The organism is Blautia sp. HCP3S3_C4 (genome assembly GCF_052064095.1).
Lineage (GTDB): Bacteria > Bacillota > Clostridia > Lachnospirales > Lachnospiraceae > Blautia_A.
In genome coordinates, this window is record NZ_JBQHWF010000011.1 from 1 (window position 1) to 57,671 (window position 57,671).

55 protein-coding genes (1 of these 55 running past the window's edge) are annotated in these 57,671 nt (G+C 44.0%); 48 read left to right on the forward strand and 7 right to left on the reverse strand.

The window, feature by feature from the left end:
• Positions 1-122 precede the first annotated feature (122 nt).
• Complete coding sequence (locus ACTNC6_RS10730; RefSeq protein ID WP_441044064.1) at positions 123-419, reverse strand: Abi family protein; 297 nt, start codon at positions 417-419, stop codon at positions 123-125.
• A 272-nt stretch (positions 420-691) separates the two neighbouring features.
• Between ACTNC6_RS10730 and ACTNC6_RS10735 the strand changes: the two genes are divergently transcribed.
• The 3 genes from ACTNC6_RS10735 (at position 692) to ACTNC6_RS10745 (ending at position 5,900) form a co-directional block, all read left to right on the forward strand.
• A complete protein-coding gene (locus tag ACTNC6_RS10735) occupies positions 692-3,652 on the forward strand; it encodes a TOTE conflict system archaeo-eukaryotic primase domain-containing protein (protein ID WP_441044065.1) in 2,961 nt (986 codons plus the stop codon).
• Positions 3,653-3,662: 10 nt separating this feature from the next.
• Positions 3,663-5,423: a recombinase family protein gene (locus ACTNC6_RS10740; protein ID WP_441044066.1), complete on the forward strand. Its 1,761-nt coding sequence runs from the start codon at positions 3,663-3,665 to the stop codon at positions 5,421-5,423.
• A 177-nt stretch (positions 5,424-5,600) separates the two neighbouring features.
• Positions 5,601-5,900, forward strand: coding sequence for a SymE family type I addiction module toxin (locus tag ACTNC6_RS10745; protein ID WP_441044067.1), 300 nt, complete (start codon positions 5,601-5,603; stop codon positions 5,898-5,900).
• Positions 5,901-6,240: 340 nt separating this feature from the next.
• Here ACTNC6_RS10745 and ACTNC6_RS10750 read toward each other — a convergent pair whose 3' ends face one another.
• Both ACTNC6_RS10750 and ACTNC6_RS10755 read right to left on the reverse strand, forming a co-directional pair.
• Positions 6,241-6,849 (reverse strand): helix-turn-helix domain-containing protein, encoded by a 609-nt coding sequence (locus ACTNC6_RS10750; RefSeq protein WP_441044068.1) that lies wholly within the window; start codon positions 6,847-6,849, stop codon positions 6,241-6,243.
• 256 nt (positions 6,850-7,105) lie between these two features.
• A complete protein-coding gene (locus ACTNC6_RS10755; protein WP_441044069.1) occupies positions 7,106-7,294 on the reverse strand; it encodes a hypothetical protein in 189 nt (62 codons plus the stop codon).
• 284 nt (positions 7,295-7,578) lie between these two features.
• On the opposite strand from ACTNC6_RS10755, the gene ACTNC6_RS10760 reads away from it, so the two are divergent.
• The 12 genes from ACTNC6_RS10760 (at position 7,579) to ACTNC6_RS10815 (ending at position 24,262) form a co-directional block, all read left to right on the forward strand.
• Positions 7,579-8,418, forward strand: a complete 840-nt coding sequence (locus ACTNC6_RS10760) for an NBR1-Ig-like domain-containing protein (protein WP_441044070.1) — start codon at positions 7,579-7,581, stop codon at positions 8,416-8,418.
• A 2-nt stretch (positions 8,419-8,420) separates the two neighbouring features.
• Positions 8,421-8,630, forward strand: a complete 210-nt coding sequence (locus ACTNC6_RS10765) for a helix-turn-helix domain-containing protein (protein WP_441044071.1) — start codon at positions 8,421-8,423, stop codon at positions 8,628-8,630.
• 21 nt (positions 8,631-8,651) lie between these two features.
• The gene (locus tag ACTNC6_RS10770; protein ID WP_441044072.1) at positions 8,652-9,575 is read left to right on the forward strand and encodes a HamA C-terminal domain-containing protein; all 924 of its coding nucleotides are present in this window, start codon (positions 8,652-8,654) and stop codon (positions 9,573-9,575) included.
• Entirely contained in the window at positions 9,575-12,196 is a 2,622-nt protein-coding gene (locus ACTNC6_RS10775) for a DEAD/DEAH box helicase (protein WP_441044073.1), read from the forward strand. Before ACTNC6_RS10770 ends, ACTNC6_RS10775 begins: the two co-directional genes overlap by 1 nt.
• An 84-nt stretch (positions 12,197-12,280) precedes the next feature.
• On the forward strand, positions 12,281-14,137 hold the full coding sequence (locus tag ACTNC6_RS10780; protein WP_441044074.1) for an N-6 DNA methylase: 1,857 nt from the start codon (positions 12,281-12,283) through the stop codon (positions 14,135-14,137).
• On the forward strand, positions 14,134-15,315 hold the full coding sequence (locus ACTNC6_RS10785; protein ID WP_441044075.1) for a restriction endonuclease subunit S: 1,182 nt from the start codon (positions 14,134-14,136) through the stop codon (positions 15,313-15,315). Before ACTNC6_RS10780 ends, ACTNC6_RS10785 begins: the two co-directional genes overlap by 4 nt.
• Before the next feature lie 43 nt (positions 15,316-15,358).
• Positions 15,359-18,499 carry a type I restriction endonuclease subunit R gene (locus ACTNC6_RS10790; RefSeq protein ID WP_441044076.1) on the forward strand — a complete coding sequence of 1,047 codons (3,141 nt, stop codon included), beginning with the start codon at positions 15,359-15,361 and terminating at the stop codon, positions 18,497-18,499.
• Positions 18,500-18,523: 24 nt separating this feature from the next.
• Complete coding sequence (locus ACTNC6_RS10795) at positions 18,524-21,025, forward strand: AAA family ATPase (protein ID WP_441044077.1); 2,502 nt, start codon at positions 18,524-18,526, stop codon at positions 21,023-21,025.
• The gene (gene mcrC, locus ACTNC6_RS10800; protein WP_441044078.1) at positions 21,022-22,062 is read left to right on the forward strand and encodes a 5-methylcytosine-specific restriction endonuclease system specificity protein McrC; all 1,041 of its coding nucleotides are present in this window, start codon (positions 21,022-21,024) and stop codon (positions 22,060-22,062) included. Before ACTNC6_RS10795 ends, mcrC begins: the two co-directional genes overlap by 4 nt.
• A gap of 8 nt (positions 22,063-22,070) precedes the next feature.
• Positions 22,071-22,811, forward strand: a complete 741-nt coding sequence (locus ACTNC6_RS10805) for a hypothetical protein (protein WP_441044079.1) — start codon at positions 22,071-22,073, stop codon at positions 22,809-22,811.
• An 84-nt stretch (positions 22,812-22,895) separates the two neighbouring features.
• Complete coding sequence (locus tag ACTNC6_RS10810) at positions 22,896-23,240, forward strand: type II toxin-antitoxin system MqsR family toxin (RefSeq protein WP_087199339.1); 345 nt, start codon at positions 22,896-22,898, stop codon at positions 23,238-23,240.
• Between the two features lie 17 nt (positions 23,241-23,257).
• Positions 23,258-24,262 (forward strand): type II TA system antitoxin MqsA family protein, encoded by a 1,005-nt coding sequence (locus ACTNC6_RS10815; RefSeq protein WP_441036840.1) that lies wholly within the window; start codon positions 23,258-23,260, stop codon positions 24,260-24,262.
• Between the two features lie 59 nt (positions 24,263-24,321).
• Here the strand turns inward: ACTNC6_RS10815 and ACTNC6_RS10820 are convergent, their stop codons facing one another.
• Positions 24,322-26,304, reverse strand: a complete 1,983-nt coding sequence (locus ACTNC6_RS10820) for a DNA polymerase (RefSeq protein WP_441044080.1) — start codon at positions 26,302-26,304, stop codon at positions 24,322-24,324.
• An 85-nt stretch (positions 26,305-26,389) separates the two neighbouring features.
• On the opposite strand from ACTNC6_RS10820, the gene ACTNC6_RS10825 reads away from it, so the two are divergent.
• From ACTNC6_RS10825 to ACTNC6_RS10915, 19 genes are all read left to right on the forward strand, one after another.
• On the forward strand, positions 26,390-26,644 hold the full coding sequence (locus tag ACTNC6_RS10825) for a hypothetical protein (RefSeq protein ID WP_441036648.1): 255 nt from the start codon (positions 26,390-26,392) through the stop codon (positions 26,642-26,644).
• 10 nt (positions 26,645-26,654) lie between these two features.
• Positions 26,655-26,900 (forward strand): hypothetical protein, encoded by a 246-nt coding sequence (locus tag ACTNC6_RS10830; RefSeq protein WP_441044082.1) that lies wholly within the window; start codon positions 26,655-26,657, stop codon positions 26,898-26,900.
• 194 nt (positions 26,901-27,094) lie between these two features.
• Positions 27,095-28,600: a recombinase family protein gene (locus ACTNC6_RS10835; protein WP_441044083.1), complete on the forward strand. Its 1,506-nt coding sequence runs from the start codon at positions 27,095-27,097 to the stop codon at positions 28,598-28,600.
• Positions 28,585-29,859, forward strand: coding sequence for a recombinase family protein (locus ACTNC6_RS10840; RefSeq protein WP_441044084.1), 1,275 nt, complete (start codon positions 28,585-28,587; stop codon positions 29,857-29,859). The genes ACTNC6_RS10835 and ACTNC6_RS10840 overlap by 16 nt, the downstream gene beginning before the upstream one ends.
• Before the next feature lie 282 nt (positions 29,860-30,141).
• Positions 30,142-30,738, forward strand: a complete 597-nt coding sequence (locus tag ACTNC6_RS10845; RefSeq protein WP_441044085.1) for a TetR/AcrR family transcriptional regulator — start codon at positions 30,142-30,144, stop codon at positions 30,736-30,738.
• Between the two features lie 193 nt (positions 30,739-30,931).
• Complete coding sequence (locus ACTNC6_RS10850; protein ID WP_441044086.1) at positions 30,932-31,699, forward strand: EFR1 family ferrodoxin; 768 nt, start codon at positions 30,932-30,934, stop codon at positions 31,697-31,699.
• A gap of 27 nt (positions 31,700-31,726) precedes the next feature.
• Entirely contained in the window at positions 31,727-31,858 is a 132-nt protein-coding gene (locus ACTNC6_RS10855) for a hypothetical protein (RefSeq protein WP_441044087.1), read from the forward strand.
• Between the two features lie 165 nt (positions 31,859-32,023).
• Positions 32,024-33,184 (forward strand): linear amide C-N hydrolase, encoded by a 1,161-nt coding sequence (locus tag ACTNC6_RS10860; RefSeq protein ID WP_441044088.1) that lies wholly within the window; start codon positions 32,024-32,026, stop codon positions 33,182-33,184.
• A 6-nt stretch (positions 33,185-33,190) separates the two neighbouring features.
• Positions 33,191-34,018, forward strand: a complete 828-nt coding sequence (locus ACTNC6_RS10865) for an alpha/beta fold hydrolase (protein WP_441044089.1) — start codon at positions 33,191-33,193, stop codon at positions 34,016-34,018.
• A gap of 40 nt (positions 34,019-34,058) precedes the next feature.
• The gene (locus tag ACTNC6_RS10870) at positions 34,059-34,958 is read left to right on the forward strand and encodes an alpha/beta fold hydrolase (protein ID WP_441044090.1); all 900 of its coding nucleotides are present in this window, start codon (positions 34,059-34,061) and stop codon (positions 34,956-34,958) included.
• A gap of 48 nt (positions 34,959-35,006) precedes the next feature.
• A complete protein-coding gene (locus tag ACTNC6_RS10875; RefSeq protein ID WP_441029870.1) occupies positions 35,007-35,762 on the forward strand; it encodes a lysostaphin resistance A-like protein in 756 nt (251 codons plus the stop codon).
• A gap of 82 nt (positions 35,763-35,844) precedes the next feature.
• Positions 35,845-36,189 (forward strand): hypothetical protein, encoded by a 345-nt coding sequence (locus ACTNC6_RS10880; protein ID WP_441044091.1) that lies wholly within the window; start codon positions 35,845-35,847, stop codon positions 36,187-36,189.
• A gap of 57 nt (positions 36,190-36,246) precedes the next feature.
• Positions 36,247-36,846: a methyltransferase family protein gene (locus ACTNC6_RS10885; protein ID WP_441044092.1), complete on the forward strand. Its 600-nt coding sequence runs from the start codon at positions 36,247-36,249 to the stop codon at positions 36,844-36,846.
• A 171-nt stretch (positions 36,847-37,017) separates the two neighbouring features.
• Positions 37,018-37,215, forward strand: a complete 198-nt coding sequence (locus tag ACTNC6_RS10890; protein WP_441018190.1) for a hypothetical protein — start codon at positions 37,018-37,020, stop codon at positions 37,213-37,215.
• 19 nt (positions 37,216-37,234) lie between these two features.
• Entirely contained in the window at positions 37,235-37,879 is a 645-nt protein-coding gene (locus tag ACTNC6_RS10895; RefSeq protein WP_441044093.1) for a tyrosine-protein phosphatase, read from the forward strand.
• Between the two features lie 41 nt (positions 37,880-37,920).
• Positions 37,921-38,436, forward strand: coding sequence for a GNAT family N-acetyltransferase (locus ACTNC6_RS10900; protein ID WP_427819996.1), 516 nt, complete (start codon positions 37,921-37,923; stop codon positions 38,434-38,436).
• A 40-nt stretch (positions 38,437-38,476) separates the two neighbouring features.
• A complete protein-coding gene (locus ACTNC6_RS10905; protein WP_441036637.1) occupies positions 38,477-38,662 on the forward strand; it encodes a hypothetical protein in 186 nt (61 codons plus the stop codon).
• A 52-nt stretch (positions 38,663-38,714) separates the two neighbouring features.
• The gene (locus tag ACTNC6_RS10910) at positions 38,715-39,782 is read left to right on the forward strand and encodes a hypothetical protein (RefSeq protein WP_441044094.1); all 1,068 of its coding nucleotides are present in this window, start codon (positions 38,715-38,717) and stop codon (positions 39,780-39,782) included.
• 103 nt (positions 39,783-39,885) lie between these two features.
• Complete coding sequence (locus tag ACTNC6_RS10915) at positions 39,886-41,076, forward strand: erythromycin esterase family protein (protein ID WP_441044095.1); 1,191 nt, start codon at positions 39,886-39,888, stop codon at positions 41,074-41,076.
• Here ACTNC6_RS10915 and ACTNC6_RS10920 read toward each other — a convergent pair.
• Both ACTNC6_RS10920 and ACTNC6_RS10925 read right to left on the reverse strand, forming a co-directional pair.
• Positions 41,020-41,364: a hypothetical protein gene (locus tag ACTNC6_RS10920; RefSeq protein ID WP_441044096.1), complete on the reverse strand. Its 345-nt coding sequence runs from the start codon at positions 41,362-41,364 to the stop codon at positions 41,020-41,022. The genes ACTNC6_RS10915 and ACTNC6_RS10920 overlap by 57 nt on opposite strands.
• 65 nt (positions 41,365-41,429) lie before the next feature.
• Positions 41,430-41,534 carry a helix-turn-helix domain-containing protein gene (locus ACTNC6_RS10925; RefSeq protein WP_441044097.1) on the reverse strand — a complete coding sequence of 35 codons (105 nt, stop codon included), beginning with the start codon at positions 41,532-41,534 and terminating at the stop codon, positions 41,430-41,432.
• A gap of 150 nt (positions 41,535-41,684) precedes the next feature.
• On the opposite strand from ACTNC6_RS10925, the gene ACTNC6_RS10930 reads away from it, so the two are divergent.
• The 11 genes from ACTNC6_RS10930 to ACTNC6_RS10980 all read left to right on the forward strand — a co-directional run bounded on the left by ACTNC6_RS10930 (position 41,685) and on the right by ACTNC6_RS10980 (position 54,129).
• Complete coding sequence (locus ACTNC6_RS10930; RefSeq protein ID WP_441044098.1) at positions 41,685-41,885, forward strand: helix-turn-helix domain-containing protein; 201 nt, start codon at positions 41,685-41,687, stop codon at positions 41,883-41,885.
• Between the two features lie 99 nt (positions 41,886-41,984).
• Positions 41,985-42,953: a helix-turn-helix transcriptional regulator gene (locus tag ACTNC6_RS10935; protein WP_441044099.1), complete on the forward strand. Its 969-nt coding sequence runs from the start codon at positions 41,985-41,987 to the stop codon at positions 42,951-42,953.
• A 25-nt stretch (positions 42,954-42,978) separates the two neighbouring features.
• Positions 42,979-43,896, forward strand: coding sequence for a hypothetical protein (locus tag ACTNC6_RS10940; RefSeq protein ID WP_441044100.1), 918 nt, complete (start codon positions 42,979-42,981; stop codon positions 43,894-43,896).
• Between the two features lie 13 nt (positions 43,897-43,909).
• Positions 43,910-44,371: a hypothetical protein gene (locus ACTNC6_RS10945; RefSeq protein WP_441044101.1), complete on the forward strand. Its 462-nt coding sequence runs from the start codon at positions 43,910-43,912 to the stop codon at positions 44,369-44,371.
• A 55-nt stretch (positions 44,372-44,426) separates the two neighbouring features.
• Complete coding sequence (locus ACTNC6_RS10950) at positions 44,427-45,776, forward strand: dynamin family protein (protein WP_441044102.1); 1,350 nt, start codon at positions 44,427-44,429, stop codon at positions 45,774-45,776.
• Entirely contained in the window at positions 45,757-48,300 is a 2,544-nt protein-coding gene (locus ACTNC6_RS10955; RefSeq protein WP_209345871.1) for a dynamin family protein, read from the forward strand. Before ACTNC6_RS10950 ends, ACTNC6_RS10955 begins: the two co-directional genes overlap by 20 nt.
• A gap of 16 nt (positions 48,301-48,316) precedes the next feature.
• Positions 48,317-48,985: a hypothetical protein gene (locus ACTNC6_RS10960; RefSeq protein WP_441044103.1), complete on the forward strand. Its 669-nt coding sequence runs from the start codon at positions 48,317-48,319 to the stop codon at positions 48,983-48,985.
• Between the two features lie 80 nt (positions 48,986-49,065).
• Positions 49,066-49,464, forward strand: a complete 399-nt coding sequence (locus ACTNC6_RS10965) for a hypothetical protein (RefSeq protein ID WP_441044104.1) — start codon at positions 49,066-49,068, stop codon at positions 49,462-49,464.
• A gap of 8 nt (positions 49,465-49,472) precedes the next feature.
• Entirely contained in the window at positions 49,473-52,901 is a 3,429-nt protein-coding gene (locus tag ACTNC6_RS10970) for a helicase HerA domain-containing protein (RefSeq protein WP_441044105.1), read from the forward strand.
• The gene (locus tag ACTNC6_RS10975) at positions 52,898-53,836 is read left to right on the forward strand and encodes a DNA/RNA non-specific endonuclease (RefSeq protein ID WP_441044106.1); all 939 of its coding nucleotides are present in this window, start codon (positions 52,898-52,900) and stop codon (positions 53,834-53,836) included. Before ACTNC6_RS10970 ends, ACTNC6_RS10975 begins: the two co-directional genes overlap by 4 nt.
• An 11-nt stretch (positions 53,837-53,847) precedes the next feature.
• Complete coding sequence (locus tag ACTNC6_RS10980) at positions 53,848-54,129, forward strand: hypothetical protein (RefSeq protein WP_441044107.1); 282 nt, start codon at positions 53,848-53,850, stop codon at positions 54,127-54,129.
• A gap of 53 nt (positions 54,130-54,182) precedes the next feature.
• On the opposite strand, the gene ACTNC6_RS10985 is transcribed toward ACTNC6_RS10980, so the two are convergent.
• The gene (locus ACTNC6_RS10985; protein ID WP_441044108.1) at positions 54,183-55,583 is read right to left on the reverse strand and encodes a relaxase/mobilization nuclease domain-containing protein; all 1,401 of its coding nucleotides are present in this window, start codon (positions 55,581-55,583) and stop codon (positions 54,183-54,185) included.
• A gap of 337 nt (positions 55,584-55,920) precedes the next feature.
• Between ACTNC6_RS10985 and ACTNC6_RS10990 the strand changes: the two genes are divergently transcribed.
• The 3 genes from ACTNC6_RS10990 to ACTNC6_RS11000 all read left to right on the forward strand — a co-directional run.
• Entirely contained in the window at positions 55,921-56,568 is a 648-nt protein-coding gene (locus tag ACTNC6_RS10990) for an ISL3 family transposase (protein WP_441044109.1), read from the forward strand.
• Positions 56,477-57,352: a transposase gene (locus tag ACTNC6_RS10995; RefSeq protein WP_441044110.1), complete on the forward strand. Its 876-nt coding sequence runs from the start codon at positions 56,477-56,479 to the stop codon at positions 57,350-57,352. Before ACTNC6_RS10990 ends, ACTNC6_RS10995 begins: the two co-directional genes overlap by 92 nt.
• A gap of 178 nt (positions 57,353-57,530) precedes the next feature.
• Positions 57,531-57,671, forward strand: the beginning of a protein-coding gene (locus tag ACTNC6_RS11000; RefSeq protein WP_441044111.1) for an AAA family ATPase. 1,548 nt of this gene lie beyond the right edge of the window; the window shows 141 of its 1,689 coding nt (coding positions 1-141); it begins with the start codon at positions 57,531-57,533; the stop codon falls past the right edge of the window.

Genomic DNA, 57,671 nt, shown 5'->3' on the forward strand with positions numbered 1-57,671 from the left:
TAACCTCATTATAAGGTTTATATAGATAACGCGATTTCCTTTTTAACGGAAATGCGATTTCCAACAAAACGGATTAGTGATTTCCATGCGCCGGACAGGTGATGGATTTCACCCCGGATTATTCAGTGATAGGAAATCAAAGATTTCAGATGCCGTTCTACATGAAGAATATACTTTAAAAATAAAGTCCGTAACTCTTCATCAAAATAATAAAATGCAACAATTTCTTCAAATGTAACACCATATAAGTATTTTCCAGAAGGTTTATGTTTGAACAGATTTTTGTATCCGCCAATCAAAGAATAGTAGCTGATATGCTCTAGCGTATGGATGGCAGTTGGAACATCTGAAATGGTTAATTGTTTTTCACTCTGTAATTTTTCAATTTGCTGATCGTATGTAAGAAATTTTTTCTCCATAATATATCACTCCTGTATAGTAAAAAAGGAGCCCACGCATGAGCTCCTCCGGCTACGGGCCCCTCAAGCATCCGTAGCACAACCACTAAAAATACTATACAGGATTGATTTCAGAAAGTCAATCTGTTTTTAGTGGTAGTATTAGTTTATTCATATAAGCGTTAAATATTCGGAAACAAATATTGAAGATAGTTGGAACAAATGATAGAATAAAGTTGGGACAATGAATGCGAGATAATATTGTGAAGAAATAAGAATTGCAGGTGACAGAGGTGAACGTAGAAGCATACGATGTGGATTCGTTGAGAAAGATGGTTAGGATACTTGAATATGAGAACAGATTATTAAAAGATAAATTGAAGAAAGCAAGTATTCCATATGATGAGGTAAATCCTTTCGAAGAAAAAATAGAAAATGCAGAAGAGTATGACCCGGATCAGGGGGAACGTATTGTGAATCCTTCGTTTATTTCAGAAGAGATGGCAATCCGTTTCTTTTCGATGTTTTGGGGAAGAGAAGATGTATATGCCAGACGAGGTAAGAACGGTGGTTATTTTCCCCAATGTGATAATCGTTGGAATGACAGACTTTGCCCTAAGCAACGTAAAGAGAAGGTATTTTGTGATGAGTGTGAAAATACCAAATGGACAAGGCTGGATGTTAAAAAAATAATTGCTCATTTGTTGGGATTTAAAGAGGATGGTTCAGATGTAATTGGTGTATATCCTCTATTGCCAAATGGTACATGCAGATTTATTGTATTTGATTTTGATAACCATGAAAAAGGAGCAGAAGCTACCGATTTTGCCAATACGGATAAAGAGTGGCATAAAGAAGTGGATGCTCTTAGAAAAATGTGTGAGCTTAATGGTATCAGACCTTTAGTTGAGAGATCCCGCTCCGGGAAAGGGGCACATGTATGGATTTTCTTTAAAAAGGCAATACCGGCGGCAACGGCAAGAAATTTCGGATTTCTCTTATTGGATAAAGGTTCAACTTCCATTAATCTGAAATCGTTTCATTATTATGACAGAATGTATCCTTCACAGGATGTGACAAGTAGTATAGGTAATTTGATTGCATTACCGTTACAGGGACAGGCACTTAAGAATGGAAATAGTGCTTTTGTAGATGAAAATTGGAATGCATATCCTGATCAATGGGATACTCTATTTAATAAAACGGATAAGTTGGGCGTAGAAGATATTAAACAATACATGACAAAATGGCAGGGAGAATTAGCAGAAGCCAGAGGAATGCTTGCTAATATTGATAAAAACTCCAGACCGAAACCATGGAAAAAGAAGTGCGAGTTTTCTAAAGCTGATGTTGTGGGCAAGCTGCATATGGTATTGGGTAATGGTGTTTATATTGATACTTTGAACCTTATGCCAAGAATACAAAATCAGATTCGTAGTCTGGCAGCATTTGATAATCCGGAATTTTATAAAAATAAAAGGTTTGGATATTCAAATTACTACAATTTTAGTGCTGTGTATTTAGGAAAGGATATAGACGGGTACATACAGATTCCGAGGGGACTGAGAGAAAAATTAATAGAAGAATGTGAAAAGGCAGGGATTTCTGTTGATGTTTCTGATCAGAGAGAAACAGGACATCCAATCCGAGTATCTTTTAAGGGAGATTTGCGAACGCAGCAGGAGCTGGCGGCAGAAAAATTACTGTCACATTCGGATGGTGTTTTGAGTGCGGCAACTGCATTTGGTAAGACGGTAGTATGTAGTTATCTTATTGCTGAGCGAAAAGTAAATACGCTTATCCTGTTACAAAGCAAAGACTTACTGAATCAGTGGGTCGATGAACTGAATAAGTTTTTGGAAATAAAAGAAGAACCACCGGAATATGAAACAAAAACAGGAAGAAAGAAAAAGAGAGACAGTGTGATAGGAATTTTGCACGGCAGTAAAAATACATTAACAGGTATCATAGATGTTGCAATGGTTGGTTCTATGTATAGCAGGGGAAAGTTTAATGAACGGATTAATTCTTATGGAATGGTAATCATGGATGAATGCCATCACGCAGCTTCCAATACATCCATGGAATTATTACAGAAAATTAATGCGAAGTATGTGTATGGTGTTTCAGCTACACCAAAACGTGGCGACAGCCTTGACAGGATCATTTATATGTTGCTGGGTCCACTGAGACACAGGTTTACTGCGTTGGAGAGGGCGCAAGAGCAGGGAATCGGACATTATTTTGTCCCGAGATATACAAGAGTAGTCGATAATGCAGAAAGCAAGGATGATATTAATAAAGCGTATAGTCTGATTAGTACCAGTCGGGTACGTAATGAAATGATTGTAAACGATGTGCTAACTTGTGTTGCAAGAAAACAAACTCCGGTAATTTTGACGAAATTTAAGGAACATGCAAAATTTTTATATGATGCTTTGAAAGGGGAAGCAGATCATGTATTTCTTCTATATGGTGATAACTCCGATAAGGAAAATGCAGAAATTCGAGTAAGGTTAAAGCAGGTTCCTGAAAATGAAACGCTTATTTTAGTTGCAACCGGTCAGAAGATAGGAGAAGGGTTTGACTTTCCAAGACTGGATGTATTAATGCTTGCAGCTCCTGTGTCTTTTGAAGGGCGTCTTGAACAGTATGTGGGAAGACTGAATAGAGATTATCCCGGAAAAGAAGCTGTTTATGTGTATGATTATATTGATTCTCATGTTCGCTTCTTTGATAAGATGTATGCAAAAAGATTAAGAACATACAAGAAGACAGGATTTTCAATATGGACGGGAGAGTTGCAGTCGAAACAGATGATAAATGCAATATTCGATTCCGGAAATTATACCGAAAAGTTTGAACAGGATATAGTGGAGGCAGAAAAAATGGTGGTAATTTCCAGCCCGGATATCAGACAGGACAAGATTGAACGATTCTTATTCCTGATGAAGGGAAGACAGGAAGCAGGCGTAGAGGTAACTATCATCACAACAGATCCGGAAGAGATTGTTTATGGAAGTTCGGATATATGCCATGAGTTAATCAGAACAATGCAGCTGGTAGGAATGAATGTAGTAACAAAAACAGAAGTAGAAGAACGGTTTGCTGTCATTGATGATGAATTAGTATGGCATGGGGGCATGAATCTTCTTGGAAAAGTAGATGTTTGGGATAATTTAATGCGTATCAGGAATCATCAGGTTGCAGCGGAATTGTTGGAAATTGCACTGGGATATTTATCAGAAAAATAAGGAGATACTTATGAAAAAAAAGACAAAATGCTATATCTATATCCGTGTATCCACCACCATGCAGGTGGATGGCTACAGTCTGGATGCACAGAGAGATAAACTGAGAAAATATGCCGAGTATCAGAACATGGAGATTGTAAAAGAATTTGCAGATGAAGGTAAATCCGGTAAAAGCGTAGAAGGCAGACCGGAATTTCAGCGGATGTTGGACAATATTGAAGATGGTACGGACGATGTACAGTTTGTGCTGGTATTTAAGCTTTCCCGTTTTGGGCGTAATGCTGCGGACGTTTTGAATTCATTGCAGAGGATGCAGGATTTTGGAGTGAATCTGATCTGTGTAGAGGATGGCATTGACAGTTCAAAAGACAGTGGAAAGCTGATGATCTCCGTTTTGTCAGCGGTGGCAGAAATTGAACGTGAAAATATTTTGGTGCAGACCATGGAAGGACGAAAGCAGAAAGCAAGGGAAGGAAAATGGAACGGTGGATTTGCTCCCTATGGTTACAAACTGGTAAACGGAGAACTTCAGATTGCAGAGGACGAAGCAGAGGTAATTCGATTGATCTTTGATAAATTTATCCATACCAATATGGGAATGAGTGCGATTGCGTCATGGCTGAACCAGCATGGATATAAAAAGAAAAAGAGACAGAATAATACACTGGACGCATTTGCAACTTCATTCATCAAAGGTGTTCTGGATAACCCGATTTATTGTGGGAAATTGGCATTTGGTCGCAGAAAGAATGAAAAAGTTCCCGGAACAAGAAATGAATATCGGATTGTGAAGCAGGAAGAGTATATGCTGAACGATGGCATCCATGAAGGTATCATTTCAGAAGAGGATTGGGAACTGGCACATCAGAAACGGCAGAAAACAGGAGTATCATACGAAAAGACCCATAGTCTGGACCATGAGCATATCTTATCCGGCATTTTGAGATGCCCTCTTTGTGGCAGTGGAATGTATGGGAATGTCAATCGAAAAAAAAGAAAAGACGGTACGGCATATAAAGATTATTTCTATTATGCCTGCAAGCATCGGAAGCTGGTGGACGGGCATAACTGCAGCTACCGCAAACAATGGAGTGAAGATAAGGTGAATGATGCGGTAAAGGAAGTAATCCGGAGGCTTGTGCAGAATCCAAAATTTGAGGAAGCAATTTTGAAGAAAATCGGTGCAAGAATTGACACAACGGAAGTGGAAAAGGAAATTGAAGAATTGGAGAAACAGCATCGGCAGCTGACTGGAGCAAAAAATCGACTTGGACAGCAGATGGACAGTCTGGATATTACAGATCGATTCTATGAGAAAAAATATCAGGATATGGAGACAAGATTGTACCGCCTGTATGATGAAATTGAGGGAGTGGAGAACAGTATCAGTGAGGTAAAGAACCGATTACTGAACATCAAACAGAAGAAAATTTCGGAAGATAACGTCTATCAATTCTTACTGTATTTTGATAAACTGTATGATAAGTTTACCGACTTGGAGAAAAAAGAGTTTTTAAGCAGTTTTGTAGAGCAGGTGGACATTTATGAGCAGGAGCAGCTGGATGGCAGATTCCTGAAGCACATTAAGTTCCGTTTCCCGGTGTATTTTAATGGTGCGGAAACAGAAGAACTTAGTTGGGACAATGAAAGTACCGTTGAGACTGTGTGTCTCTTGAGCAACCGAAAACCTGACTCATATGTGCACCTGAATCTGAAGATGGAAGACTACTATCGGATCAAGGATGCCCAGAAAGAGCAGGACAAGAAATAACCATCATAATATCATACGGAACCAACAGTAAGAGCTACTGATGCGAAAAAGCATTGGTGGCTCTTTTCTTTTTCTCTGGAGCAGGAAAGGCGGTGGTGCGTATGAGAGTGATCTAAGCATAACGGGTAAACAAAGAGCTAAAACGAAAAACTGAGTAAACCAAAGGAGGAAAAAATTATGTCGAAGAAAAGAAGTATTAAGGTCTATGGGCAGAGCGGATACAAGTACCGGGAGACACCGACAATCATTCTGAAGGGCATGTGGCTGAAGGAGGCTGGTTTTGACGTTGGAGATTATATTTCCGTCACCTGCGAGGATGGTAAGATAGTAATCGCCCAGGATGCCGAGAGGGCTGCTGTGAAGGCTGCAGAGGCTGAGTTCATGGATAGGGAGATGAAAGCCTTACAGAAGAGATACGAGGCGGAGAAGGTCAAAATTCGAGCTCAGATGGTGGCAGAGCAGGGAGCGAGGTGGTGAAGATGTTTACCACTGAAGAGCTTCAGGCAATCGACGCTAAATATTTCAGAATGATTGTCTTGGATCCGTATGATCTTACAATTCAGTCAAAATGCACCGGTCATTATTGGTATTTACACAGCACAGGCTATCCGAGTGACGGATCGTGCATCATCTTTCACAAACACCGTTATCAGCATCCGTACCATCAACATGGTCGGACACGGACACTGAGACAGGCGATCAAGTCTATCAAAGAGCATGATGTCTATCAGATCACTGTAAGAGGTCACAAGTAAAAAAGGGGAGCACACTACCGACGCTGGTACTGTGCTCCCTGTCTTTTTGTTAGAGGATGAGTTTAGATGATATCCTCCATAAATTTGAGTGTAAGCTCCTGAATCTTCTTTACCCAGTCGATCACTGTGGACTTCGGCACTCCGAGCTCCTTAGCAATCTCGCGGCGTGAGAGACCGTCCGAGAGAAGTTTGACTACCGGTGCATATTCCGGACGGATTGCTCCGACATAACCCATAAGCTCTTGAAGAAGTTCCAGGTAGCGTTCAGCACTGCCATAGCCTTCAGGTGCAACCGGCTCATATGCTTCTTCAATACAATCTTCATTTGTCCAGGTCAGATCGCTAAAGGTCAGAGTTCCATAGCCTTTCTTGTCAAGAGAGTGATAGAAAGGGCAGTCCTTACACTTGTTGCTTTCAGGGCAGCGGATGGCATGTCCCTTGCCGTCACTAATCTGGCAGCGCTTGTCACGATCTTCAGCCTTGAATTCCTTGGAGAAAGAGCTGAGATACGAATCGTACTGCTCCTTGGTTCCGGGAACGAGAATGACGGTACACATGCGGTTACCAATTCTCCACAGACGGATATCCTTCATAGAGTATCCGTAATCCAGTGCGGCTTCGATGGTGGTGACCATCGGAATTAATACTTGATCGTTGTCTTTGTTCGTCATGAGATTTCCTCCTGTTTGACGCGGAGGAAACCGCATGGCGATATTCTGTTGTCTTAATCAGTCGGCCATTCATACAGGTATTCCTCCTGTTTTGCTTGAATAGCCAGCTGTTCTGCTTAAGGCTGGTGTTTACTTGTTACTTCACACTGAAACCGGCAGAACCTCCTTCAGCGCTAAAGGTAGCGTTTTCAGTGTGAAGAGCCTTTATTCTGTCATGCTCAGGACTGTGACTTACAGGAACGTCTTCCTGCTTGACTTAGTTGTCGTTTGCTATCAGGTACAGTTCGCTGAAAACTGCTTCATAGTCGCTTGGATTAAGATCTTCTGCACAAGTGGCTTCGAATCTCTGGAATACGGATTTTGCTACACCTTCTCCGTATTCGTTTACGACCTGATTGGCTGCATCCTGAATGCTGATGAGCAAATTTTCGTTAGAACAGAACATGTACTTTACCTCCAAATTCTGTCCGCTCAATCTGCTGGGCCCAACGTTAGCAGACGATTTCAAATGAAAAGTCTATTTGAGTCGATTTATAACCAAAGACCGCCAAAAACATTGATTTATGGAACTGGATATGGTAAAATATATTTTGAGTTTTTATACCCTTTTGCATATCCTTTCCTCTTTTCATTTGATGGTTTAAGGATACCAAGCCAAAAAGGGACTTACAGCGGGGCAAAGCCTTGAAATAAAGGGACTTTTGGGACTTAAAAAGGGACTTTTCGGAGATGAGTGATGTGATTTTGATAAAGGAATACTCTGATGTGGTAAAGAGAAGCTTTGGAATATCTATGAACCAAGGAAGGTTCATGAGAGAGGTGTTTAAGGCTTCGGGGTACGATCGTTTTCCGAGCTCATCAGATGAGGATTATGCGAAGAAAATCTGCAACGGATCGAAGCCTATTACGGATGACATGATCGCTGGGTTTCCAAAGCCGTATTGGATTGAAGAACTCGCGGATTATTTTGTTAAGCACATAGATAAAAAGAAGGTACCTACACTTGCGAATACCTTTAAGATTGCTGACAAATCAATAGACATAGATTGCATCTGCAAAGCTTTGGCTGCTCAGTTTTTTTGGTTGGTTGAGGTCGGAGGTGCGGACCATACGGCGGATGATATTGTTGCATCGTCATATAGGAAACTTAGAGATGGAGCTGATATCAAGACTGTTATAGCAGCACCGTATCATTCGGGAGACCGAGCGTGGATAGTGAATGGGCAGAGATCCCGGCACTATGACAAGGGGTTTTACGAAAAGTTTGATCATGTGTGGCTGATAAGAAATGACGGAAAAGTACCTTGGAGGGATCGACGGCTTGTATGTCTGACGAAAGAGAGCCAGTCTATTAAGACAGATGTGTATGAGATAGATGTACCAGATACCGATCCTGGTGAAACGGCAGAAGTCATAATACAGGTTGACGCAAGAGGAAACGAGAACACTTTTACAAGTACGTGGAAAATGGAAGATTCATCGGGGAATGATTGTTTTCCGAGTGAGAAATGGTTGTTTGAATTTACAGTTACAGTAGCTAATAAGTCACGGGAGTCAACGGAGGCATAGTGATGAGTGACAACACAATTGAAAAATGGTCAACACTGAAAGAAGTTCAGGAGCATCTGGGCGTAGGGAGAGAAACCATCCTACAGTGGATTGCTAAAAAGAATATGCCTGCTTATAAGATGGGGAGGCTATGGAAATTCAAGTTGTCGGAAGTAGATGAATGGGTAAAATCCGGAGAGGCTGCCGATAATAATTCGAGTGTAGAAGATTAATGTGAAAGGCGGAGAATTGCAATGGCGGATCAGGTTTTAAGTCGAACTTTAAACCAAAAATTTGATACCGTTTTTGAAGAGGTCACCCATCAGGAGACACTGAATCTCTTGAATCGTAATGACCTTAAGTTGTTCTGCCTTGATATTGAAACAAATCAGTTTAATTACGATCCGCTTGTGGAATTCCTGGAAGATAATCTGGGGATGTATGTATTTTCGAGAGCTGAGCTGGATGAGCTGGTCGATGCCGGAAAAGACAGGACGGTCGCGCTTAAGGCAGTAAGAAAACTGATAAAGACTGGCAATCCAGGAGAAAAGGGAACCGGAAGTGAACTTGGAGAAATCCTTGACTATTGCTTCTTTGAACACGTTCTGGAAGCTCCAAAGATTTTGAGTAAGTATGAGCAGGTAACAGCCGGAGGTACCTACAAAGCACAAAGCGAAGGGGTACATCTTTTATCCGTTGGAAGTGCTGGGACCCCTGCGTATCAGCTGGTATATGGCGCATCCGGTATTATAGATGATATTCAGGATGCTATTGATAAGGCTTTTGAAGAAATTGCAGCAGTGTCTAATGGCCAGAGAAAAGAACGGCAGGTCGTAGACAGCACTGTGATGGGACGCTCTTTTGATGAAGATACTACTGCGAGGTTGAAAGAAATACTGCTCCCCAGCAAAACAAGAATACCAGTAGATAACGCCTATGGTATGTTTATCGGATACACCATAGGTCTGGATCCTAATCAATACACGAATGATCAGTACCGAAAAGCAGTTCAGGATAAGATGGTTCTCGATATACAAAATCATGTTCAGTATATCGTGGACAAAATTAACAGCTTAAACCTGAGCCGTAGCTCTTTCTATGTGTATGTGCTGCCATTAAATAAGGCATTGGAAGACAAGAAAGAGATTATGGACAGGCTGCTTGGAGGTGACGACTAATGCCGGATATTACAGAAGCGGATAAGCCGCTGCGGCTGGCAGATGCTATATACAAGGACATCCTAGATAACGACTATCTGAAAGAGCTGTACGATAAGATTTTGCGTTGCTATACGATCAGGAGGTTTGGCAAAGGGCAGGACATTCCCACAGAAACCGAAAAGATAGACACATTGAGATTCGCGGATATTCTTTCAAAATCGGTATTCTCAGATGATTCGGAGATCCATAAGTCTCTGGCACAGGAAATAGTGACCATACTGGATTTTCTTTTTCCTAATGATGAGGATGTGTCGTTTTATGCCGGATCTGTACTTACGAATACAGCGAATTTCCGAGGAAGAGATATTTTGTCTCCGGATTACAAGGGAAGTTCCTTGTTTGAAAGGCTATATTCGGAGTTGATGAAGGAATACCTTGAGGTGCCAGGGGATGAGGAAAAGCATTTCTTCAGATCGCAAAAACAGGTATACGATCATTTTAATGATCAGAGCTTCAGCTATTCGGGTCCGACATCAATGGGAAAATCATTTGTGATGCAGACATTTATCCGGAATCAGGTTATGGCTGACAAGGGATCAAATTTTGCGATACTAGTACCGACGAAAGCTCTGATCAATGAGGTTACGAGCGAGCTTACGAAAGCGCTGAAAGGCTTTTTTACAGAAAAAGATTATAGAATAGTCACTTCTGCCGGTGCAGTTGTGCTGAAGGATTATCATCACTTCATTTTCATCATGACACCGGAGAGAATGGCATATCTGCTGACGTTATACAGTAATATGCCACTGGACTATATTTTTATAGATGAGGCACATAAGATATCCTCTAAGGATTCGAGAAGTGCGTTCTACTATTCCGTAGTGGAAAAACTGAGCGCAAGGCAGACGAAGCCGAAGTTTATATTCGCTTCGCCGAATATACCGAATCCGGAAATATATCTTCAGCTGATCCCGGATAGTGTAGAAGTGGAAAAAAACAAGTTGTCCACCAATTACACGCCGGTGAGCCAGATGAAAATACTGGTGGATATTAACAGGGGTGAAGTCAAATACTACGACTCAATACGCAGGTGTCTGACGTATGCTGCGAAGCTGGACCCAAATGAGGGATTTTATGATCTGATCAGAAAGCTTGGTGAAGGATCTAAGAACCTGATTTATTGTCATTCCAAAGCAAGAGTGACAGAGTATGCCCAGAGACTGGCAGACATGATGCCACCATTAAATGATCCTGATCTCGATGCACTTTCCGATGAGATAAAGGATGTAGTGTATGACGATTATTATCTGGCAAAGACAATAAAGAAAGGTATTGCCTATCACATGGGATACCTTCCTGCAGCACTCAGGCTGAGAGTGGAAGAGCTTTTCCGGCAGGAAAAGAAGATCCACACCATCGTATGCACCAGTACGCTTTTGGAGGGCGTAAACCTTCCTGCGGACAATCTGTTCGTAACACACTACATGAACGGCAGAAATGAGCTGGATGAGGTTTCGTTTAAGAATCTGCTTGGACGTGTTGGAAGGATTCAATACAACCTGTACGGCAACGTATATCTGATGACATTGGAAAAAGATGCTGATTCACAGAAGTATGTTGAGATGCTTCAGAAGGCTGTGCCGGAACAGGAGTTGTCCGTCAGCAGAGCATTGACAAAGCATCAGAAAAAGAAAATCGTTGAGAGCTTGATTCAAGGGAATATGGAGCTTGATAAGACAAGCACTCAGAACCAGAATGAGTATTCCCTGATGAGGAAAATTGCTGTCATGTTACTCAGAAGTATTCTGAATAACAAGGACAGCAGAATCCGAAAAGAGTTCGGGGATTATCTTACAGAAGAAGCGGTCAGTAAGATCAAGACAGCTTTTGAAGGGAAGGAACAATCACTGGAGGACCTTAATGTTACGCTTGATCAGTCAGAACGACTTTATCTGGCAATTAAAGAGGGACTGCGATATCCAAAAGTAAATGCTTATGGATATGTTTCCAATGCCGAGCTGATGGGCTTCCTGGAAAAGCTGGGCGAAATCTTTAACTGGGAGAAATATGAACGTTCCTTGATTGGCAATAAGGATGATAACGGAGAACATCCTGTCCTGAAACGGCATGCTGTATCACTGTCTAAGTGGTTCAAAGGAATGAGTATTCAGGAAATGATTAAGGACTCTATAGAGTATAAAAAGACAAGTGGACAGAAGGTGTACATGCCGGATCATTCAAGGGAAGATTACAGGGATTGCCCTGAACACAATAATCAGATTGCGGCTGATGTGCTAAGTGAAATAAATGATGTGATCCTGTTCAGCTTCTCCAATTACTTTATGGCATTTTCATCAGCCTATAAAGATTTCATAGGTCAAGAGGCTTTTGGGAATGACTGGTATGAGTATGTTGAGTACGGCTCAGTAAATCCGCTGACGATTATGCTGCAGCGTAACGGCTTTTCCAGAGAGGCTGCTACATACATTACGGATAACAGGAACAAATATGTAAAGGATACACTGGACGGTCAAAGATTGAGAAGATCTTTACTGGACTGTGAAAAGACGACGGTACAGAGGGAGGCACAGATGATAGAAATCAGCATGCCAGAGTTGTATCTGAAGAGTCAGGAATGAGTCCGTTTTTTAGGACAGCATAAAGAATAGAATGACAATGAAGGAGTGTAAACTCCACAGAGACAAACAGTTGGAGGAAAGATAATGGACAACAAGAGCATAAAAAAATTGGAGGCAGACCTTTGGGAAGCTGCGGATCTATTACGTCAGGGATCCAAGCTGACTTCTCAGCAGTACTGTATGCCGGTACTGGGTTTGCTGTTCCTTAGATATGCATATAGCAGATTTAAGAAGGTGGAGGAAGAGATCCTGAAGGACAGACCAGTCAGGAATGGTCGCGTGATGCCAGTAGAAGCTTCTGACTTCGCGGAGAAGAGCGCACTGTATCTTCCGAAGGAAGCGCAGTATTCATACCTTGTGAATCTGCCGGAGGATATTAAGGCAGCAAATATCGTTGCTGAAAACGGGCAGCAGATGAATAGTCTGGGCGAGGTCGTGAACCATGCGATGGAGCTGGTTGAGGCCCAGTCTGAACAGCTGGCCGGCGTTCTTCCGAAAGAATATACCAATTTTGCTGATGATCTGTTGGCAGAGTTGCTGCGTATCTTTAACAATAATGCTCTTGATGATGTGGGGGGCGATGTAATTGGACGTATCTATGAATATTTCCTCAGTAAGTTTGCTCCGGCAGTAGCGTCTGATGACGGTGTGTTCTTCACACCGAAATCGCTGGTAAAAATGATTGTCAATATTTTGGAACCGACTTCCGGCGTGCTGGCAGATATAGCCTGCGGCAGCGGCGGTATGTTCGTGCAGTCAGGTGATTTCGTCAATAGTAAGGGAATGTCTGCCAATAAGGCTATGACATTCTATGGGCAGGAGAAGGTAGAGTACAATGCACAGCTCTGCCTTATGAATATGGCGGTTCATGGGCTGACCGGTGTGATCAAATCCGGAAACGAAGCGAATACTTTTTATAATGATGCCCATAATCTTGTGGGATGCTGCGATTACGTGATGGCGAATCCACCCTTCAATGTGGACAAGGTAAAAGCAGAGGCGGCCCAGAATGCGGGAAGATTACCGTTCGGTTTACCGGGCGTGAACAAGGCGAATGAGATCGGCAACGCAAACTATCTGTGGATCTCTTATTTCTATGCCTATCTTAACGAGACTGGAAGAGCCGGTTTTGTCATGGCTTCTTCAGCAACAGACAGCCAGGGAAAGGACAAGGATATTAGAGAACAGCTGGTCAAAACCGGCCATGTGGATGTCATGATCAGCGTTGGTAATAATTTCTTCTATACAAAGAGCTTGCCTTGCAGTCTGTGGTTCTTCGACAAGGGAAAGGCAGAAGCGCTTAAAGACAAGGTTCTGTTTATCGATGCCAGGAATTATTTCACAGTCGTAGATCGAACCCTTAATGAATGGAGCGACTGGCAGCTGAAAAACATGAATGCCATTGTGTGGCTATATCGTGGAGAAATTGACAAGTACCAGCAGCTTATTGAGGAATACCATTCTGTTCTGGGAGAAGGTGATTTTGAGGAGATCCTTCATGCTCAGGAGGATCATATTAAAGAACTGAGAAGTGAGGCTAAGGCTGCTGCGGACTCTGCTGCCAAGAAGGACAAGAAAAGGATCCAGGCTGAGTTTGATGAGAAGATTGCCGAACAGGAAGAACAGCTCACGATAGCCAAAGAGGCCGTATGGCTTTACAGCAAATTCGGTGATGGAGAGTATCAGGATGTTCCCGGTCTTTGTAAGATCGCATATACAACAGAAGAAAATAAACCAGAAGAAGACGGCACAATTTCTATAGAAGAGAAAGGCTGGTCATTGACTCCTGGTGCATATGTTGGTGTTGCTCCGATTGAAGATGACGGTGTTGATTTCCATGAGCGTATGGGTGAGATTCATAATGAGTTACTGAAGCTTCAGGATGAGAGCAATCGACTGATGGATACCATCTCACAGAACATGAAGGAGATGGGAATATGAAGAATTGGGAAAGTGTAAAGCTTGGAGACCTTTATGAGGTCCATAACGGACTGTCAAAAGGCGGTAAGTTTTTTGGCAGCGGATATCCATTTCTTACGTTTTCAACTGTGTTCAATAACTATTTTCTGCCGGAAGAATTAACTGATTTCGTGCAATCCACAGAAAAAGAGCGTGAGAGCTATTCCATCCTGCGTGGAGACGTATTCGTTACAAGGACAAGTGAAACATCCGATGAATTAGGAATGAGTTGTGTTGCGCTAAAGGATTATCCAAACGCCACTTATAACGGTTTCACAAAAAGGATGAGACCGATCACTGACAGAGTACTTCCGGAGTATATTGGATACTATATGCGGATGCCAAGCTTCAGGGGTGAGTTCCAAGCCTTCTCAACAATGACAACACGAGCGAGCCTGAAGAATGAAGATCTTCTGAGTCTCGAAGTGAAGCTTCCAGAGATTGGTGAGCAAAAGAAAATTGCGGGAACTCTATCAGCGTATGATGCATTGATTTTGAACAATCAAAAGCAGATCAGATTACTGGAGGAAGCGGCACAGAGACTTTATAAGGAATGGTTTGTTAACCTTCGTTTTCCAGGATACGAGAATGCGGAGATCGTTGATGGTGTGCCAGTTGGGTGGAAGAAAGAGAAACTAATTGATATAGCGGACGTTCAGTATGGATACGCATTTGATGGCTCTCTTTTCAATACACAAAAAAATGGCATGCCAATCATTAGGATCCGCAACATTCCATCCGGAATAACTAGCGATTTCACGACGGAAGAAGCTGATGCTCAGTATATTATTCATAATGGGGATATCGTTGTAGGCATGGATGGAGAGTTTCATATAAACTCCTGGTGTGGTGATGATTCATATCTTGTTCAGCGAACCTGTTGTATGAAACCACGGAACAACGGAATGAAGGGATGGTTTCTTACGGCAATATATGAACCCATAAAATATTTTGAGAAGACAGTAGTAGGGGCAACAGTGGCTCATTTGGGTAAGAAGCATATAGATACAATTACACTTTTGACTGGAACCAGTGAATTATATGTTCCGTTTCAAAGAATGTTTGAAAAACGTCAGTTATTACTCAATCAGAATAGACTATTATGCGAGGCCCGAGACCGTATACTTCCAAAGCTTATGTCGGGAGAAATAAAACTGTGAGGTCAGTATAAACCTCAAATCGATTACAAGGAGGGCGTCCCTTATGAAATATGAATACTCCGAAAATGTTTTAGTCCAAGACAGCGCGGCAGCTCTTATGCATGATGAGCTGGGGTGGGATGTCATCTTTGCCTATAATCAGGAAGTGTTGGGGGAGAATGGTACTCTCGGCAGGAAGGACTATCATGAGATAGTTCTGTGGAGATACTTCAACCAAGCTCTGAAGGAACTGAACCCGTGGATTACGGATGCACAGATCACAGAGGCAAGGCAAACGCTTTCGTCATACCTATCGTCAGCATCATTGCTTCAGATCAACGAAGAGAAGTATTTCATGATCCGTGATGGTATTCCTGTAACAGTTAAGAAGCCAAACGGAAAGACAGAAGAAAAGAAGGCCATTGTAATCGACTTTAATGATCCTGATAATAATCATTTCCTTGCTGTTAAGGAACTGAAGATTCACGGAGATCTTTACCGTAGACGGACAGATATCGTTGGCTTTGTAAATGGCCTGCCGCTTTTGTTCATAGAACTGAAGCGGAATGATGTTGATGTGGAGAATGCTTATACAGATAACTACACAGATTACCAAGATACCATCCCGTTTCTGTTCTATTATAACGCCTTCCTTATGCTTTCCAACGGTATGGAGGCGAAGGTTGGAACACTAGGCAGCAAATATGAATTCTTTCATGAGTGGAAGCGTCTGTCCGAGGACGATGAAGGTAGCGTGGCGCTGGAAACCATGCTCCGTGGTATTTGCAAGAAGGAGAATTTCCTTGATCTGTATGAGAACTTTATTCTTTATGATCATTCCGATGGAAAGACTGTAAAGATTCTGGCAAGGAACCATCAGTATCTGGGAGTAAATGAAGCAGTGAAGGCATATGGAGAACGCCAGCTTCGTGAAGGTAAGCTGGGCGTTTTCTGGCACACGCAGGGATCGGGCAAGAGCTATTCTATGCTGTTCCTTTCACAGAAGATCCGCAGGAAATTCCCTGGATCTCCGACGATTGTTGTATTGACAGACCGTGATGAGCTGAACAAGCAGATCTGCGGTACCTTTGAGGCTTGCGGTCTTCTTGGTAAGACAGAAGGCAAGAAATTTATGGCGACAAGCGGAACGGATCTTGTTAATAAACTGAAGGGCAATCCGAGCTTTATATTCACACTGATCCAGAAGTTTAATAAGCCGGATGAGCCGCCGATCTATCCCGATCATGATATCCTCATCATTTCGGATGAGGCCCACCGTAGCCAGTATGGAGTATTTGCTGATAATATTGAAAAGCTGCTTCCTACAGCATCTCGCATCGGATTTACCGGAACACCGCTGTTATCCTCCAATGAGATTACGGCCAGGACATTCGGTGGCTATATTTCCGTATACGACTTTAAGCGCGCTGTAGAAGATAAGGCTACGGTTCCGCTTTATTACGAAAACCGTGGCGATAAGATAAAGGAGATCAAGAATCCGGACATCACGGATAAGATTCTGGATGCCATTGAAGAAGCCGATCTGAATCCGGATCAGGCTGAAAAGGTAATGCACGAATTTGAGAAGGAAGTACATCTTCTGACAGCAGAGCCACGTCTGCGGGCAATCGCAAAGGATTTTGTCGGGCATTACAGTGATCTGTGGACTACAGGAAAGGCTATGTTCGTCTGCCTGAATAAGGTCACGTGTGTCCGTATGTACAACTTCGTACAGGAATACTGGCAGGAGGAAATCAAAGCACTTGAACAGAAGATTGCAAGTACCGTTTCTGATCAGGAGCAGATGGAACTGTCCAGGAAGCTGAAATGGATGAAAGACACCGAAATGTGTGTGGTCATAAGTCAGGAGCAGAATGAGATCCAGACCTTTAAGAAGTGGGATCTGGATATTCTGCCGCATAGGACAAAAATGGAGAAGCGGGAACTTGATAAGGAATTCAAGGATTCCGACAGCAATTTCCGTGTTGTTTTCGTTTGTGCGATGTGGCTGACCGGTTTCGATGTTAAGTCGCTGTCTTGTCTGTATCTGGATAAGCCGCTGAAAGCACATACGTTGATGCAGACAATCGCAAGGGCAAACCGTGTTGCTGCCGGCAAGAGCAACGGTCTCATCATCGATTATATAGGTATTGTTGGAGCCTTGAAGAAGGCGCTGAATGATTATACAGCAAATAAAAACGGACGGAATGCTATCGATCCGACCGTCAATAAAGAAGAACTGATTCAGCAAATCATAAGAGCTGCCGCAGATGCAAAGCAGCTGCTGGCAGAGCATGATTTTGACCTGGATGCGCTGATCAAGGCTGAAAATTTTAAGAAAATGGCTTTGCTTAAGGACGGAGCGGAAGCAATGTGCTCTGATCCGGAGACTAAGAAATCATTTGATACATACGCGAATGAGATCAGCAGACTGGTTAAGTATCTTGATCGTAATGATATTACGCAGGATGTCCGTGATCAGACGGATGCTATCTGCGCTATTTTCCGGGAGATGCAGAAGAAGCGTAAACATATTGATACGACGGATCTGATGGTGGAGATCAACCATATAATCAATGAAAATGTGGAGATCGAGCATCAGGAAGGCGAAGGCCTGGTGGAATCCCGTCGCTTTGATATCAGTCAGATTGATTTTGATCTGCTGGCAGCAGAGTTCGCAAAGGTGAAGAGAAAGAATCTGATGATCAAAGACCTGAATGATCTGGTGCAGGAGCGCTTATCCAAGATGATGGCGGTGAATCCGACACGCATTGATTATTATGTCCGCTATATGGGAATCATCGAGACCTATAACGCGGAGCAGGACCGGACGACTATAGAGAAGACTTTTATGGAGCTCATGGATCTGGCAAAGAGTATGTCAGAGGAAGAACAGAGATACGCCCGTGAAGGATTCTCCAGCGATGAAGAGCTGTCGATTTATGACCTGCTTTTCTCAGAGAATCTGTCGAAGAGCGATATAGATAAGACCAAGAAGATGTCCAAAGACCTGCTTCAGAAAATAAAAGAGAGAATCGCCGGTATGGATCACTGGACGGATAAGCAGGAGACCAGGGCAGCAGTTGATATTCTGATCAGAAATGTGCTTTATGAAGAGATTCCGGACAGCATGTTTGATCGGCTGGAAGTATACCGGAAGGCTATATACGAACATATTTATACGCACTATAAGCAGGCGGCGTAAGAAAGATAACAGGAGGCTGGTATTATGGCAGAACAATTCAAATGGGTGAGCTTCTATATGGAGTTTGCAACAAAACTATTGGAATACAAAACAGACAGAGGTTCTCTGATTGAGAAGCTTCAGAAAGTGTATTCCGACATTGGAATGAAGCTTCCGAAGCTTGAAAAGGATAATATTCCAAAGGATATTGATCCTTTTACCATCTTTGGATTGTTTAATAAGGGCATCACCGACGCGAACCGTGTAAGCATCCTCGGCGGAATCAAGGCTGAATTCAATATTGCAGCAGAGGGTCCGGATGATTTTTCTGGAATTCCTGTTCTGAACAATATGATGGCTACATTTTATGCGTTTGAGGGTGATGATCGTCGCAAGGATGACGATATAGACAATCTTTGGACTGCATTTGAAACTGCCATCAAACTAGCGGAGAGCGATTCTGAAGAGAGCAGAGCTGCATTTATTTCAGCCTATGATCAGGTTAAGTCTCAGTTTGCTGTTCGGTGGAATCTTACGATGGGGCTGTACTGGATCCGTCCATACACTTTCATCAATCTTGATTCCCGAAACAGAGAATTTATGAGTAATCCGGATAATATATCTGCCAATGTTGTTGCGGAAATGAAAAGCCTGAAATCAGTTCCTGCTGCTGAAAAATATCTTTCTATTCGTGACAAGTGCCAAGCTGCAATAGACTCTGGAGAGTATGGCTATTCATCGTTCCCTGAGCTTTCTTACAAAGCGTGGGTTGTATCCGTTGAAAACGGTGAAATGGAAAAAGAAGCTAAGGCAGGGAAGTCCAACGCAGCTTTCTTAAGATGGTTCAGGCCAGTCATTCAGGCTTTGCGTGATTTGGGAGGATCGGCTACACCTGAAGATACAAGAAAGAGAATTATAGAGAATGAGAACCTTTCGGATGAGGAAGTAAAAGCAACACGCGGTAAGAATAATGTCAATAAGTTTGAAAATGAGGTGGCTTTTGCCAGGAGTTATCTGGTCAAGGCCGGCTATATAGATAACAAGGTTTATGGTATCTGGACGTTGACGGATAAGGGGCAGACTGTAGAGATGACGGATGAACTTGCCTCCGAGATATTCAAGAACGGCGTGGCGGATAATGCAGCGAAGAGTAAAGAAAAGAATTCCCTTGGCGACGCTGATGTGGCGACAGTTCACTATTGGCTTTATGCTCCGGGAGAGGGAGCTTCCATGTGGGAAGATTTTTATTCCGCTGGAATTATGGGACTTGGCTGGGATGAGCTTGGTGATCTGAATACATATGCCAGCAAGGATGAAATGGCTCAGAAGCTGAGAGATATTCATGGTGGAGATTCATCATATAAGAATTCTGCACATGCTGTGTGGCAGTTTGTTCATGATATTAAGCCTGGAGATGTGATTTTTGCTAAGCGTGGTCGCAGTGAGATCCTTGGACGCGGAGTCGTAGAATCGGATTATGAGTATGATGATAATCATGATGGAGAATATCCGAATATTCGCAAGGTGAAGTGGACTCATAAAGGTAGTTGGCAGAGCGATGAAATGTTTGCCATGAAGACTCTGACAGATGTCACAAACTACACTGATTTTACGAATAAAATATCAGGATTCTTCGAGGACGGTATTGAGGATGAAGAAGAGGATACAAAGGTTATCGATTATCCGGCGTATTCTGTTGAAGACTTCCTGAATGAAGTATATATGGATGAAGAGTCCTACTACAAACTCGTCGGAGTACTTGACAGTAAGCTGAATATCATTCTTCAGGGAGCACCTGGTGTGGGTAAAACCTTTGTGGCAAAACGTCTTGCATATTCTATTATGGGGGTGAAGGATGTAGACCGCGTTATGATGGTTCAGTTTCACCAAAGTTATTCTTATGAGGATTTCATCATGGGATTCAGACCGTCTGCTGGCGGATTTGATATAAAAACCGGCGCTTTCTATAACTTCTGTAAGAAGGCGGAGAGAGACGGTGATAATAAGTATTTCTTCATCATCGATGAAATCAATCGTGGAAATCTGAGCAAGATTTTCGGTGAGCTCTTTATGCTGATTGAGAACGATAAGCGCGGAAGCAAGAACAAGCTGCAGCTATTGTATCGTGATGAAATGTTCTACGTGCCGGAGAATGTTTACATTATAGGAATGATGAATACAGCAGATCGAAGTCTTGCAATGCTGGATTACGCTTTACGCAGAAGATTTGCATTCTTTGATTTGAAGCCGGGATTTACGACAGAAGGATTCCGTGCTTATAGGGATGGTCTCGACAATAAAAAGTTTGAGGCACTTGTCGGGTGTGTACAGAGCCTTAACGAGAAGATCGCAGCGGATGAGTCGCTGGGTGAAGGCTTCTGCATTGGTCATAGCTATTTCTGTAATATAGAACCAGATGAAGTGACTGATGAGAAGCTTCAGAGCATTGTTGAATACGAACTGATCCCGATGCTGAAGGAGTATTGGTTTGATGAGCCACTGAAGGTCAAAGAATGGAGCGACAACCTAAGGAGTGCTGTTAAGTGATAAGAATTCAGAACATATACTATATGCTTGCTTATGCTTTTCAGGTTCTGAATGAGCAGGGCTACAAGAATATAGCAACAGAAGAATTTGATAATACTGCTGAGCTGTGTGCTGCAATCCTTGCAAGAGGAATCAGCACTCAGGTGAAGCGTGGCCTTGGGAAGGAATACATACCTCAAACGGAGGCCTTATCATCACTTCGGGGAAAACTAGATATTTCTGAATCTATCAAAACACAAACGTTTTTGAAGAAGCAGATGATCTGTTCGTATGATGATTTTTCCGTCAATTCTGTTATGAATCGGATCATCAAATCCACTGTTCTTATTCTGTTAAAAGGAGACATATCCAAGTCAAGGAAAAAGGAACTGAGGAAACTGATGGTTTTCTTTGAGGACGTGGACGTTATTGATCTTTATTCTGTGAATTGGAATATGCAGTATAACCGTAATAATCAGACATACCGTATGCTGATTTCCATCTGCTATCTCGTTTTTAAGGGTTTGTTGCAGACTCAATCCGATGGTACAACGAAGCTGATGGATTTCCTAGATGAACAAAGAATGCACCGCCTGTATGAGAAATTTATTTTGGAATATTATCGAAAAGAGCATCCGGAGCTGACCGCTAATGCATCTCAGATCCCGTGGCAGCTTGATGATGATTTTGGAGACATGCTTCCAGTTATGCAGACAGACATAATGCTGACAAAGGATGAAAAAACTCTGATTATTGACGCGAAGTATTATGCACATACGACACAACGTCAATATGATAAAAACACACTTCATTCCGGAAACCTGTATCAGATATTCACCTATGTAAAGAACAAAGAAGCAGAGCTGGCAGAGCAGCCACACAAGGTCGCAGGGATGCTTCTGTATGCAAGGACGGATGAGGAAATCTATCCTGAGAAAGAATACCGTATGAGCGGAAATCAGATTGGAGTGAGAACGTTGAATTTGGACGGAGATTTCGATATGATCAAAAGCCAATTGAATGAGATTGCGGAGAAATTCTTCGGGGAAGCTGCGTAGGTGATTGTATGCAGGATAGATATGCCGGTGACATCGGCGATTTTGGAAAGATTGGGTTGCTCAAAGCTTTGCAGACTCAGGGATTATCTGTCGGGGTGAATTGGTACCGTGTCGAACCGATGGATACAGAGAAAAAAGAGGATGGCACATATAAGCAGGAAGATGGGAAATATCTAATCCCTGAAAAGTTACAGGTATGCGATGCTTCACTGGCAGAGCAGCTGACAAAGATCGCAAAGTCGAATAATCGCTCCATCAAGAGCTTGGAAAAAGGAGATTTCATTCCTAATGCAAGGTATTACAGTGAACCGGTTACTGTTGTCGGACGCGATGAATGGCATAAGAGAGCTCTGGTTTTATTAAAGGGGTTGGATATTGTCTTTATGGATCCGGACAACGGTATGCTTGTAAAGTCGGTAGGAAAAAGATCGGCTAAGAGTATAAAGTATACATTTTATGAAGAGGTGGCGGATTATATAAGACAGAAGCAAAGCGTTTTGATATATAACCATCGGAGCAGAAAACAGGAAGATGCTTACTTCCGTGAGCTCAGCGAAAAGCTTGGAGGAATAACCGGGGTGCCAGAATCGAGAATATTGAAGATTACATTTCCGAAATGTTCCGTCAGAGATTATCTGGCAGTTCCTGCATCGGATGTGCATCGAGAAAACATAAAAGCTGCATTTGTCAGTATGGATCAAGGAATTTGGGGAAAGACAGGTATGTGTAGGATGCCACGAGAAAGGTAATTCATCTTTATGCGGTCATATGACCGCATTTTTCTTGACTTTTTACGAACCTTGAGTATAATATAAGTACACGGAGGTGACTGAGTGAGTAATCAAGCGAGCACGACGGACATCGCCAGTTATCTTACAGAAGTTAAGAAGCTGCTGTCCGCAGGAAAATACGATTTTGTTCCAAGAAGAAAAAATATGCAAGCATTGGCGCAACATGGTCTTACAATCGCAGATGCAAAGAATGAGATTTTAGGGCTTGTTGTCGGTGATTACTACAAAGGCCCTAAGCAGGATTTCGATCCAAATCGTCCTGGCGACATATGGGAATTCAAGAAGAACATTGATGGAATGCAGTTTTACGTAAAGGTAAAAATTGTACAGGAAAACGGAGAGGATATCTTGAAATGTCTTGCGTTCCATGAGGACGATTTTGCTTAGGAAAGGAGGTGGCGTCGATGAAGAAATATTGCGAGGAATGTGGAAAAGAAGTCGGGACTAAGGTAGTTTTTAAGAAAGAAACGTATGATGTTTGTGGAGAGCCAATCGAAGTTGATGCCCAGATATTGGTTTGTGCTGAGTGTGGAGAAGAGTTCTATTGTGAGGAATTTGATAATGCCACGCTTATTAATGCATACAACGAATACCGTAGAAAGCATAAGCTTCTGCTGCCAGAGGAAATTAAGAAAATAAGAGAACAGTATGGGCTCAGTCAGAGGAGTTTTGCTAAGCTCTTGAACTGGGGAGATAAGACTATCTGTAGATATGAGAATGGCTCTATCCAGGATAAGGCTCATAATAGTCTTCTTCTATTCTTGCGTGAGCCTGAAAACATGAGGACATATCTGACGGAGAATGAGATTGTCCTTGATGAAAGGCAAAAAGCAAAACTGCTTGATACTGTTGATAAACTTGAGCAAGATACGGAATATCGAGTTGGTAGACGGTTCTTTGATTTGTTTTTCTCCAGAGTTCCTTGTGAGGAAAATGGATTCAAGGGGTTTGATTATGAGAAGCTCTGCGCCATGGTTCTGTTTTTTGCGAATAAGAGCACTGAATTACTAAAAACAAAGCTTATGAAGTTGCTCAACTACTCAGATATGATTTTCTATAAAGAAAATGGAGTATCAATATCTGGCTTGAAATATGCGCATCTGCCTTATGGACCAGTGCCAGATCATTTTGATATGATTCTTGGAAAAATGGCAGCAGATCATATTGCCCACATCGATGTATTTTATGATGGCGGCTATGAAAAACATCAGGTAGTTCCAGAGTGTGATATACCTGAAGGTGTGCTTTCTGATGCAGAGATAGAAGTACTGAACCGTATATACGAGAAGTTTAAGACCTTTGGATCAGTGGAGATTTCCGACTACTCACATAAGGAGAAGGGATATAAAGCCACAAAGACGGGAGAGACTATTTCCTATGCATACGCAATGGATATTCAATTGAATTGATGTAAATAAAAAGTTGAAGCAGCGGCCTCCGGCGATGAACCGGTAAGCCGCTATTTTTTTCAGTCTTTTTTGTAAAAATTGGTTTCGTAGCCGTCGGCGCGGAGAAGGATGTCCGGCATCCAGTCCGGAGATCTGCCCATCTGCTTGCAAATCACACTCAGGTCAACATCAGGGCTGCATTCGATAATCAGCTCATCATGAACGTGGCCGACGATAAAGCAGTGCCGGAGAGTTTTCATGGCGTAGCAGAGGATGTCGCGGCTGACGGCCTGGACGATATTCTCCACGAACTTTGGACCGTAGGATTCGATACGTTCCCACTTCTTTGTGGAGCCGACTCCTTCATAGGTTACAGATTCGCCACCATACTGGTTTTCTCCGATACGGGGCTTAACGTAGGAGAGCAGGCGGCCTGACGGAAGTTTGATGAAGAGCATACCGCTTTTATAAAAGAAGCGGATCCCGCGCACTTCAGTCTGGATGCGCTGCGTGATCGTAGTCTTGACCGCACGGTCGATGTCCCACCAGAAGGCGGTGATCATCGGGTTGGAGTTCCGCCAGGAGTTGACCAGCGGCTGGAGCTCTTCCTCGGTCAGTCCCATATCTAAGGCTCCCATCGACTTCAAGGCACCGACGCTGCCGCCGTATCCGAGAGCCAATTCTGCGATTTTTCCCTTCTGACGGAGATGACCGTTAATCCCATGCTTTTCAACCGGAACGCCGAACATCTGACTGGCAGAGGCACAATAGATATCTTTGCCTTCCGCAAATACCTTAGAGCGCCAGGTCTCACCGGCAAGATAGGCCAGCACTCTGGCTTCGATGGCAGAGAAGTCGCTGACAATAAACTTGTATCCGGGACGGGGCACAAAGGCTGTCCGGATCAGTTGTGACAGCGTGTCTGGAATATCATCATAGAGCAGCTGCACAGTATCATAATCGCCGGCTTTCACAATGGCTCTGGCTTCTGCAAGATCCGGCATGTGGTTCTGCGGAAGGTTCTGTAACTGAATCAATCTGCCTGCCCATCTGCCAGAGCGGTTGGCTCCGTAGAACTGGAACATGCCGTGGGCTCTGCCATCCTTGCAGACAGCATTCTGCATGGCCTGGTATTTCTTCACGGATGATTTTGCCAGCTGAAGGCGGAGCCGAAGCGCTTCTTCCACCTGACCGTCAGTATCGCCGATCAGCTTTGCTACATCCTTCTTTCCGAGTGATTCTGCTTCCACGCCGTTCTCAGAGAGCCAGGCCTTCATCTGAACCACACTGTTCGGATTCTCTACGCCAGTGATATCCTGCATGGTTTCAGAGAGGACAGCTTTGGAACGTTCATCAAAGTTTATAGCGTTTTCCACCACATCCATATCTAGGGCGATTCCTCTGTCGTTGATCTCCTGATCGAGATGATATTCATCCCAGATGAAGTCCGGGATCGGGTATTTCGACAGGCGCTTCTGTATTGCCATTTCAACTTCCACATCACGTTTATTGTAGGATTTGAAGAGTGACCACTTTTCCGGATCATGTTCCGGAAGGTTCCGGGTGCGTCCGCCATTGCTTTTGGTTGGTTTACAAGGGCTGCAGAAATAGCGGATCAGGTCTTTGCCTTCTTTAAGCTTCTGATCCTGCAGCTTCAGGACAGCTCCGACACCTTCCAACGAGAGCGGCAGTCCCATATAGGCTGACCAGATCATAGTGCATTTCCAGGATGCCGGATCCAGATACTGACCGGCGGGATCCTCCGGGATGCTGTAGCCGGTGAAATATTCCGGACGATGCTTCTTCAGCCAGTTGGAGAGACAGATGCGCTCAAAGGAAGCATTGAAAGCCCACTTGGTTACATTCTCATCAGATAATGCTGCAAGGATCTCTTTCGGGATAGTATCGCCGCAGGCAAGGTCATACACCGTGATGGGTCCGCTATCTATCGAGACTCCGAAAAGCAGTATCTCAAATTCATCAGACTCAGCGTACTTGTAGGCACCGCACTTGGTGATGTTCACGTCGCTGTAAGTTTCTAAGTCGATTGACATTTCTTTCATCTCATTGTCCTTTCTATGAAAAGAGAAGCGGCAGAAGGGACAGACTTCTGGAAATACAAAGAAAGGATCAGGAAAATATCCAGAAATGTCTGGAACGGATGCGGGAGCTTCGAGAAAATCTTCAGAAGATCTCATCCGAAAATCAGAAGCTACAAGACGAGCTTCAGAAGCTAACCGAGGAAAATCAGAAACTGCAAACCGAATTGTCCAGAACGCAGAATATCAATCTGTCGCTGCAGAGAAGCAACGACGATCTTCGGAACAGGAACGGGCTGCTGAGCAGGAAAGAGCAAGAGCAGTTCGAAGAAAAAATAAGAGACGTACAGGACCGGAACTCTAAACTGGAGAAAATGGTAGTACAGTCTTCTGTGGAGGCTGTTGAAGAGGCACTGAAAAAGCAACAGGAAGCAGAAAAGCGGATGTGTTCATTGGAATTACTGATGAAAATGGAAAGAATAGATGCTGCCTGTCAACTTGAAAAAACAAAAAGACAAATGAAAAAGAAAACCATGGAGATAGAAAAACAACGAGATTTCGGGTGGTTAGGTTTATTAATTTGTTGCTTACTATTCATTATATTTGTTTTCATTTGGTAACGAGTTTATGGAAAAGCCAGTGCTTTAGAATGGTCGGTATAGTGGCGTGAGTATTTTATCCAACAGAATCAAGTGCGGATGCTGCGGAGGATGCAAGAAAAATACCGTCCGATATTCGGCACATTATTCTCCAATATAGACTTGATACAGTGCGGTTATTACGGGAATATGTCACTGCGAAAGGAGGTGGTTTCATGCCAAGAATCAGACAAATCACGCCGGGTGTGACGCGGCTAAAGCGCAAGAAGCGAGTTGCTGCTTATGCCCGTGTCTCCGAGGAATGTGAGGTGCTGCTGCATTCCCTGTCAGCACAGGTCAGCTACTACAACCCCCTCATTCAGAATAACCCCGAATGGGAATACGCAGGGGTCTATGTTGACCAGGGTATTACAGGAACGAGTAAAGCACACCGAGATGGATTCAACCGTCTGGTGGCAGACTGCGATGCAGGAAAAATCGATATGGTGCTGGTAAAGAGCATCAGCCGATTTGCCAGGGACACGGTTGATTGCCTGAATACGACCAGACATCTGAAAGACCTGGGAATAGCGGTTTACTTTGAACGGGAGAAGATCAACTCCCTTTCAGAAGACGGAGAATTGATGCTTACGCTGCTTGCATCCTTTGCACAGGAAGAAAGCCGGAGCATTTCAGAGAATATCAAATGGGCTACCAGAAAGCGGTTTGAGCAAGGTATCCCAAACGGCCACAAAGCACCCTACGGCTATGAATGGGACGGAGAGATGTTCCGCATCATCCCCGAACAGGGCGAGGTGGTGAAGGAAATCTACAGAAGGTACCTTGCCGGGGAATCAGCCTATGGCATTGCAAAGACCCTTGCAGAGCGAGGTGTGACCGGGCAGATGGGAATGCCGATCGAGCAGACAACCATCAAGGAGATACTTTCAAGCCAGTCCTACACTGGAACGATGGTCCTTCAGAAGAACTTCTTCACCGAAGGTCACATCCGCAGAAAGAACAAAGGTGAACTTCCCATGTATCTGGTGGATGAGATGTTCGAGCCTTTGGTATCAGAGGAAGATTACCAGAAGGCATTGGAAATCCGGCAGCAGAGATCGGAGCAGTATCCGAACAATCAGGAAAACCTTACAGCATTCTCCGGCAAAGTGAAGTGTGGATACTGCGGATGCGGTGTCAACCGGAGAACCAGCGGAGGAAGAAAGCGGTGGGTCTGCAACACAAGAGAGCGGAAAGGCATGGAGCAATGCGAGTGCCGACCGATTTGGGAAACAGAACTCACAGCGGCTGCGAAGACAGTTCTGGGCGGCTCCATTGATGAGAGTGTTTTCTCAAAGGAAATACAGCAAGTGACCCTTTACAGCGACCGCATTGAGTTTTCACTGCAGAACGGAAACAGGAAATCCATCATCCGGCAGTTTAGCGGCCGCCGGGGCCAGAATGCTTTCACCAATAAAGTCTGGTGCGGTTCCTGCGGATGCAAGTGTGAAAGGGACAATTACGGTAAGAAGAAAACAAAGATCTGGTGCTGCTCCCAGCCGAGAACACAGTGCCAAATGAAACGCCTGCCGGAAAGTGAACTTCTTGAGGCGGCAGAAAGCCTTCTCGGAGAGAACTTCCAGGCGAAAGTATCCGCAGACATTGACCGGGTGATTATTTCTGACACCCAGGTAGGTTTTGAATATAAGGATGGGACGGTAAAGACATGGCAAAGAAAGTAAGAAAAATACATGCTACCCTCAACCAGTTCACATCGGAGCCGGTGGCAGTCAGAAGGAAAAAGAAGGTAGCCGGATATGCACGAGTATCCACGGATCGTGAGGAACAGGCAACCAGCTACGAGGCGCAGATGACCTACTACAAGACCTACATTGAAGGTCATGAGGATTGGGAGTTTGTGGGGATGTATTCGGATGAGGGTATCACCGCCACGAACACCAAAAAGCGCGACGGATTCAATCAGATGGTGGAAGATGCCCTTGATGGTAAGATTGACCTCATCATTACCAAGTCGGTAAGCCGATTTGCACGAAACACGGTGGACAGCCTGACCACCATCCGAAAGCTGAAGGATAAAGGCATTGAGGTCTATTTCGAGAAGGAGAACATCTGGACGCTGGATGCCAAGGGCGAGTTGATGATAACCATCATGAGTTCCCTGGCACAGGAGGAAAGCCGGGGCATCAAGTCACCTTCCGGCAAGGACAGGTGGCACATCAGCACGGTGAAATCGATCCTTACCAACGAGAAGTACCGTGGGGATGCACTCCTCCAGAAACAGTACACCACGGACTTCCTGCAGAAGAAGAGAAAGACTAACAACGGCGAAATTCCCCAGTATTATGTGGAGGAACACCATGAAGCCATCATTCCCCCTGCCCAGTTTGATTTTGTACAAGCAGAACTTGCCCGCCGGGAACAGAACGGTCGGTACAGCGGAGTGAGCATTTTCTCAAACAAAATCAAGTGTGGGTGCTGCGGTGGATGGTACGGTTCCAAGGTGTGGCATTCCACCGACAAGTACCGGAAGGTCATCTACCGCTGCAATCGGAAGTACGGCAAAGACACCCCGCCCTGCAACACACCGTATTTGAGCGAGGTAGAAATCAAGAAGCTGTTCCTCAAGGCACTGAATGCCCTGGTGGAGGCGAAAGAGGAAACAATAGAGAACCTGCAGGAGTTGATTGAAACGGTCTGCCAGATAGATTCCCTTGGCGCAGAGCAGGAACGGCTGAAACAGGAACTGAGAATTATCGCAGAGAACCTTTCGAACCTCATCCAGAAGAATGCAAGTGTAGCCCTGGATCAGACGGAGCAGGCAGAGAAAGAAAAGAAACTCCGCACCTTGTATGCTGAAAAGCACAGCCGATTTCAGGAACTGGAGGCACTCATCCAGGAAAAGAATGACACGAAGGAGATACTCACGAACTTCATCACTAAGCTGGAAGATTTGACAGGAGAACAGACAGAGTTTCGCTGAGAACTGTGGGGCGGTTTGGCGGATCACATCCGCATTGATGAGAAAGGCAGCACGGTAGTCTTCCGGGGTGGGATTGAGATTACAATTTAATATGAAGAAATACGATTCGAAAGGGGCATCTGGCAGTTTTGCTGGATGCCTTTTTCTCGTATCGTTCATATTGAACAACAAGGATGAAAGCTTGCTGTGACTTATTTTATATATGGTATATTGACTTCCTAACGGATACTAGGTATAATATCCCTAACGGATATTAGGTATATGAAGATTGGAGAAAACGAAATGGAAAGGATAAAAACAAAGGACAGAATACTTTTAGCGGCACTTGATTTATTTTCACAAAAGGGATATGACCAGACATCCATTGATTTAATTGCAGAAGCTGTGGGAATAAAAGGTCCATCTATATATGCGCATTATAAGGGCAAGGAAGACATTCTCGATTCTCTGATTACCATGATGGAACAAAAATATGATGAGAATTTCGGAAATAGCTCTAATTTGGATAAGATACCGGAATCGCTGGATGAATTCAAGGAAGATTGTCTGAGACGAGTTGGATTCACAATGAAGGATCCACAGATACAAAAGGTCAGAAGATTTTGTGCGAAGGAGCAGTATAGAAATGAAAAGATTGCGGCACTTACATCAAAGCACCAGCTGACCGGAAATCAGAAAATGTATGCACTGATGTTAGATAAACTGATGGAAAAGAAACTGATTCGTAGGTTTGATGCCAATCTGCTTGCTTTAGAAATTGTTGCACCGGTAACAGTGATGATAGAGATTGCAGACCGGGAGCCTGACAGGACGGACGAAATGTGGACGCAGATAGGTGTGCATCTGTCACATTTTGTTGAAATTTATGGGATGAAGTAAGTTGATAGTTCAAACCATCACTAGTGAACAGATGAATGACAGGAAATTACGGAATGTGTAAAAGCAAATATAGGCATTGTGTAGATGAAAATGAAAAGATATTATGACACCGCTTTATGCAATTTCAGCAGTATGTTTTTGGGTAACCGCACTGTAAAAAAGCAAATTCCCATTTAAGGAAGGAGATGCGTTCATGATTGGAATCTATTTTAGCGGAACTGGAAATACAAAACATTGTGTCGAAAAGTTAGTCAAACTGTTGGACGTATCTGCTCAGAGTTTTCCGTTAGAACATACAGAGATGATTCAAATATTGACAAAGCATGACATCATTGTGCTGGGCTACCCGACGCAGTTTTCCAATGCCCCTATCATAGTGCGTGATTTTATTAAAAATCATTCTTCTCTATGGAATGGGAAAAAGGTCTTTTGCGTCAATACGATGGGGCTTTTCAGCGGTGATGGAACAGGATGTACGGCTCGAATTTTAAGAAAACGCGGGGCAACAATACTCGGCGGTTTGCAGATCAAAATGCCGGATTCCGTCTGCGACAGCAAACTGCTGAAGAAAACGCCAGAGGAAAACCGGGAGATCGTCCGTCAGGCCGACCAAAAGATAGAAGCTGCCGCACGGCAGATCAAGCAAGGAAACTACCCCCAGGACGGGCTGTCCTTCTTTTCCCACCTGAAGGGACTTTTTGGACAGCGGCTGTGGTTTTACGGCAAGACGGCGGGATACACAGACAAGCTGAAAATCAGCGAAAAATGCGTGGGCTGCGGGCTGTGCGTCTCTTTATGCCCTACGAAAAATCTCTCCCTGCGAGACGGGAAAGCCACCGCGGAAGACCGGTGTACCATGTGTTACCGCTGTATCAGCCGCTGTCCCCAAAAGGCCATCACGCTGCTCGGGGACGAGGTAATAGAGCAGTGCCGGTTTGAAAAATACGGCTCTGGGGAGTGAAAGTGCATGAGGGCGGAAAGCGGCTTTATGGATAGAGAAATTGGGATGGTAGATGCATTTTCGGATGAGGGCAATGAAAAGCCGGTGTGTTTGCAATTTCAAGAGATGAGTGGCTCACCGGAAAATCAAAATTTGCGAGGATATGAAAATGGAGTATAGAACACTATCCGTGGATGAAGCAGAACAATTCTGGAGTTTGATGAACCAATTGGATTACTATATGGCAAGGGTAAGATAAATTCTCGTTTACACGACGATGACTTACGATATAAGCAGGTACAGAATAAAATGATAAATGCGCCCCGATGGGCAAGGAAGGAGTATATGAAAATGATCGTTTCGGAAAAAGAGCTTTGTAAATCGAACGAAGCGGACTCGTCTTCCTCGGAAAGACTTGGAAAGGCGATAATCGCGCTTCTTGTTATTGCGGCTGTGCTGATTGCAGCCCTTGCGGGAGCGTGGACCATGTTCGGCACCCAGCTCACGGCGGCCATGACCATCGAGAAGCTGGATGATCATCTGTGGAGTATGGAATATAAGGGAGACTATGGCTTCGATGGCTTTCTGGAGCAGGGCGGGGCAAAAAGCGACGCCGAGATGGGAGACTACATCGCCTCATTCCTCTCTCACGGCTTCTGGAAGCCGGACACCTCCACCGCCGGGGGAAACTACGGCTGCTCCACCGTCGCGGTGACAAGTCCCGACGGTGCGGCCCTCTTTGGCCGCAACTTCGACTGGGAAGAATGTGACAAAATGCTGGTACATACCATCCCCAAGAATGGCTATGAGTCCATTGCCACCTGCAATTTGGACTTCCTGGGCTTTGGGGAGGACTGGAAGCCCGATGGAAGCATGGGCGATAAGTTCATGGCGCTGGCTTCCGTCTACGCTATCCTGGACGGCATGAACGAAAAGGGCCTGTGCGTGGCTGATCTCATGGTGAGCCACGAGGAGGGTGTCGACCAGAATACCGATAAGCCCGACATTACCATTGTCTCCGGTCTGCGGCTGCTGCTGGACAAGGCGGCGAATGTAGAGGAAGCGTTGGAATTGCTTTCGCAGTATGATATGCACTTTTCTCTGGGCCGGGCGCAGCACTTCTCCCTCTCTGACGCTGCCGGGCGGAGCGTGGCGGTGGAGTGGAAAAACGGTGAGATGGTAGTGACCGACACCCCGGTGGTGACCAACTTCTATCTCCACGGGGACGACGGCACCTCCGGCAGCGGCCAGTCCTATGTGCGTTTTAACACGCTCACCCAGCGGCGGAATGCGGCAAAGGGTGTAATGACCGCCGAGGACGTTCGCGCCGCCCTGGCGGCTGTGGCGCAGAGCAACTTCCCCGGCGAGAACGGCGGAGAGAAAACCTGCTGGAGCTGCGTCTATGACCAGCTGGAATTGACCGCCACTTTCTACGACACCGAGGACTGGGCGCATCCCTACACCCTCTCCCTGGGACAAAAGGATTGGTGCAAAAAGGGAGAGTGAGGAAGTATGAACGAGAAAACATATTCGACACCATTGGGCAAAATCCATTATTGGGTGCATCTGATTTCACCGGACGCAATAACGTTGGTGTTTCTGCCCGGTCTGACGGCGGATCACCGGTTGTTTGAGAAACAAATCGTGTATTTTGAGGGGAAATACAATGTCCTTGTGTGGGACGCCCCCGGCCACGCCGCCTCCTGGCCCTTTGCCTTTGCCTTCGATTTGATGGACAAGGCAAGGTGGCTGGACGGAATTCTGGAGCAGGAGGGGATCACAAAACCCGTTATCGTGGGGCAGTCTATGGGCGGCTATGTGGGACAGGCGTATGCGCAAACTTACCACGAAAAGCTGAAGGGCTTTGTGTCCATCGACTCCGCGCCGCTGCAACGAAAGTATATGACAGAGCCGGAGCTTTGGCTGCTGAAACGAATGGAGCCAGTCTATCGCTACTATCCGTGGAAGGCCCTCTTAAAGTCCGGGACAAAGGGCGTCGCCCTGTCGGAATACGGAAGGAACCTGATGCGGGACCTGATGCTGGTGTATGACGGCGACCAGGAGCGCTACGCAAAGATTGCCGGTCACGGCTTCCGAATCCTTGCCGAGGCTGTGGAACGGGATTTGCCCTATGAAATCAAATGCCCCGCCCTGCTCATCTGCGGCGAACAGGACAAGGCGGGATCTTGTGTTCGATACAACAAGGCGTGGCATAAAAATTCTGGCATACCGCTGGAATGGATCAAAGACGCCGGACACAACTCCAACACCGACCAGCCGGAAATCGTAAACCGGCTGATCGAACAGCTGGCTCAGCGGGCGAAGTGTCTGGAGGCTTGATTTTACGAAATCAGTGACTGAAAAGAGAAGGTGTAAGCGAATGTGGAGTTACATAGTGGGGGGAGTATTCCTTGCCCTGGCAATGTATTTCATTGTCCAGGGGATACGATGCGGCGCGGCGGTGAGGGAAAGCAAAAACCGTCTTGCCGCTTACAATGCTCAGACGGCGGCATTAAGCTACGGCGATATGGTCTATGTCGATTCGGGTGAGGGCGAGGTGATTTTATCCGTCCACGGCATTTTCGGCGGCTATGACCAGGCTTATGACACCTGTAAGGACTTTTGCTCCGACTATCGGATCATCGCTCCCTCACGGTTCGGATACCTGGGAAGCGACGTTTCCGGCGACGGAACGCCCGCCAGTCAGGCGGCGGCCTATGTGGAGCTGCTGGACAAGCTGGGCATTGACAAGGTGCACCTTCTGGCCACATCGGCAGGCGGCAGCGTCGCGATCCGATTTGCCCTTGATTATCCCCAGCGCACGAAGGGTCTGATTTTATACTGCTCCGCCATGCCGCCTGTGGAGAAGCCGGAGAAATATGCCGAATATGCCGGACCGCCCCCGTTCCTGTGCAACGATTACGTCATGTTCCTGTTAAGCCCTATGTTTGAGCCGATCATGGGGATGGAGCAGTCCACCATTTACAGTATGCTACCCATAAACGACAGAAAAGTCGGCGTGATACTGGATGCTTCCGTTACCAACCCCGATATGGCAAGGAACTTTGGGGAGTATCCGATTGAGGATTTACAGGTTCCCACGCTGATTTTCCACGCAAAGGACGATAAGCTGGCAAGCTACGCCGAAACGGAGAGGGCGGTAGCAAGATTCCCAAATTGCACGTTCATTTCCTTTGAAAGCGGCGGGCATTTGCTGACAGGACACGCAGAGGAAATCAAAGAAGCGGTTTCCGATTTTGTGGAAGACAGATCGCATTGACAGAACTTCTTTTGGCACATTGCCGGGGAATGGGACAGGAGGCTCAAAATGAAAATGAAACGGAAAGACAGAATCGTACTGAAAACCGCCGGGGCAATGCTTGTGCTGCTGTTGTTCTTTTTCGCGCAAGGAGCAATCGTGGTGATCACGGGAATAGAGGGCATTCCCTCCGCGCTGATCAGGGGTGCTGTAATCTGGGGGCTTGTGATTATCACATTGGCGAATTCCATCATCCGATACAAAGGAATCTTAAAGCTGGGATTTCGCAGTGCGGAAAAAGGGGCAGCGAAGAGAATGCTCTATTTTTCGCCGCTTTTGCTCATTGCCCTTTCCCCTTTTACGGCGGGAATAAACTTTAACGGTGGTGCGGCATTGATTTTAGCAAACTTGTTTTTGACGCTTGGAATCGGTATGGCGGAGGAAATCTTCTTTCGGGGCATCATCTGCGGCCTGTGGTTGGAGCGCGGCGTGGGAAAGGCAATGATAATCTCATCTGTTCTATTCGGGTTCAGCCATCTCCTGAACATAGCTGGCGGTGCAGAATTGGGGGAAACAGTTCTCCAGATCTGCTTCGCTCTGGTCTACGGGATGGTATTTGCCCTGATTTTCGCTGAAAGCGGCAGTCTTCTCCCCTGCGTACTGCTCCACGCTCTGCATGACTTCTGTTCCTTCATCAGCGGGGAGGCTTCCGCTCAGTTTGAGATATTTCTGGGTGCGGTACAGTTTATCGTCTTGCTGGTCTATTTCCTCTATCTGTTCCGAATAACTGCTCGCAAAAGGGAACCGGCTATGAAAGGCAGGTGAAAACCGATGAAAAAGTATCAGGTCATGTACTTACTATGCGGGAGCTGCGATCAGCCTGCTGGTGGGGCTGTGGCACTTTACCGTGCCGTGGATATTTGACTGGGCTTCCTATATCCCCTATGAGACATTGGTGGTTCCCATCAATTATGTAAACCTGTGCTTTTCCTTTTTGCTGTCCGGGCTGAGCCTTACCGTGATCCTGTGGGGCAAAAAGGTGTTTGCAGGAAACCCGGAGGCGTTCTATCTCTACGGCTTTTTGCTGGCCCTTTGGATTTTCCGGGTAGTTGTGGCGGCGATCTATCCCTGCCAGCCGGAATCAAATGTGTGGATGTCCTACGGGCAGCTGAGCGGCTCTGTTCTGGTATGTCTTCTGCTGCTTGTACCGTTTATCCGAGTGGCCTGCACAAGGAAGAATCAAAAAAAGTAACAGGTTGCCTTGCGCTTTGCTCATGGCTAAAACAAGATTCATTTGAGGAGTTGCATAATGAAATATCCGATGGAAGAACTTCTCCCTTATTCCCTGCTTGCCCTTTTTGTGCTGGCAGTGTTTTACGGCATATATTTTGCCAAGATGCTGGCGCAGAAGCGCCGCGGCATCCGGACGCGGCAAATCGGACAGCGGAAAGAAAAGTCCATTCACACAGTGGAACTACTGATGAGCATGGCCACGCTGGGCGTTGTGATTGCACAGATTGTGTCCATAGCGTTAGGCTGGAGCTGCCTTGCGGCAAACGCTCGCTTTACCGGCTTTGGCACCGGGATGATCGGTGATCTGATCTTTCTCCTTTCCGTTCTCAGTATGAAGGATAGCTGGAGGGCGGGCATCCCGGATCAGGATCGCACAGAGCTGGTCACATCCGGCATCTATCGGTTCAGCCGCAATCCGGCCTTTCTCGGCTTTGACCTCATGTATATCGGTGTGATGCTGATGTACTGTAACTTGCTGACCGTGCCGCTTACGGTGTTTGCCATTGTGATGCTGCATTTACAAATTTTGCAGGAGGAACGGTATCTGGAGGAAACATTCGGCGCGGCGTACCGGGAATACAAGCGGCATACATTCCGCTATCTTGGGCGGCGATAAAGGATGGTGTATAACCATATTGATTGGACAGATTTTGTTGTAGAGTAAAGGCAACACCTCACAAAGCCGTCAGGCGGTCTTTGCGCAGTGGTGTCTTAAAAGAAAAAGGGAGTGAAAATTTATGCGTGACTTTATGATGGCGGCGCTGCCGCTGGTGGTGGCCGGGATCGCTTGGCTGTGTTCTTCGCCGGACTGGCAGAAAAGAAAAAGAAGCAGGAAAAGAAAAACGGCTATGAGGCCATGGGGATGAGCCTGGGGATGTGCTTCGGGGCCGCCGTTGGCACCATTTTCCCGGAGTACATCGGCGTCACCCTGTCTATGGGGATGCTCGTCGGACTGCTGGTCGGTATGTGCGTAAAAAAATTGTGAGGAGGATACCAATGAATTTTTGCCAAAAGGAGGATTGGAGGGCAACCGTATGGGTTCTTTGCTGAAATCAACGAGGAATACGAGAGCGCTGCCCACGGGAACCTTGCGGTATATCAGAAGCGATTATCCGGGGTGCCTTTCGGATGAAGAAGTCAGCTGGCTGCGAAAAAATGGCGTTACTACAATCATTGACCTGCGAGATAAGACTGAATATGCAGAAAAGCCGTGCAGACTGGAGACGGAAAGCGGGTTTACCTACTATCATCTGCCTGTTACCGGGGGCGGAGCCGTACCAGAATCTCCGGATTCTGTTGCCGATGCTTATGTCAAGATGATAGATGGACAGATGGAGCGGATCATTTGTGCCATTGTGAAGGCGGAAAGCAATGTGCTGTACTTTTGCGGCGCGGGAAAAGACAGAACCGGCGTGGTTTCCGCGATCCTGCTGAAACAGCTCGGATTCAGCGACAGCGTGATCATCGAGGATTACATGAAAACGAAGGACAACCTGTTGGACTTCCTGAAAGCGTTCGCTGCGGAGCATCCGGAGGTAAACATTCATACCATTCTCCCAAGAGAGGAGAATATAAAAAAGGTTTTGGCTGCCCTTTCCCAAATCGAGGAGAAAGCGCAAAGCGTTTTTACCGGAGAAGCGGATATATAGAAACGAAATATCGGATCAAACCTGGAGGTATATAAGTGAGTATGGAGAAAAATGCACCGTTTATGATTACGCAGGCGCGGCCGGAGGACGCCGCCGCCCTGCTGGACTATTTGAAATGCGTCGGCGGAGAGACGGACAATCTCAGCTTCGGCCCGGAGGGCGTACCGCTGGATGTAGAGGCGGAAACGCAGTATCTGGCCGCGCAGGTCGCTTCAAAGGACAATGTGCAGTATCTTGCCTGGGCGGACGGTCAAATCATCGGAGATGCCAGTTTGAACCGCAAGCCGAGGCGCATGAGCCATCGGGGCGAGTTCGGGATCAGCGTGCGAAAAGCCTATTGGGGCTACGGGGCCGCCTCCGCGCTCATGGAAGCCGTTCTTGCGTTTGCTGTGGAAAACGGCTTTGAGCAGATCAATCTGGAGGTCCGAAGCGACAATCTCCGCGCCATCCGGCTCTATGAGAAGTTCGGCTTCCGCAAGCTGTGTACCTTCCCGGCCTTCTTTAAGCTGAACGGGCAGTACATTGACTTTGATCTGATGAACCGGGACATGCGCTAAGCAGTCATGAGTAAGATTTTTTGAAAGAGGAGAAAATGAAATGAAAAAAATATTGAATAAACTTTTCATCATAGCAAGTTTAGGTTTGATCGCAGCGGGTGTGATCTTTCTGTGCGTCAGCATTTTTGACAGAAATGAGACCACGACACCATTGGCAATCGCATTGGCGTGCATATTGCTGTCAAACCTTTTTAATGTGATTCGGATGAATATGGATAAGAAATAGCAACTTGATCATGTTCAATCAAACCAAATCTGAACCCTGAAAGGAAACCATTATGAAACAGCAAAAATTTTTCGTTATTGTTATGACCGTCTGTGCTCTCCTGCTATCTCTGGCCGGGTGCGCGTCTAGCTCCGCCTTTGACGGAAGCAGCGCAAAGAACGCGGATTCATACCACTTGGATGTCAAAATCATGAACGGCACGGACACCCACACCCTGGAACTGAAGCAGGGTGATACGCTCAAAATTTTATTCGAGACGGTGAAAGGGTCGCTGGAGATGAAGATTACGTCACCGGACGGAACATCGCTCTATCAGGGAGACGGAACCGTGACGGAATTTACCGTGGAGGTTCCTGTGGACGGTCCCTACGCAATCGTCGTTGCGGGGCAGAATGCAAAGGGCAGGATCCACGTTGATGTGGAAAAAGTGCCTGCGAGTACGGAACCGGCGGAGACACCGGAGCCGTCGAATTCCACTGTGGAAGAAGAAATCCTTCCCGCTGAGGCTCCTACCAGGGAATCGACAGACACCTCCGTTTCCATTGTGCCGCCGGTGCAGGAGCATAATAATCCGGATGCCGTGACAGCGGACGATTTGGTCGGCTCGTGGCATCTGGTGGGAGATGAAAAAGACAATGTCACCGCTATGGAGGCGATCCCCGGCGCTATGGAGTTCGGCAGCGGCATGGAGATCACAAGCGATGGCCATATCTCATGGCACATTGGAGCGGACGGCGGAACCGGAACATATTCGCTGAGCGGAAACATCCTCTATGCCGATATGACCAATGATTTTGAAGGAAGCTCCATGAAAATGGAATTTACGGCGGAGAAAACAGACGGCGTACTTTTCATGCATACGGAATACAAGGGTCTTTTGCTGTGCTGGTCCCAGGGCGAGGGCGAGTCCGGCAGGGGCGGCGAGGATGAGAGTGAAACGAGTTATCCGGGAGCGGATGTGGTGGAGCTTGTGAATCTCCGTGGCGACACGACAACAGTATATAAATTGGCGGACGGAACCTATATGGACCGTATTGAACGCCGTTTTACCTATAACGGTACGGATACCTGGATAGACGAGGACGGGGCGGAGTGGAAATTGTTAGTTTTGAAAATGTAAATACCACATATCCTGAACATACACATATTGAGCCGTGTGTGATATCAGGTGTCAGATTTTTCGAAATTATAAGCGTGAAAAGATGAGAGGAGTTGGTTGACGGATGAAAAAAGATCATGCAAAAAAGCGATATATTGGAAAGATAATCGTGGCGTTTCTATTTGGAGCTGCAATCATGGCATTCATAAGATATATATCTTATGGGGGCATGAACTCCGGAACACAGGTAAATAATGAAGAATTTCTGAAAGTTGCAGAGGAAATCGATGATATTGCGATACCGGAAAATGTAAAGATATTTGCTCTTGGAGAGGCGACCCACGGAAATAAAGAATTTCAGGAATTAAAGCTTGATATGTTTAGAAAAATGGTAGAGGAATATAACTGCAAGGCCTTTGCCTTAGAAGCAGATTATGGTGGATGCTTATTGGTAAATCAATATATACACGGTGAGGGGAAAATTACGGAAGATGATGCAGTGAAAGCACTTGCTTTTCATATTTACCAGACGGATGAAATGAGGGCATTGATTCGCTATATGGCAGATTATAATAAACAGGCAAAACCGGAAGAGATGTTAAGCTTTTATGGGTTTGATATGCAAAACTCCGACTTGGATCAAAAATGTGTAGATGAAGCGTTTTCAGAACTTAAGATGCAGTATACCGATATGGAAGATGCTGCGGATACTTTAAAGAATATACCGGGGATGGAAATGTATGCGCAGGCAGCGAGATGTTATCTGCAAAATCAGGAGCTTAGTAATGCGTCAAATGTAGATTATGCAAAAATAAGGGATCATTATATGGCTGAAAACATCGACTGGATTTATGAGCATGTTCAGAAAGCAAACGAATCTATGCTTATGATTTCGGGGCATAACGGACATGTGGCAAAGAAGAGTACATATACTACATTCATGGGTGAAGAACTGTTTGAAAAATATGGTGATGATTATTTTGTCATTGGCACAGATTTTTACAAAACAGAATGCAATTTGCCTGGAAAAAATGGAAAAAGAATTACGCGAAAATTTTATTCTGCTGATCCTTTGGCAAATACAGCGTATGCCCTTGGGATGGATATGACGTATCTTGATTTTGATAAACTGCAAAAATCAGAAAAAATAAAGAAAATTATCAATCAGAGTATGCTGATGGGATCACTCGGAGAGGGTTATAGCTTTTTGAATAAGATCTTACCAAATAGCTATAGAATCAATGATGTCCCAGCAGAATTATATGACGGAATGATTATTGTGATAAATGCGACACCAACAGATATAAAGCATTAATGAAAAAATATGGAGGGAGGAAACTTCAAACTCTGTTCCATATAAACTGCGCTCTCTATTGAGGCGAGGAATGTAAAACTCTCGTTTTTCTTTTTTCGCCTTTTCTGTTGTAAAGGTAGGCGATGTAAAAATAAATCTCAGCTCATCTATACCTTGAAGTTCTTTCTTCAATTCTTGAAAAGCGTAAATCGAGAAACAAGCTGCTGCGATAGAAAGTTTACTTCCTTGCTTGATCTCAGTAGCCAAATCATCTCGAAGCGTTTTTGTCGTATTATTTATTAGTTCCATTCTCGATTCTCTCCATCTTCTCTCAGTATATAGTATAACAAGAGTACTGTCCTATAAAACGGACATCATTTTTCATCCGGAACCATTTCCATAATATCGTCAAATGTACAGCCAAGGACGGTACAGATTTTCACAAGTGTGTCCGTTGTCACATTGTCTCCTCGATTCATTTTGTTGATTGTATAATCTTTTTTTCGTCAAAGTAGCCTATTTCCAGACTAACTTATTGAGTTTTCAATGCCTGAGGATTATAATAGACACAGTATGATTAAAAGGAGGATACATTTTGAAAGTTAGCTATAAAAAACTGTGGTATTTGTGTGGAACGAGAAATCGGAAAAGCCGAACTTCGCAAGCGGACTGGACTATCCTCTGCAACATTTACAAAACTGAGGCGAAATCAGGAGGTAAATCTTTCTGTACTTCTGAAGATTGCCGAGGTTATGAATTGCAATGCCGGAGATATGATGGATTTTGTACCTGACGATACTGTTATCGAACAAGAAGAACCCGAAAAATGATCCTCTGTTATGGTTTGCTGAGACATACATCTGTCCACCACTTTTTATATAATGATTTCAAAAACAGGGGAATCCAGCAGACCAAGAATGGAGGTTTTTATGGAAAGCACAAAGCATGATAGATTATTAGAAGTCTTTTTCCGTGGTCTTAGAGGTGAAGACTTATCCGTTCAGAGGCTTGCAGAAGAATATGGTGTTTCAACAAAAAGCATCAGCCGAGATATTAACGATCTAAAGGCTTTCCTTGCAGATCATAGGCAGTTAGTAGGAAACACAGAGTTACTCTACTCCAGTCAGTCAAAATGCTACCGTCTATATATGGATGAATTTCTTACCAATCAGGAATTGGTCGCCTTGCTTGAAGTAATGATTGGTTCAAGAGCCTTTTCTAAAGAAGAACTTTTAACACTGACTAACAAACTCAAAAGTTTTACAACCGCAAAAGATCGTCCGATGCTAAATGATTTAATCCGTAAAGAACTGTACCACTACACTGAAATCAAACATGACTGTGTTAGCGTCCAGGAAACGCTTTGGAAACTTGTAAACTGCATCACAGAAAAAAAGGAAATAACGATTGAATATTATCGTGCAGACCGAGCATGGAAAACGCATCGCATACGCCCGGCTTCTGTGATGTTCACTGACAATTTCTTTTATCTGATAGCCTTTAACACAGAAGGTGATCCTGATAAGCCATTATACTTCCGTGTAGACAGGATTAAGTACATAACTGAACACAGAAAGAAATTCACTTGTAATGAAGCTCCCGAATTTGATGAGGGACTCCTTCGACAGAGAAGTTTATTCATGTGGCCTGGTAAACTGAGAACCATTCAATTTGAATTTACTGGTTCTGCCATCCAAGCAGTTCTTGATAAACTCCCTACTGCCAAAGTCATTGAACGAAACGGCAGAACTTATACCATTGAAGCAGAAGTTTACGGAGATGGTATTAAGATGTGGCTTCTAAGTCAAGGTCGCCGTGTTAAAGTAACGGCACCTGAAGATTTCGTTGAAGAAATGAAAATTGAAATCACAAAAATGAACGCAAACTATAATTTGTAGAAATATACTCAATGAGGAGCTTGGCATGAATCAAAAATTTGAAACAATCGGTTTATACGAAGTAGTACCAGAGATGCCGGACAAAGGCAAAAATGATTCTCCCAGTTTAGATACATTGAAAGACAGCCTTGAGCAACTCTTTTCTACATCGGAACCGGACTACACAGGACAATCCAAGGAGCATATCTCTCTGGCAGATGGGACTTCTGTAGAAGTTTCCTTCACAGGGACTGGAAAAAAATCACATGAAGAAATATTTGCTCCCTTTGGCTATAAAGAAGAACATTTTCTCTCGTCAACTATTCGGAACGATGTTGGCAAACATCGAGACCTATTTGCCGAATTTGGTTTTGATCCGAAAGATATGTTCCTCAGATATCGCAGTGAATCTCCAATCATCGGCTCAAACAACCTTGATTTTTTTGAAGCATTTGATGAATTTACTAATGAGAGCTTATACTCATCTAGCAAAAGGGCGGGTCCAAATTGCATGGCGTATGCCTATGGAATGCCTAAAGAACTAAACGGGACAGCTTATAAGCAAAAACCGTCTCCTGGTCACTTTGCCGGTCTGGACACCTCCGAAGAATTAGGGACGATTATGGAGTATGGCTCTGACAAGGAAGTTAAAGCTGTTTTCGAGAAATACATGAAAATGGATTTTTATGCTTTGGGGAAAAAGATGGTTGAAGTTGATTCTGCATCTTATCGGCCACAAAAAAATGAGAGAATGTTTGCTCTTGTAACATCTCCTCGTATTCCTGGCTTCGGTTCTGACTTCCACTTTTATGTAAAAGACAAAAACGGCTATTGGTCACACAAACCAGGAACCACTAACCCAACAATATTTGATGAATCCGGTAACACAATCAAAGATCCTTCTAAATGTAATCGAGGAATGTACTCTCGCTTCATTGGCTTCTATGTAATCAAGGACAAGTAAGGAGGTGTTTATTGTGGCTGAGGACAAAGCAATGTATGAAAAATTTCAAATGTTACTTAATACAGAAAAACGCATCGTGGTTTCACAATTAGGAACTCCGGCTTTCTCACTCCAGTCATTTGTTGTTTACAACAAAAACGACCTTTGGATGGTTCTGTATTTCCAAGAAGAACGAAACAGCAATCAGCTCCATTCTTTACTTAAAGCGGTTTGCTTCTTCGATTCAGATTTGAAACATCTTTGGTCAACCGGGATACACCTTGTTTCAAATAATACAATCGAGCCAAAGCAGCCTGATACGGTAGATAAGCTGATTAGAGCTTACGGAAAACCTCATGCTGAAATGGGCGGAGGAAAATCTGCATTTGTGTATCTTTCCGACGATGGATATATCATTTTTGCAAAATATCAGGAAAATGCTGTTTTAGAGATTTCAAAAGCATCACTGAATGAGCTGGCGAAACAGTTCAAATAAATGCAGTTGTAGCAAACACTGTTACAACATAGCAGGAAAGGAAAAGGTAAAAGATGTGAATCAACAAGACATTTTTGCAAGCACACAGATCATTACCTTTAACCCTATCTTAAAAGAAACTACTGACATACGAACTCAATACTTCATGTATCTCAGACGATTGATTCGGGCTGTAAGATGGGATAAAAGGAAATACACAAAAGCACAGATTAAGTTTTACAAAGATGCTTTATGTGATGAGCAAGAAGTGCCTGTATATAATATGGACATTTCATTTGATCCTCGCTTTTGCTACTTGCTACCTTACGATCTGGCGGTAATGCTTGGATTTCACTCAAAAGTCGTCAAATCAGAAAAGGTTAAAACAATAATCGACAGAATTATTTCAGACTTTGACTTGCCAAAAGAACATGCAGCATTCTTTGCTTTAGAGTTTGAAGCTGCACTCGGTAGCCCATCGGCTTGGGAAGATGTACTTAAAAACAATTTGACCAAAGGATTCAAACGCTATTTGAAACTTGTCAAGAAAAACACCAGCTTTATTAACGCAAGATCGTACAACATTTTGATTACAGCAACAATGAGTGCTGGCAAATCAACACTCATTAACTCGCTGGTAGGCAAAAACATCAGCCTAATGCAAAATATGGCTTGCACCAGTAAAATACACACCATTATTTCAAAACCTATCGAAGATGGTGTATCGAGTGAATATGATCATGATCTTTCTATGGACGCATCAAAGGAAGATCTGTTAAGTGATAACGAGGATAATAAATCTTACAAAATAACCGTTGGCACATTCTTCAATGGAGAACTTGGTGGCAAACGAATTATTCTGTTCGATTCTCCAGGGGTAAATTCAAGCGAAAATGTAGAGCATACCGAAATTAGTCAACGAATGATTAAATCTCGAAAATACCACCTGATGATTTATGTTCTTAACTCTACACAACTTGGCACCACTGACGAGGAACATCATCTCGAAGTTGTCAAGCAGAGACTTGGACGAACTAAGATAATCTTCGTTATGAACAAGGTTGACCAGCTGATTTCTGAGGATGATAACTACCTTGATTCTATTGAAAACCAAAGAAAATTTCTTGTGTCTAAAGGATTCAAAAATCCAGTAATCTGTCCGGTTTCTTCTCGTGCTGCTTACTTGGTCAAAAAGAGTAAAACAGACGAATTTAGTAGAATTGAGCGTAGAGAGATGGAAAACTACATGGACAAGTTTGAAACACAAAGATTGGCTGACTATTACGAAGAAAAACTCGGCTGTCCGCATATTTCAACGACCAATGAAGTAGATGCACTGTTTGTAAATTGCGGGTTCGCACATTTTGAAAAAATAATTGCAAATCTATACGATGGAGGGAACGCAAATGGCACAGGTATATGTTAAGTACAATCCGTACCGACTTGAAACAACAGTAAAAGTAAATGGTAGAGATGTTTCCACTGACAGCATCCTCTACAAAGTCACAAAAGGAAAACGTCTTCAGGAGTGGATTGGCAAGTTTCCTAAAATGCTTCGTGAGGAACTGAATACTTTGGATTTTTCTCTGGAATATTGCGGCATGGCATTAGACTGGGACGATTTTGAAGATGCTTTTGAACAGGCACAGAAGGAAGGCATTATCAAAGTCTCCAACATGAAATACATCGCAGGAAAGAGCGATGAAGACATTAACGAGAAAATCGTCAAAGTTTTTCAGGATTTGCAGGAAGGTCCTCTTGATGACTTTAGAGATGCCAAATTGACTAAGGCTTTTGAAAACACAAACAACGCCATCTTCCCCGTAAATGTCATCGCCACGATGAGTTCCGGTAAATCTACGCTTATCAATGCGTTGCTTGGAAAAAAGCTCATGCCTTCCAAGAACGAAGCGTGTACTGCTACTATCACAGAAATTCTTGACGCTGATGATCCTACTTTTGCAGCGGTTGTTTATGATGAAGATGATGTTGTTCTTCAGGAAGTTCCTCATCTGACTTACGAAATAATGAACGAACTCAATGACAACCCGAATGTTCATCGTATCTCGACCGAAGGTGATATTCCTTTCCTTGATTCTAAGAGTACCGCTCTTATGCTTGTTGACACTCCGGGTCCCAACAACTCTCAGAATCAGGCCCATAAGAACACCACATACAGAGCAATTAACAATGACTCCAATAATCTCATTTTGTATGTCTTGAACGGAACTCAGCTGAGTACCAATGATGATGCCGCTCTGCTCCACTATGTCGCAGATCAAATTAAAAAAGGCGGCAAACAGGTTCGAGATAGATTCTTGTTTGTTATCAACAAGATGGATCAGTTCAATCCTCAGGAGGAAAGCATTGAAAAAGCTATTCTCTCCGCCAAGAGATACCTTGCTTCTTATGGCATTGACGATCCCCAGTTGTTCCCTTGTTCTGCGTTCACGGCTTTGAATATCAAAACCGATCTTGCCGGAATTGATATTGACAATCTAACAAGAGCGCAGGAACGCCAGCTTCCAATCTCTGCAAGAGATACGCTCCTTATGATCGACAAATTCTTGGAATTTGAGTCTATGCACCTTGAAAAATACTCCACACTCTCTCCGAGCGCCCAGCAGGAACTAAATTTCCGTTTGAGTCGAGCGATTGAATCCGGTGATACCAAGGAGCAGGCATTGATTCATTCCGGTATCTATTCCATTGAAGCTGCTATTACTGCCTATGTTAAGAAATACGCCAAAACCAAAAAGATTAAAGACTTGGTTGAATCTTTCCAGGAAGTTCTTGAAAGCAGCGAAGTTCTTGTCAAGGCTAAAACCCGTGTTGCCACCGATGAAAAGGCTGCTAAGGCTTGTGCTGAACGAGCAGCGGCAGTAAGACAGAAAATTGCTGATGGCGAGGAAGCTGAAGTCTTTAAGCAGAAAATCGCCGATCTTGATCCTATGCCTATCATCACTGAAAAGGCTGAGCAGCTGAAGCAGAATGCTACAACCAAGTCTAATAAGATTTTCAGACCTTATGGCGAGACTTTGACCAGCCGTGACGAAGCAAAGCGGCTTGTTAATCAGTTCAGCACTTTCAGCTCTGATGCAATGGCAGAACTGACTTCCGAACTGGAAAGCGTAATCAATCGTGAAATTGTCAGCACCGGTGAACGGTTACTTATGGAGTATCAGGAGAAAGTCTCCAAATTTGATGAATCCTCCAACGATGAGCAGCTTGATTTCCAGACACTCGACCTCATCAAGGGCGCTTTGAACACAATGCGTGAGACTGCCGAAAGCTGGACAACCGATGACTTCGCATCTGAAACCGTTGAAGATATTGGTGAAACCACTTACGAGGAAAGAACCTATTACGAAAAGGTTGGTCAGGAAGAAGAAGAAATTGTTGTTGGCTCTCATGAGGAAAAAGTTGGAACTCGAAAGGTCAAAGTTGGCTCGCACAGAGAGAAGGTTGGTACAAGACGAGTAAAGAAATCTGGCTTCTTTGCAAAAATTGCCAGAATATTCGGCGGTGGTTATGAAGAGGAAGATGTTTATGAAACCGTCGATGACTACAAGGATGAAGATGTATATAAGACAGTCCTCGAATACAAGACGATCATGAGAGATGTATTTGAGGAAAAAACTGAGCATATTGAAAAATTCAGCGTTTCTACCGCATTGATTCAGCAGGCACTTATCGCCAAGATGCGCCGCAATCTGGACGAAGGAACAGAAAGCGCATTGGGATTTGCTGAGGAGCAGGTTGAAGCAATGAAGGCGCAATTCTCTCGCATCTTCACTGAACTGGATGAGATTATTGCTTCCAAGTATGCAGAACTTGAAAAGTGTGCTACTGACGAATCCGAAAAGCGAGAGACTCTCCAGAAGAATAAGGACATCCTCGAATGGATTGAAACCAACATGAACGAGATCAACTCTATCCTGGATATGTAAAGAAAGTGAGGGCAAAATGAATACGGAAATCAAAAAATTCGCCGATTCCGGTGATATAAAATCATTAAAGTACATTTTCGTTGACTCTCTTGATGTCGATCCTACCTTTGTTCGATATGAGGAGGAATACAACTACTGCAAGTCCATACCCGGCTTGCTTGAACCTCATGTTGAACTGACTCCTTTCAGCGAGAACAAGGCTAACTGGACCGAAGAATACTGGACAAGCCTCAAAATGGATCTCATCAAAAATTTCTCTGACAAGAGAATGTCTCATATGCGTGATGTGGCACAGGTCTTTTTGGCTGATAAAGTTCAAAGAATCCTTGCAGAACGTGCCACCAACAACACGATTCAGCAGAGCGTTGCTCCAAAAGCTGATCCTGTTCAAACAGAGAAAGTTACGAATATCACTCCTAAGCCTGATGTAACACCGAAGAAACCCTCTATTTCTAAAGCAGAACTTCAGGAACGGCAACTTAAAGAAGAACGGCGCAAGCTGGAAGCTGAAAACAAAGCTCATCAAGAGCGTGAAGCCAGAGAACGAGCAGCTAGAATGGAACAGCAGCGTCGTATGCAGGCACAGACACAGTCTCAGACTGGAGATGGATTCTCAAAAAAAGCGATAGGGATTGCAGTAGCGGCGGTTACGGTGGCAGTCGTTCTTATCCTGCTCCTGAAATAACGCAATCCCGCAGAACAGGGAACGATAATCCCACTTCGCCGCAAGTAAATCAAAGAGGTAATTTAGTCAAGTCTGCTCCTGTGGACAGAAAAACAGATGCTTTATCATTAGTTAAAGGTAACACGCTACACCAGATTTTTCAAACCGAACAATTTATTTTCAATGTATCATCTACGCTCGAAAAGCTGTACCGATATAGATTTGACCCTGTTACGAATGAGGTCATTGAAATTGTTGTTTTTAAGCGTGTAAGAAACGGTGATCCTGAGCTTGGACGGCTTCGACTTTTATCACCAAAGAGAAGACTTGGAACTCCAACTGCATTCTGCGATAAAACCTATGATGTTTACGCACTAATTTCTCAGGGATACCTTCGTGGATATATGCTTTATTCCAGAGCGTTCTATGGTGATTATCAAACAGTAGAAACCGAAAGACTGTATTTCGCATTTGAGAAGTACGAAAAGAAAGGAAGGTGAATGTTGAATTGGCAAAGTGGAAAAACGAGACTCTACAATCCAAAGCAGAGCCTTTACAGGCAGAGAGGGTAGAAATAGTTGAATCTGCCAGACCCGCTGCTATTTATGCAGAGTCGCCAAGAGACTTTAATTTCAATACGCTGCAAAACAATTTGCAAAACTGCCTTTCTATCGTTGATAACGAAGTAATGAAGAATTATGTACCTTCACTCCAAAACTGTTCTGTTGTACCGATAGATGATGCAACTATTTCTGCCCTTGAGCAAATTCAATTCTTCCGTATTTCAGAACTTGTATATCAGGAAGATGAGTTTTCTGTTCATAAACTGGCTACCATCTTCAACGCTCTTTCTAACAAACCTTGTACATTGGTGCTGATGATTCAGAGCGACGGTCAGACAAACGACTTCTATCTCGGAGTTCGTTCCAGAAATAGCCGCTTTTCCGGTGGTACAATGCGTCAGTTGCTTGAACAAAGCCTTTTAGGATTATTTCCTGGGAGCAAAACTGACGATTACTTTAACGAGGATATGAGGGCAGATCTCGACAAACTGGATATTGGGGCCATTTCAAGTGTCACTTGTATTGCGGACTATAAGCAAGACAAGGACTCTTTCGAGAATAAGAACTTTATCCAGGGTCTTGAAAAGTTCATTTACAGTATGCAAGGCAAAGCGTTTACCGCCATCTGCATTGCTAATAACCTTGAACATCACGACTTAGTAAATACAAGAAAGGAATATGAGCGCATTTATACGCTCATGTCCCCTTTCGCAAATATGCAGTACAACTATGCCTTGAACAAAAGTTCCAGCACATCTGACAGCGATACTCAAGGGGAAACTAACACAGATTCTGCCGGAATCACGACAGGCACAAGCACAAACCTGAGTGAATCCGATGCAAAAACTCATGGCACAAATTTAGCCCATACAACAACAGACACCGAAGGAAATAGCACATCTGTTGGACTCGGAAAGAGCCATACTACTGGAACAGCAGAAGGCACATCTGATTCTGAAACCACAACAAAAACAGTAGGAACGTATGCAGGTGTTGGCGGTGACGTCGGTCCTGTTAAGGCCAATGCTGGCGTTACATCCAGTGTTTCCCGTGGTAAAACCCACGGAACCTCCCATACTGATTCAATCTCTGATTCTATTTCGCAGAATCTGACTTTTGGAATTAATTCCTCTAAGTCCATCGGAGATACCGTAGGCGAAAACGAAAGCTCTACCAAAACTCGATCTATTGGGTCTGGGACACAGTACAGCGAAAATGAAGGTCATAGCATATCCACTAATTACGCACACACCAAGGCTCTTACAGATACTTTTGGAAATTCTCAGGCTGTTACCCTCAATGTACAAAACAAATCTTTGATAAACACACTTGAGCGACTTGAAAAACAACTTGAACGACTTGATGAATGTGAAAGCATTGGTATGTGGGACTTTGCCGCATATTTTCTTGGTGAAAGTGCGGCTGAAGCGGAAACAGCTGCAAGTATGTACCGTTCCCTCATTTCCGGTAATCAAAGCGGTCTGGAAATTGCCGCTGTTAATACCTGGACAGATGAAGAACGAGTTAAGGGCATTTCCAAGTATGTAGTAAATTTCATGCACCCTGTTTTCCTCTACAAATTTGCGGATAATGTCGTAAATCGTCAAACTTTTGTAGATGCAACGGCACTGGCAAGCACAAACGAGCTTGCCATCCAGCTCGGCTTGCCGAGAAAATCCGTAAAAGGACTTCCGGTTATCGAACACGCTTTATTTGCCCAGGAAGTGCTTTCCAACAACCATGCGGAGGACGAGGGAAAAAATATAGAGTTAGGTGTTGTTAGCCACTTTGGAAAAGATACCGATACAAAGGTGGAGCTGGATCTGGAAAGCCTTTCTATGCACACCTTTATAACAGGGTCAACCGGTTCAGGTAAAAGCAATACTGTTTACCAAATTCTGTCCGAACTTCTTAAAAACGGGGTTCGGTTCTTAGTCATCGAACCGGCTAAAGGCGAATACAAAAATGTATTCGGTGGACGAAGTGATGTCTCTGTGTATGGAACTAATCCGCTACTTACAGAACTTCTAAGAATTAACCCATTCAGTTTTCCAAAAGAAGTTCATATCTACGAACATTTGGACAGGCTCGTTGAGATATTTAATGTATGCTGGCCAATGTACGCAGCTATGCCCGCCATCTTAAAGGACGCTATTGAGCGTTCCTATATCAATGCCGGATGGGACTTACGCAAATCCAAAAACAAATATAATGAGAGACTCTTCCCAAATTTCATTGATGTCCTTCAGCAAATTGATGAAGTTATGGATATGTCTCAGTATTCAAGTGACAATAAGGGCGACTATAAGGGAGCATTAAGCACCCGACTTCGTTCTCTGACAAACGGAATTAACGGGCTTGTTTTCACTACCGACGAAATCCCTGCAGAGGAATTGTTCGATAAAAATGTCATTATAGATTTGAGCCGAGTTGGTTCTTCTGAAACAAAATCGCTGATAATGGGATTACTGGTTATGAAGCTCCAGGAACACAGAATTGCAACCTGTGATGGCATGAATGTAGCCCTCAACCATGTTACAGTTCTTGAAGAAGCCCACAACCTTTTAAAGAGGACATCTACCGAACAGTCTACCGAAGGGTCAAACTTGTTAGGAAAGTCTGTTGAAATGCTTACTAACGCAATCGCAGAAATGAGAACTTATGGAGAGGGCTTTATCATTGCGGATCAAGCGCCGGGTATGCTGGATATGGCGGTTATTCGTAATACAAACACAAAAATCATCATGCGTCTGCCTGAATACTCTGATCGTGAACTTGTTGGTCGAGCTGCTGGTTTGAAAGATGAACAAATTGTTGAACTTTCTAAGCTCAACAAGGGTGTTGCAGCCATTTATCAAAATGACTGGATCGAATCCGTTTTGTGTAAGGTTAAAATGTATTCCAGTGATGACCCAGAATATAAGTTTGAAACAAAAGAAACCGCAGAGTATCGTGACATCAAAGGTGAGATTATTAGTCGCCTGATTGCGAAAGATTTAATGCATTTGATTGATACCGTTGATGAAGAACTCATTGTTTCAAACATTCCTGTTGCGGCAAAATGCAGACTGTTTGACTACGCATCGGCACCGAACTCTAAAAAGTTTGACTTGGCTGCCGCGATTGCTTATGAGCTATTCTCTGCTGAAACCGCATTTTCTACACTGGCAAAAACCAAATATGATTTTGAACAACAGAAGCGTTTTATCATTGAACATCTTACACCATCTATTGCTCCACTCCCGGAACAGTGTAGCCAGCTCATTATGTACTTAGTCACATACTGGAATGCCCACATTACAGAAAGTGCTTTGACTAAGAATCTTCTTAATTATTTGATTGAAATGGGACGAAAGGAGGGCATGGTAAAATGATTGGTAGTTTCCAAGAATCATTTAGACCCGATGATATAAAAGTGCCAGAAGCCGGGGAACGGATGGAACAAAGAGACCAGCCCTCTGTTCCAACGCTGGATGATCTTAAAAGCAAATTGGAAGATATTTTCAAAGCAGAAACGCCAGACAGTGTATCTATGAAGGAAGATATTTCGGAAACAACTCCGCTGGAAGAAAGCAATCCTCGATCAGTGACACTTGATGATGGTACTATTGTGACACTTCCTGATGCAAAAACCTATGAAAACGTGACCAAAACAGATGATAATGGCACTGTATATTTGAAAGATGGAGAGCTTGAACCAAATACAACCTACGAATTGAATGGTAGTACCTATACAACCGATGAGCAAGGTAGAATCATTCGTTGTGAAGCTACGCCCAAAAGGAGTCCTGAGAACCCAAGAGATGTAAATGCCCAGCTTCAGGCGGGTGGCGAAGATCGTCGTCCATCAGACCAAGGTGGTCATATTGTTGGTCGTGATCTTAATGGTGATGGTGGTGCTGGCAACTTGGTTGCAATGGATTCCAAGATAAACCAAAGCGACTACAAGCGAATGGAAAACGATATTAAGGCTGCCTTGGATGAGGGCAAAGACGTTACCGTAACTACCGATATAAGCTACTCTGGTGACTCTAAACGACCAGACACTATGACCGTAACCGTAACTGCTGACGAAGTTAAAACCGTCTACAAATTCGATAACAACCTTGATGGTGGCTTGAAGGATGAGGTTCCTGAGAACGGAAAAGATGCTATTCAAGAAGAACTCAACGACACAAATGGTGAAATATCCTCAATTAAAGAGGAATATAACGAAAACGGAGAACTTACCGAAACGACCGTAAATATTACATACACTGACGAAAATGGTACAAACCATCGAACTAAAGTGTACATTGATGCAGAATAGGAGGCGAGAAAATGACGGATTTAGGAAAATATGTTATTAGTCAACTGATGCAGCTTGTGCCAAATGCTGAAAAGTTAGAGGTTCGTGCAAATATCAGCGACAAAAGTTTCTCTGTTGAATTCTTCGCATTCATTGGTGGTGTAAAACACCAATGCTATGACATGATTGACAGCGGAATTATCAAAGAAAAAGACTTTGATAGCACTGTGAAGCAGCTTGCGAAATTCATCAGATCTTGTCCGGAATACCGTCCTGGAGAAGTCAATAAATTCTCCTTTACTTCAAACTCATAAAAAGAAAGCCACGGTCTATGCCCTTTTCAGAGCATAAACCGTGGCATTTTTAATTAACGCAGGGGCTTCTTTTCTTCTTTTTCCTGTTCCTTCTTCTTGTCGATACTCAGGATAGTCTCAACAGTCTGCTTGGCAATCAGATATTCCTGCATCTCTTTCTTCACCTGACGATATTCCGCATAGGCTTGTTTTTTCTCAACCAATAACCGGTTAAACTCCTCATGCAGAGCCTGACGGGAAGGAACCTTTTTTCCATCCAGCTGGTCAAAGGCTTGCTTTGCCGCTTTATGCAGCATCAGCTCATCACGATGTTCTTCAAAGAACTTTTTGCTGTACCCGGATTTGCGATACGCTTCGTAGGTCTTTCTGGTTTTGGAGTAATTGTTGATGTGGGTCTGCAATGCCTCAATCTCAACCATTCGTTTCTCAGCCACCTTAATGGAATCGGAAAGTTCAGAGAAGCGAGTGGTCAGCTTGTCTGTGAGGGCAACCAAATCCTCATAACTGTCCACGCCTTTTTCTTTCAAAAGGCATACTGTCCTGGCAGCTTCTTTACGGTTGTATTTCTTTGCCCAGCGTTCATACCCAACCGTTTTTCCCTCTGCCATCTTAGACTGAATATCAATGAGAAGGTGGAACTGCTTCTGTTCAGGAGCCTGCCGGAAACCACCCTTAGACTTGTGCAGGCTTTTCCCGGAGATAACGGCACGGAGTTCTTCTTCACTATATCCCTCACCAAGAGAACGCAGACGAATAAATCGCTTCTGTTTCTTTCCCCGAAATGCTGGCTGCTTTCCATCCTTATACTCGAATCCCATATCAGCAAGAGCCTGAACAAAATCTTCAAAACTCTTGAGCTTCTCTTTGAGTACCGAGTCGATTGCTTCACAAAGCTCGTCACGCTGGGTTCGCTTTTTCGGAAAAACCGTTCGTTTCTGACGCTCCCGGTAGGGCTTCGGCGTGATAATGGAAAGTCCATGCTCCGCACAAACACGGTCGCTCAGTTTCTGTACTGCCAGCCCGGAAAGGAAGAAGTTATTGAACTTCCGGGAGCAATCAACGGAAGTGGAATTATAAATGATATGATTGTGTATATGGACTTTGTCGATGTGGGTTGCCACAATGAAAGCGTGTTTGCCCTTCGTCCAGCGCATTGCCGTTTCATAGCCAACCTGATTTGCTTCTTCCGGTGTTATTTCTCCGGGCTTAAAAGATTGGCGAATCTGATAAGCGATGATATTGTTCTTCTGCTGTCTACCCGTGATGTGCTGATATTGCCGTTTGGAAAGCAGAAATTCTTCATCAGCAGTCTTGGGATCGCACTCATAAGAACTGATAAATTCACCGTCATTGGTCTTTGACGCATTTTGCGAATAATCGGTGCGGTCAGCCAGACACTGGGCAACCGTTTTTCCTTTGTTTACATGGAGCGCAATCAGTCTTGTTGCCGCCACTCACATCACATCCTTTCCAAAAGAAAAAGCCACCCGTAGGTGACTTCCTCAAAATTAGTATTCGCCTATTTTAAAATGACTGCATAAGGAGTATAATAAGCCTATACTAATGAAAGGATTCATATCATGGCTATATTAAGACTTACAGTCGTTTTATCCCTCTGATCTGGCGATACTCAGTGTTGAGGATACAGATGATGAAATCATCATTCACATGCATTCCACAAGTACATCCTGCACTTGTCACAGATGTGGCGCTTTGTTGCATCAGCATCATGGAGCACACCATCGTACTGTACAAGACCTTCCCATACTGGGAAAACAGGTGATGCTGGATATGCAGATTTATGATTATGAGTGTACCAGCGATACTTGCGCACTGTTTGCACCAACAGAGACATTTGACGGATTTCTCAGTTACAACAGCAGGATGACAAACCGTCTTGAAGATTTTGCCTGTGCGCTTGCAGTTGAGACAAGCTGTGAAGCCAGTGCCAGGATTATGAAATCCATGAACATAAAAATCAGTGGAGACACTATCATCCGTTTACTGCTGAAAAGATATTCAAAACAACCGGCTGAAACATGCGGTTCTTCCATTGGCATAGATGATTTCGCATTTAAAAAGCGGCACACGTATGGAACCATAATAGTTGATGAGGCAACACATAATCCTGTAGCGGTTCTGGATGGAAGGGATGGTACAGCCCTGAAAGAATGGCTGAAGCAAAATAAGCATGTAACCACTGTAACCAGAGACCGAGCTTCTGCCTATGCCAAAGCAGTGGAAGAAATTCTTCCCGACTGCATGCAGATTGCAGACCGTTTCCATCTTCATCAAAATCTGATGGAGGCTGTGAATAAAATCCTTGGACGGGAGGTTCCTGCCACGAATGGAATTCCTGTTAATTCATTTGAAAATAATGCAGATTTACCCACATACCAGATGGAAGCAGGTAAAAAAAATCCTGTTGAATGTGGATAGCCTATCGGAAAAAGAGCAAAAATGTCGAAATCTCATTGAGCAGATACAGGCACTCCACAAAGACGGATTTTCTGTTCAGGAAATCTCACAGATCACAGGAAAAGATCGTAGGACCGTAAAAAAATATCTGGTGGGAGATCCCAACAAACTATGTCACAGCAATGTACACGGATCACTGGAAAGATATACCAATTTTATTATCAAAAGCATACAAAGTGGTCTGACCCAGTCTGCGATAGCCAGAAAGTTGGCGGATTTGGGATATGCTGGAACTTTTACAAATGCCAGACAGTATATATGCAAGGTTGCATCTGCAAATGGTCTGGAAATCAGGAAATACTGCAATGGTTCGGCCAAATACAATGATGATGGCAACAAAAAAACAGATATTGATTATATAACCAGGAAAGGTATCTTCAATTATCTCTGGATGAATAGAGAACTCACACAAAATCACAGGGATTTCCTGTGGGAACAAATGCCAATCCTTTGGGAAGTTGAGCAGTGTATCAAAGAATTTCGTAATCTCTTCAGTAAGAAAAATTTGCCGCTTTTATATCTTTTTATAGATCACTACAAGACCTCCGAAATAAAGGAACTTTCTAGTTTTGCTAATGGTCTGGAAAAGGATATCAGTGCAGTTGAAAATGCCGTTGCCAGTGATCTGAGTAATGGGTTTGTGGAAGGAACTAACAGTAAACTCAAAATGGTCAAGCGTACCATGTATGGACGATGTAGTAAGCAATTGCTGCAGGCTAAGCTAATGTATCGTATCGCTGATTAGATACTAACAAATGCGCAAGAACCATTTTTATTTTACAATAAACAGACTGTAGCCGATGCAGTATTAATAGAAACATTGTGGAATGTAAAGAAATTTTGATAGACGAATTCAATAACAATATGTTACACTTTATAAAAGTTAGAGTTTAGTATATCAAATATAAAGGGAAGTGTGTCTATTGAAACAAATTAAAAAGAAACTTCCAATAGGAATAGAAAATTTCGCAAAGCTTCAGGCAGAAGATTTTTACTATGTAGATAAAACGATGCTTATCAAAGAACTTCTAGATAATTGGGCGGAGGTGAATCTGTTTACACGT

Bases quoted from the DNA above. Each gene is read 5' to 3' on its own strand.
- ACTNC6_RS10940 (WP_441044100.1), top strand. From the start codon at position 42,979: ATGAATCAAAAATTTGAAACAATCGGTTTATACGAAGTAGTACCAGAG.
- ACTNC6_RS10730 (WP_441044064.1), bottom strand. From the start codon at position 419: ATGGAGAAAAAATTTCTTACATACGATCAGCAAATTGAAAAATTACAG.
- ACTNC6_RS10805 (WP_441044079.1), top strand. From the start codon at position 22,071: ATGCAGGATAGATATGCCGGTGACATCGGCGATTTTGGAAAGATTGGG.
- ACTNC6_RS10775 (WP_441044073.1), top strand. From the start codon at position 9,575: ATGCCGGATATTACAGAAGCGGATAAGCCGCTGCGGCTGGCAGATGCT.
- ACTNC6_RS10825 (WP_441036648.1), top strand. From the start codon at position 26,390: ATGTCTGGAACGGATGCGGGAGCTTCGAGAAAATCTTCAGAAGATCTC.
- ACTNC6_RS10760 (WP_441044070.1), top strand. From the start codon at position 7,579: ATGAGTGATGTGATTTTGATAAAGGAATACTCTGATGTGGTAAAGAGA.
- ACTNC6_RS10960 (WP_441044103.1), top strand. From the start codon at position 48,317: ATGAATACGGAAATCAAAAAATTCGCCGATTCCGGTGATATAAAATCA.
- ACTNC6_RS10975 (WP_441044106.1), top strand. From the start codon at position 52,898: ATGATTGGTAGTTTCCAAGAATCATTTAGACCCGATGATATAAAAGTG.
- ACTNC6_RS10875 (WP_441029870.1), top strand. From the start codon at position 35,007: ATGAAAATGAAACGGAAAGACAGAATCGTACTGAAAACCGCCGGGGCA.
- ACTNC6_RS10835 (WP_441044083.1), top strand. From the start codon at position 27,095: ATGCCAAGAATCAGACAAATCACGCCGGGTGTGACGCGGCTAAAGCGC.
- ACTNC6_RS10745 (WP_441044067.1), top strand. From the start codon at position 5,601: ATGTCGAAGAAAAGAAGTATTAAGGTCTATGGGCAGAGCGGATACAAG.
- ACTNC6_RS10750 (WP_441044068.1), bottom strand. From the start codon at position 6,849: ATGACGAACAAAGACAACGATCAAGTATTAATTCCGATGGTCACCACC.
- ACTNC6_RS10925 (WP_441044097.1), bottom strand. From the start codon at position 41,534: ATGAATCGAGGAGACAATGTGACAACGGACACACTTGTGAAAATCTGT.
- ACTNC6_RS10905 (WP_441036637.1), top strand. From the start codon at position 38,477: ATGAAAAAAATATTGAATAAACTTTTCATCATAGCAAGTTTAGGTTTG.
- ACTNC6_RS10850 (WP_441044086.1), top strand. From the start codon at position 30,932: ATGATTGGAATCTATTTTAGCGGAACTGGAAATACAAAACATTGTGTC.
- ACTNC6_RS10795 (WP_441044077.1), top strand. From the start codon at position 18,524: ATGGCAGAACAATTCAAATGGGTGAGCTTCTATATGGAGTTTGCAACA.
- ACTNC6_RS10785 (WP_441044075.1), top strand. From the start codon at position 14,134: ATGAAGAATTGGGAAAGTGTAAAGCTTGGAGACCTTTATGAGGTCCAT.
- ACTNC6_RS10865 (WP_441044089.1), top strand. From the start codon at position 33,191: ATGAACGAGAAAACATATTCGACACCATTGGGCAAAATCCATTATTGG.
- ACTNC6_RS10815 (WP_441036840.1), top strand. From the start codon at position 23,258: ATGAAGAAATATTGCGAGGAATGTGGAAAAGAAGTCGGGACTAAGGTA.
- ACTNC6_RS10910 (WP_441044094.1), top strand. From the start codon at position 38,715: ATGAAACAGCAAAAATTTTTCGTTATTGTTATGACCGTCTGTGCTCTC.
- ACTNC6_RS10870 (WP_441044090.1), top strand. From the start codon at position 34,059: ATGTGGAGTTACATAGTGGGGGGAGTATTCCTTGCCCTGGCAATGTAT.
- ACTNC6_RS10990 (WP_441044109.1), top strand. From the start codon at position 55,921: ATGCAGATTTATGATTATGAGTGTACCAGCGATACTTGCGCACTGTTT.
- ACTNC6_RS10770 (WP_441044072.1), top strand. From the start codon at position 8,652: ATGGCGGATCAGGTTTTAAGTCGAACTTTAAACCAAAAATTTGATACC.
- ACTNC6_RS10855 (WP_441044087.1), top strand. From the start codon at position 31,727: ATGGATAGAGAAATTGGGATGGTAGATGCATTTTCGGATGAGGGCAAT.
- ACTNC6_RS10790 (WP_441044076.1), top strand. From the start codon at position 15,359: ATGAAATATGAATACTCCGAAAATGTTTTAGTCCAAGACAGCGCGGCA.
- ACTNC6_RS10820 (WP_441044080.1), bottom strand. From the start codon at position 26,304: ATGAAAGAAATGTCAATCGACTTAGAAACTTACAGCGACGTGAACATC.
- ACTNC6_RS10845 (WP_441044085.1), top strand. From the start codon at position 30,142: ATGGAAAGGATAAAAACAAAGGACAGAATACTTTTAGCGGCACTTGAT.
- ACTNC6_RS10915 (WP_441044095.1), top strand. From the start codon at position 39,886: ATGAAAAAAGATCATGCAAAAAAGCGATATATTGGAAAGATAATCGTG.
- ACTNC6_RS10995 (WP_441044110.1), top strand. From the start codon at position 56,477: ATGGAATTCCTGTTAATTCATTTGAAAATAATGCAGATTTACCCACAT.
- ACTNC6_RS10740 (WP_441044066.1), top strand. From the start codon at position 3,663: ATGAAAAAAAAGACAAAATGCTATATCTATATCCGTGTATCCACCACC.
- ACTNC6_RS10765 (WP_441044071.1), top strand. From the start codon at position 8,421: ATGAGTGACAACACAATTGAAAAATGGTCAACACTGAAAGAAGTTCAG.
- ACTNC6_RS10860 (WP_441044088.1), top strand. From the start codon at position 32,024: ATGAAAATGATCGTTTCGGAAAAAGAGCTTTGTAAATCGAACGAAGCG.
- ACTNC6_RS10980 (WP_441044107.1), top strand. From the start codon at position 53,848: ATGACGGATTTAGGAAAATATGTTATTAGTCAACTGATGCAGCTTGTG.
- ACTNC6_RS10920 (WP_441044096.1), bottom strand. From the start codon at position 41,364: ATGGAACTAATAAATAATACGACAAAAACGCTTCGAGATGATTTGGCT.
- ACTNC6_RS10840 (WP_441044084.1), top strand. From the start codon at position 28,585: ATGGCAAAGAAAGTAAGAAAAATACATGCTACCCTCAACCAGTTCACA.
- ACTNC6_RS10955 (WP_209345871.1), top strand. From the start codon at position 45,757: ATGGCACAGGTATATGTTAAGTACAATCCGTACCGACTTGAAACAACA.
- ACTNC6_RS10935 (WP_441044099.1), top strand. From the start codon at position 41,985: ATGGAAAGCACAAAGCATGATAGATTATTAGAAGTCTTTTTCCGTGGT.
- ACTNC6_RS10830 (WP_441044082.1), top strand. From the start codon at position 26,655: ATGGTAGTACAGTCTTCTGTGGAGGCTGTTGAAGAGGCACTGAAAAAG.
- ACTNC6_RS10900 (WP_427819996.1), top strand. From the start codon at position 37,921: ATGGAGAAAAATGCACCGTTTATGATTACGCAGGCGCGGCCGGAGGAC.
- ACTNC6_RS10755 (WP_441044069.1), bottom strand. From the start codon at position 7,294: ATGTTCTGTTCTAACGAAAATTTGCTCATCAGCATTCAGGATGCAGCC.
- ACTNC6_RS10780 (WP_441044074.1), top strand. From the start codon at position 12,281: ATGGACAACAAGAGCATAAAAAAATTGGAGGCAGACCTTTGGGAAGCT.
- ACTNC6_RS10885 (WP_441044092.1), top strand. From the start codon at position 36,247: ATGAAATATCCGATGGAAGAACTTCTCCCTTATTCCCTGCTTGCCCTT.